This is a genomic window from Verrucomicrobiota bacterium, from assembly GCA_039027815.1.
Lineage (GTDB): Bacteria > Verrucomicrobiota > Verrucomicrobiia > Verrucomicrobiales > JBCCJK01 > JBCCJK01.
This window is the reverse complement of sequence record JBCCJK010000025.1, coordinates 1-42,966: the sequence shown is the minus strand read 5'-3', so window position 1 is coordinate 42,966 and position 42,966 is coordinate 1. Positions and strand designations below refer to the sequence as shown.

The window sequence follows — 42,966 nt, the reverse complement described above, 5'->3', positions numbered from 1 at the left end:
TGCCATTGATTTGGTCTATGCCGCTGAGCAGGTCTCGGTTACTCTCCCAAGTGTAGTCCCGGGTTGTGACGGCGTTGGTCTGGTCGCCGTTGATGTTGTGGCCTATGACGACTTTGTCGATCAGGCCGTAGCTGTCGGCTTTGCTGCTCGCTGTCATCGGGGAGGATGACTTTGGTGGTGAGGCCGGTGGCGATGTCGATCTCCATTTCGCTAATCCCGGTGCGGGCGTCGGTCATTTCGTCACGAGAGACCGGAGCGGATTCAGCAAGAGTCCGGTTGTGGTGAACTGTCCCTTATACCAAATCCAAGAAACCTTTGGACGATAGGATGTGATGGGGTTGGTAATTGAGGCAGCCTGTGGCTGCGGGAAGAGGCGGGGCGGGCGTCCTTTGGCTTCTGGCGGCGTTGGTCGGGTCAGGCAGGACCCCGGTCCAGCCTGACCACTCCCGCCTTGCCAGAACCCAAAAACCGCTCCGCTATCGTCCAAATCTTTCTTGGATTTGGTATTAGAGTTGATCTGCGAGTAGGGGATCTCTTCAGGGGAGGTCCTCTCCTTCAGCTTGGATCGATGGGTCTTCGGCTTCTTTGTCGCGCTGCTTGGCCTTCTTGCGCAGCCAGGATACCAGGACTGCCGCCAGGATGAGCACGCCGAGGCCGATCACGAGCGGGGCGGCTTCGCCTTCGAGGAGGCCTTGGCCGGTTTTCAGGAAGGCGAAGGCGTAGAGGGCTTGCGGGGGAATCGAGAGGAGGAGGTAGGGCCAGAATGGCACTCGCAGCACCCCCAGCACGATGTTCTGGAGAAAGAAGGGAATGCCGGGCGTGATGCGGAAGACCACGAGAAAGCGCAGGAGGTCGCCTTGGCTGAATTCAGGCAGTGTGATTTTCCGCCAGGCTAGCAATCGCAGCATAAGTTTTCTCCCCGGGTGGGCCGAGACGAAGTAGGCCCAGCTCATGCAGAGAGCCTCCGCTACCAGGATCAAGCTGTAGGCGGGTCCGAAGCCGAGTTGCGCGATCAGGAGCGGGCCGAAGAAGGCCAGGGTCAAGCTGATGGGGAGGGGAAGGGCTGGCAGGAGGCAAAAGGCCAGGAAGATGAGGGCGGGGGAGTCGCCCATCCCCGTCCAAAGCTCGCGGATGGTGTCGAGAAAAGGGTTCATGCGGCGGCCGCTCCGTGAAATTGGGCCCATTTGTGTTTCCAAGCCGGGAGAGCCGCTTGGATTTCTTCCTTCCGGCGGGTGGGGCTGAGTTCCCAGACCATGGGGGCGTCGGGTCGGATTTGGGGGAGGAGCACGTCGTAGTCGATATGGCCAGTGAGGGGCACGCGATGATCGCGGAGAGGCCAGCGGACGTCGTGGAGGTGACAGCCCACCAAGCGGTGGGCCACCTTGCCGAGCCACTGCTCATGGTTGAGGAGGGAGAGGTTGGCCTTGCGCTGGACGTGACCGAAGTCATGCCAGTAGCCGAGCCACGGGGAGTCGAACTCTTCCAGAAGCTGGATCATTTCCGGTTCGCTGGGGACGTCTTGGTAGTGGCTTCGGCTTTCAATGCCGAGTTGGACGCGATGTTCTTCGGCGTGGGGGAGGAGGAGTTCGAGCGCTTTGCGGGCGCGGTTGAGGTAGAGGGGGCTGAGCTGCTCGCGCTGTTTGATGAAGTCGAGCTTCTTCTTCACGAATTTGCGCGAGTTCAAGCGACCCCGCTGGACCATGGCCTCCAGCTCCTGGCTGAGCGCGGCCAAGGGAGTGCTGCCCATGTGGAGGACGATGTATTCGGCGTCGACTGAGGCCGCGAATTCGATGCTTTTGAAGGTGTGCTTGAGGGCGCGGTCCCGCTCGTAACGGTTCTTGCTCGTGAATTCATAGCAATCCGGCGCATCGATCATGACTTCGACCGGAGAGGGAATGAAGTTGTGGACTCCAGCGACTCGATAGAGCCCTTCCCGGTAGGCCTTTTCCACCCCGGGGAGGAGGGTGATGCGCATGCCGTGGCTGAGCTCGAGGGTGTCAAAGCCTAGCTCGAGGATTTCCTCGACCATGGGCTCGCCTTCTTGGTGGCGACCCGCATTCCAGCAGGTGGAAAAGGCGAGCATGGGGGGAGGGAGAAGGTTAGGTTTTGGATGGGGGAGTGGCTTTCACTCGGAAGGAGTCAGTTCGGCCTCCACGCGCTCGATCTCGCTGCTGAGACTGTCCCACTTGCTATAGAGCGTTTCCGTCTCTTGGGCCACTTCCTGATAGCGTTGAGCGAGGACTTTGCCTTCTTCTTGGCTCTCCCATTGGCTGGGGTCGTTCAGTCGTTGCATCACTTGGCCGCGCTGGCTTTCCAATTCCTCGATCCGTTTTTCGACTTGGGCGAATTCGTTCTCGAGCGGCTTGAGCTTGCTGGAGCGGAGTTGGCGGCGCTCGGCTTCCCGGCGTTTTTGTTCCTTGCGGCTCAGGCTCGTGGGGGGGTTGCCATTTTGGCTGACTGAGCTAGACGGGGCTGGCTGGGAGGCGCTGCGGCTGGTCCGTTCGGCCTCGCGCGCTTCGGTTTCTTTTTTTTCAAGGTAGTCGGAGACATTGCCTAAGAAGAGTCGAGGGGCGCGGCCGGGAGCGAATTCCAGGACTTTGTTGACGACGGGATCGAGGAAGGCGCGGTTGTGACTCACGATGGCGTAGCTGCCCGTGAAGTCCTGGAGGGCGGTCTGGAGGACTTCTTGAGAGCGCATGTCGAGGTGGTTGGTGGGCTCGTCCAAGATCAGGAAATTGCTGGGCTCCAGGAGCATTTTCGCGAGAGCCAGGCGCGAGCGTTCTCCGCCACTCAAGACGCTGACGCTCTTGAACACGTCATCTCCCCGAAAGAGAAACGCGCCCACGAGGGTGCGGGGGTTGACGGTGCTCCCGCGAGGCACGGACTGCTCAATGGTTTGGAGGACGCTCAGATGGGGGTCGAGGGAGTCGGCATGGTCCTGGGAGTAGTAGCCGATTTCGACTTTGTGCCCCGGTTTGCGCAGGCCAGCAGTGGGTGTCTCACGACCACTCAGCAAGCGGACGAAGGTCGATTTGCCAGCGCCGTTCACACCGACGATGGCGAGGCGGTCGCCTTTTTGGATCTCCATTTCGATGTCTTGGAAGACGGTGAGTTCGCCGTAGCGCTGGGTGACTTTTTCCAGTCGCACCATAACGTGGCCACTGGCGGGGGCCTCCGGAAAGCGGAAGCCAACCGAGCTTTCCTCTTCTTCGATTTCGATGCGCTCGATTTTCTCGAGCTGCTTGATGCGGGACTGGACCTGGGAGGCTTTGGTGGCCTTGGCTCGGAAGCGTCGGATGAAGTCCTCGGTTTTTTCGATCTCGCGTTGCTGCGCTTTGTAGGCTTGCAGGAGCTGTTCTTTGCGAGCGGCGCTTTCGCGGAGGAAGAAGGAGTAGTTGCCGGCGTATTCTTCGATCCGTCGGTTGAGGAAGGCGAAGGTCCGTGTGGTCAGCGAGTCCATGAAGGATTTGTCGTGAGAAATGAGGAGGATGGCCCCGGGGAAACTCACGAGGTAGCGCTCCAACCAGATCTGGGAATCGAGGTCGAGGTGGTTGGTGGGTTCGTCTAGGAGGAGGATGTCGGGGGCTTGCAGGAGGAGTTTGGCCAGGCCGATGCGCATTTGCCATCCCCCTGAGAATTCCGAGGTCGCGCGATCGAGGTCGCTGTGGCGGAAGCCGAGGCCAGTCAGGATGGTTTCGATTTGCGGTCGGACCTTGGCGAGATCGTAGCCGTCCAGTTGGAGTTGCAGCTCGCCCATGCGATGGAGGAGATCGTGGTAAGCGCTCGTCTTGGAGTCCAGCTCTTCCAGGTCCTGTCCCAGGACCTCGATTTTGGCCTCGATGTTTTTGACCGAAGCAAAAGCCGACTCGGCTTCCTGGTAGACCGACTTCTGAGCGAGCTGGATGCCTTCTTGCGGGAGGTAGCCGATGCGGAGGCCTTTCTTGGCGTGGAGCTTTCCGGAGTCGGGAGTGAGGGCCCCCGCCAGGATTTTCATGAGAGTCGATTTGCCCGCTCCATTGGCACCCGCGCAGGAAATCCGGTCGCCCGGCCGAATCACGAAGGAAAGGTCCTTCAATAACTCACGTCCGGAGAATTGAATGGAGACGGAATCGACAGCCAACATGTTGGGGCGACTGGAACCCTTGGCAGGAGGGCGGGCAAGAGCGAAATGGGAAGGAGGCTGGGGGCCCGGGACAGGGGGAGAAAAAAGGAGAAAACCCTCCTTGCGGCAAAGGTCTTTGGTGCTAGATACTCAGCCCTCCCGCGGCCAGCCGTCGTGGGAACTGTGTCTCAGGGCGGAGCGAACGAACGCAAAGCGGCGTTTTTCCGGGATGAGGCACCCCCAACCATCCCTGCATTTTCGATGAAAGTCAGATCTTCTGTAAAGCGCATGTGCGAATCCTGCCAAATCATTCGGCGGAAAGGAGTGGTGCGTGTGATTTGCAAGAACCCGCGCTGCAAACAGCGCCAAGGCTGACCTCTACCTCCTTCTCTCATGGCACGAATTCTTGGTAACGAAATCCCGAACGAAAAGCGCATCGAAGCGGCGCTGCCTTACATCTACGGTATCGGCCGAACGACGGCCGCTCGCATTCTGGCCCTGGCTAATGTCGATCCCGGGGTCCGAGCAGGGGAGCTGAGCGAGGACCAGATCTTGGCCATCACCAACGTCATCGGCGGCTCCGACATCCTGATTGAGGGCGATCTCCGGCGGGAGCAACAAGTGCACATGAAGCGCCTGCAATCGATCAACTGCTACCGGGGGATCCGCCACCGCCGCGGCCTTCCGGTTCGTGGGCAACGGACCTCAACCAACGCCCGCACTCGCAAAGGCAAACGCCGCACCGTGGGCGTGATCGCGAAGAAGTAATTTGGAAACGACCATGTCAGACGAACCAAAGAAACCCGAAGCCGAGGAAAAGGACGAGACGACCTCCGCCCCCGAAGCCGCCCCCGTGGCCGAGGCCACCGCAGAGACTCCAGAGGCTCCCGCCAAGCCGGCCGAGCCCGCTGCGGAGGAGACGGCCGCCGCTCGCAAGGCCGAGGAAGATAAGAAGAAGGATATTTTCCTGAGCCTTGACCCGGACGCCGCCAGCCAGCCGAAGATCCTCAAAGCCAAGAAGAGCAAAAACGTCCATACCGGGATTGTCCACGTCTTGGCGACTTTCAATAACACCCTCGTTTCGGTCACGGACGCCAATGGCAACTGCATTGGCTGGGCCAGCGCCGGCAAAATGGGCTTCAAAGGGTCTCGTAAGAGCACGGCTTATGCGGCTCAGGTGGTTTCTCAAGATGCTTGCCGTCAAGCCATGAGCCATGGCCTGAAAGAAGCTGAGGTCCGCGTGAAAGGACCGGGTTCGGGTCGCGAATCCGCGGTCCGCGCCGTCCAAGCGATCGGCATCGAAGTCACCGCCATCCGCGACGTCACTCCCATCCCCCACAACGGCTGCCGCCCGCCCAAGGCCCGGCGCGTCTAATCCCTTCCGCTTTCTTCACCATGGCACGTTACACCGGACCCAGAGAACGCATCAACCGTCGCTTCGGCATGGCTCTTTTCGGGCCTTCCAAGGCGCTCGAGCGCCGCAGCTACGGACCAGGCCAGCATGGCCTCCGCAACGCCCGCAAAAAGAACTCGGACTTCTCCCTTATGTTAGCGGAGAAACAAAAGCTTCGTTTCCAGTATGGCATCATGGAGAAGCAGTTTCGGAAGTATTACGAGACCGCTGCCAACACCCGTGGGGTGACCGGTGAAATCCTATTGCAACTTTTGGAAACCCGCCTGGACAATGTGGTCTTCCGGCTTGGCCTCGGGAACACCCGGCGGGCAGCTCGTCAATTTGTCGGTCACGGGCACATCTTGGTGGACGGCAAACGCGTCGACATCCCGTCCTACCAGGTGAAGCCCGGCCAGAACATCGCGGTGCGAGAAGCGGCCGGCTCCCAACAACTCGGGATGCGCCTCATGGATCAGTCCCAAGCTCGTCCGCAGGTGGATTGGTTGACCGTGGATCGCGAGAAATTGACGGCCAAGATGGCCCGCCTCCCCATTCGCGAGGACATCGATCCGATCGTGAATGAGCAGTTGATCGTGGAGTTTTACTCCCGCTGATCGGACCACCAGATTTTTTCAAGAAGCGCTGATCGACTCCAGTTCGGTCAGCGCTTTTTGGTAGCTGCATTGGGCGAAGTAGTGGCGGAGTTGCCCGGTGATTTCGCGCCCATGGGTCTGGACGAGCTGGTCGATCTCCTGCGAGATGGCGCCTAGGGCTTGCAGTTGCCCCTCGGGATCGCGTTCCCGAAGCTCCTGATCTCCGATGAGGGCAAGTCGCCTTCGAAGCGCTTTCGCCAGGATTTCTGCGGTTTCCTTCTGCATGATGAGCAGAGGGGTATTCGAGGATGGGGGAAGCTGCAATTTGAGAAGCCGGGCGGCAGCGAGAGTCCGCGATTTTTTCCATTCACCGTTTGCCACGAGGGAGCCGTCGATGCTAACGCTCTCCTTCCGCGTACGGGTGTCTCCTTCGCGGCGCGAGTTTGCCCTGCCATGAGTCCTGACCGAGCGACCCTCAACCTCCTGAATTCCTTTCCCCCCTCCGTTCGCAAAGAAGGCGAGTTTCTCCAAAAAGAGGGCGCGGTCGGGACCATCTTCGGGGACGGGCGCTTTGTTCAAGCCAAGGTCCAGTCCGATCAACTCTACCGGGTCAATCTCCGTTTGGAAGCGGGCCGCTGGGTTTGGGAGGTGGAGCCCGAGCTGCCACCGCACTCGGAAATCGCGGTCTGCGCGGCGATGTATGAACGGGTCGCGCGGGGAGAAGACCTTCCAGAATCTCCCAACGAAATCGGCGAGCAGGACCTCGGTCAGCTCTTGGAGGAAAAGCTTGATCGGCCGCTCCATGAACGGGAGGAGGCCTACGTGGAGAAGGTGGAAAAGCGCTATCGCCGCTACGAGCTGGATCAGGAGATTTTCGACAAGGACCTCGTCCGACTGAGCGCGAAGTGGGAGATCGCGAGCTATGACCCCTTGGACCTGTGGCCGACCGCGCCGGCTGACATCATCGAGTTCTGGAACTACGTGGCTTACGCTTTCGACAAAGCAAGGGTGCCGTTTCCGCCCTTCATGTCAGCCATCACCGACTTCGAGGCCACCAAGGACCGGATGGCGGCCTGGGAGCGGAAGAAGGACATCGATGAGTGGGAGGGAATCCGCTCGGCCGTCAATCGCCAGCCCAAGCCCCCCCGCTCCAAAAGATCCGTCCTGCGACTGATGGTGACGCCGGACGATGTCCGGGTCCTCTTGCAACAGGGAGAGGAGGCCGCCGCCTTTGTGGAGGTGGATCAGGAGAGCCAATTCACTGAATTGGATGAAGGCTGGGACAAGGGCCTGGTGCGCTTTGATGCGGCCTCCGAAATCATTTGGGCTTCGCTCAGTGAATATTGGCGAGAGAAGGGAGGCACCCGGGTCGACCTGAACTCGGCCGAGGGCGCCAGGCTTCTCAATCGACTTTGCTTGGAAGAGACGACCCTTCGTCACCTGGTCTCCTTAGACGAACGGCCGATCGAATTTGATCCGCGCCGCCTCCAGTGGGAATGCACCGAATCCCAGGAGCGCCCGGGATTTTATGGCTTGCAGCTTTCTCTGGATGACGGGGAGCCGCTCTACCACTCCGTCCGCCTGCTACCCGGACCGGAGACACTCTATCTGGCGGATGAGGTGGTCTTGCGCGGGCCGCGACCTTGGATGTGGGAGCATTCCGGTTCGACGGAGGTGGCGTCCTTCTACGAGGTCCCCCAAGAGATCATTGAGTCCGAAGATGGCTTGGAGTTCCTCGCGCGGGTTGGGGCGGACCTGCCAGAGGCGCTCCAAGCGCGGGTGCGAGAGGCGGAGCTGCGCTTGACCATCGCGGCGGAGCTGACGAAGGAACTGACCCGGGCCGAGAGTGAGCACGTCATGCTGCGTCTGTTGGCGGAAGAGCCTTCGGGTCGTCGCCGCGAAGTTTTGCGCAGAGACGGCTGGAGTGTCGAGCATTCGGAAGCGCCCGAGGGCGATGCCATCGCCCGCTACCAACGCGACCTGCTGGATGAGTTTCCGGAGCGCTTGCAGCCCCTCAATCCCACTTGGGACATGCCGAGCGATGGCTTCCGCGTGCGGGTGACCAAGGCCTTCCCGGAGAAGTTCTATGATTGGGCCAAGGCCCTTCCCGAAGGGATCGAGATCAAGGCAGATGAGAACCTGGAGACGCTCTTGGCCGATCCCATTTCCGCCAAGGTGAAATTCGAAGTCATCAACGAGGACATCGATTGGTTCGACCTCAAGATCGTGCTCGACGTGGAGGGCCTGGATATTTCCAAGGAGAAACTGCGGGCCTTGGTGGCGGCGCGGGGGGGCTTTGTCCGGCTGGAGGATGGGGGCTGGGTGCGCCTGGAAATCGCGCTCGATGAAGAACAGAAGGACATGATCAGTCGCCTGGGACTGGACGTCTACGATCTCTCTGAAGACACCCACCGCATGCACGTGCTGCAACTGGCTGACACCGGCGTGAAGGACGTGTTCGATCCCGGGACCTGGTCGCGGATTTGTGACCGGGCCTCGACCCTCAAGCTGAATATCAGCCCCGCAGTCCCGGGCGACTTGCAGGCCTCTCTTCGTCCTTACCAAGTGGAGGGCTATCATTTCCTGGCCTACCTCGCCACGAATCGCTTCGGCGGCATTTTGGCCGATGACATGGGACTCGGCAAAACCATCCAAAGTCTGACCTGGGTGCTTTGGCTGCGGGAGCAGTCGAAAGCGGCCACCCCGGCTCTGGTGGTTTGTCCCAAGTCCGTGCTGGATGTCTGGGCGGCTGAGGCGGGCAAGTTTGCCCCGGCCCTGAGGGTGCGCGTGCTCCGGGCGACCGACGATTTCAAAATCGAGGACGTGCAAGAGCAGAACGACCTTTTGGTGCTGAATTACGCGCAACTCCGGGGGCGCTCGACCGAGCTGAAAAAGCTCCGCTGGTTGGCGGTCATTTTGGACGAGGGACAGCAAATCAAGAATCCGGATTCGAAAGCCGCCAAGGCCGCCCGCGAGCTGAACGCGGACAATCGCTTGGTCCTGACCGGGACCCCCATTGAGAACCGACTGATGGACATGTGGAGCCTGATGTCCTTCGCCATGCCCGGCGTCCTGGGAAATCGCAACTACTTCAAAAAGCGTTTTGATCGTCGGAAAGATGCCACCGCGCAGGAGCGGCTTTCCGGTCGCTTGCGCCCCTTCCTCCTGCGGCGAACGAAAAAGGAAGTGGCCGTGGATCTCCCGCCTCGGACTGAGGAAGAAGTCTATGCCAAGATGGAAGGGGTCCAGGAGGAGCTCTACAAGCAGGAGCTGAAGCGCATTCAAGAGGAGATTCTGGGTGTCTCTGACAAGAAGGAACTCAAAAACAACAGCTTCGTGATCTTGCAGGGCTTGATGCGCCTGCGGCAGATCTGTTGTCACCCCGGGCTGGTCGATGGGGCCCACTTGGAAGAGGAAAGCGCCAAGCTGACGGCCCTCTTTTACCTCCTCGACCAACTGAAGGAAGAAGGTCACAAGGTGCTCGTTTTCAGTCAGTTCGTGAGCATGCTCGATATCATTCGGGACCGCTTGGAGGAGGAAGACCGGACCTTCCACTACCTCACCGGGCAGACCAAGGACCGCAAGAGCGTCATCGATGGCTTCCAAAAGAGCGAGGACCCTTCGGTCTTCCTGCTCTCGCTCAAGGCGGGGGGCTCGGGACTCAACCTGACCTCGGCTTCCTACGTTATTCTCTATGATCCGTGGTGGAACCCGGCCGTGGAGAACCAAGCCATCGACCGGACGCACCGGATCGGCCAGAAGAACAAGGTGATCGCCTACCGCCTGCTCATTCGCGACACCGTGGAGGAAAAAATCCGCTTCCTCCAGGCGCAGAAGCGGGAGTTGGTTCAGGGTGTCCTGGGCGATGAAGGCTTTGCCAGTTCCTTGGAGGAGCAGGACTTGCGCTTCCTCTTCCAATACAGCCCGGAGGATCTCGAAGAAGAGAAACCCAAGAAGCGGGGGGGGCGCCGTCGCCGCGTCACGCTCGATTGAGACTGACCGAGTGGCAAGCGAACCCGGCCCCGAACGAAGTCAACCAAAGGCTGTCCTCTGCGGGCGACGTGCTGAGGTAGTCTTCCAGCGCGAACAGAACCGACGGGCTGCTCATGTTCCCGTAATCTGACAGAACTTGTCGGGTGGCTCGGAGCGGCTGGGAACCCTGAAAGACGGAGTCCAAGGACTCGATGACATCGCGACCGCCTGAGTGCGCGATGACGGTCGGCTTTGGGGGCGCGGAGCTGGGCCGCCGTTGGAAGAGGGTGGCGACGGCTTGACCGGCCAGCGATGGCACGGAGCGATGCAGCTTGTTTTTGAGTTTGCCTTCCGCATTCACAAAACGGATTTTTTCCCGCTCCTTGGGCACGTGGAGCGTGTCGAAGTGAGAGGCCCGCCAGCCCTCTCCCTGGCCCTGCCAAAGCGAGGCCGAAGCGCCATCTCCAAAGAGGCAGAGACTGATGAGAACGCCGGGGTCGTCATCGATGTAAAAGGCAGCCGAGCAGATTTCCACTGGGACCACGGCCACCGTCGCCTTCGGATGAGCCGCGAGAAAGCCCGCCGCGGAGCGAAGAGCCGGGATGGCCGCCCCGCAGCCCAGTCCGACCAGATCTTGGAGGTAGGCATCCGCTCGCAGCCCGACCTTTTCCGCCAAATGGCTCGTGAGTCCTGGACAGAGATAGCCCGTGCAGGTGCAGACGAAGAGCGCATCGAGGTCGCTCGCTTGGAGCGAGGCCCCCGCCAAGGCCCGCGTGAGGGCTTGCCCGGCCAGGACCGGGGCGAGGACCTCAAAATCCTGATTGAGCTCTTGGGCACCTCGACCAAAGACGGTCGTGATCGGCTCGACCGCAAAGTGCCGCTTCTTGATCCCGCTCTCGCCGGTCAGCACCTTCTCCAAAAGATCCCGCGATCGGCCTCGAAGTCCCTCCAGGGTCCCGATGGACTGCATGAGATCCCAGCACTCTTTTTGGCTATAGGCGGTGGGGGGGATGGCGCTGGCTATGGATTTCAGAAACATGCAGTCAGCGGGTCAGGTGGAAAAGTGCCCTGAGGGGAAAGGTCGAGATTCGACTCAAAAAAGCGAAGCTTTCGCGAAGGGGTGGTTGGAAAAGTAGACTCTGCAGGTGGAGAGAAAGCTGGCTGCGACGATGGTGTTTGCGCCGGATGGCTTGGCGGCCTTCCTCCACCGCGGCCTTCCAGGAAAGCTGCCCGCCAGCATAACGCGAGAGCGGCCCCATGGCCTGGGCGGCCGATTCAAAGGCCATCGACATTCCGTTGCCAGTGAAGGGACAGATCATGCGATTGCCATCGCCAATGGCAAAGCCTTCCGCGGCCGGCTGCTCTCCCAGCTGCAAGCCAGCCACGCCTTGGAAGGAGGCCGGATTGGCGGTGGCGGCTTGCAAACGCTCGGCCAGTTCTTTCAGGCCGACCGCATCCAGGTGCTGCAGAAAGCGAACGGGCCCTTTTCCGGAGAGGCCGGAAACTCTTGGCAGGAGTGCGCACACATTGACCCAACCTTCTTCCACCGCTGAAAGGCCGACATACGCTCCCTCCGCTAGGTGCATCTCGAGGTCAGCGTGCATCGGGAAGTCTCGGAAGTGGCATTTGAGCCCCATCCAGGGGCTTTTGGGGACGGGCCGTCGACCGGCTGCGTCGACGTAGCCCTCCTGGCCGCTGGGCAAAGCCTTGCGACCCAACTCCAAGCGACCCCCCCAGTCTTGCAAGCGCTCCGCCAAGCGCAAATCGAGGCGATGCCGGGAAATGCCGCGGGCCGGTTCGGGCAGGGTAAAGCGGCAGAGCTCGCTCCCGTCTCCCCGCCGCCAAGTGCTGGAGCTCAGGGAGCAGGCGTCTTGCAAGAGGTCATCGATCCCGAGCTTGGCCAGCGTTTCCGATTGGACTCCGCTGATGAACTCGCCGCAGACGCGATGTCGCGGGTAGGGAATGGCCTCGTGGAGAGTGAGGTCGATGCCTTTCTGGCGAAGGGCAATGGCGAGGGAAAGACCGGCCAGCCCGCCTCCCACAATGGTGAGCGGCTTCATAGGGCTTTTTGCAGCGCGCTCAGACGATAGCCTCCTAACAGCGTTTCGGAGAGGGTCAGGCTCCAGCGCGCCTCGTCCAGGCCGAGCCATTCCGGCAATTCCAGACCGCGAAAGCCCGCTTCGATACTGACCCGCATGTCATGACGGGTGACGCGATTGAGGCCGAAGAGATACAAGAGGCGGGAAAGTGAAGCCGTGCGAGGGCGACGCAGCGGCTCGTGAAAGAAAAGACGGGAAAACCTCTGAAACTCCTTCCCTAAAATCGCCAATTCGTCGCGGTCAAAATGATGGAGGATCAAGTTTCCCACCAGGGCCTCCCCCCGCAAGCCAGCGAGGGTCTCAAAGAAGTCGCCCTCTTTCCAAGTCCAGGCTGGTGGCCAGGCTGGCGGGGCCGACCTTAGGTCGCAGGCCGTCCAGTGCCCACGAAAGTCGGTCTGGCCGGAAAGGGCGAGCGTTCCCTCGCCTGCTCCCAATTCGACCACCTTCTGATCGGGATGAGCGGCGAGTTGGTCATGAATCCAGCGTTCACCGCCCAGGAAAAAATTGATGAGACGGAGATCTCGGCGGCTGCGAAGGGCGTCAGGATGTTCGGACGGTAAGCGGTCGAGCAGCTCCGGAGTGAGGACGCGTTGCCACATAGGAAGGAAAGGCAGACAACCCCTACCTCTTTTGTCGCCCCCTTTCGCGGAAAAATTTGCTTGAAAACCTGGTCGGGTTTTCGCAACGATGCCATCCCCCGGTTCCGACCGGATTTCGCCCCCACCATGATCGAGGTCAGCAATCTCCAAAAGCAGTTCGGCAGCAAGGTCGCCGTGAAGAACGTGTCCTTTTCGGTGGAGAAAGGGGAGGTGCTCGGCTTTCTCGGACCGAATGGGGCCGGCAAGTCGACCACCATGCGAATGATCACCGGTTACCTGACTCCCACCGAGGGCCAGGTCAAGGTCGCGGGGATCTCCGTGCATGAAGCACCTGAGGAAGCCAAGCGTCGCATCGGTTACCTCCCGGAAAGCGCGCCGCTCTATCCCGATATGACCGTCTCCGGGTTCCTAAAATTTTGTGCCGGAATTCGTGGGCTGAAAGGGGAGGAGAAGACCTCAGCCGTGGATCGCGCTCTCGCGACCTGCTTCTTGCAGCCGGTGCGCGATCAGAGCATCGACACGCTCTCCAAAGGCTACCGCCATCGAACTTGCCTCGCCCAAGCCTTGCTCCACGATCCGGAGATTCTGATCTTGGATGAACCGACCGATGGCTTGGACCCCAACCAAAAGCGCGAAGTCCGCCAGCTCATTCGAGAAATGGGTCGAGATAAGGCCATTATCTTCTCCACCCATATTCTGGAGGAGGTGGAGGCGGCCTGCAGCCGGGCCATCATCATTGATTCGGGTCGCATCAAGGTCGATTCCACGCCCGGTGAGCTGCTCTCCCGCTCGCCCGAAGCGGGGCGGATCCGAGCCAAGTTGTCCGGCTCGAAACCCACCCCCATTCTGGCTGCCCTCAAAAAACTCCCGAGCGCCCGAGCGGTCGAGACCTTCGAGCAAGGGGAGGATTGGGTGAGCGTGATTCTCGATCCCACCCAAACCAAAGACAACCAGCTGGTGGTGGAGTTGGCGGAACTCGCCCGGGAGAAAGGCCTCCGCTTGGCCGATCTCCAAGTGGAAGCGGGGCGCCTGGATGCGGTTTTCCGGAAGATCACCACCTCGGAAACCGGAGAATGAGCCCTTTTCTTTTCCCTGTTTGATGAAACGCAGCCTGCAAAACATCCTCACCATCTTCCAACGGGAGACGGTGGCCTATTTCACTTCGCCGATTGCCTTTGCCATCATCATTATTTTCCTGCTCATCAGCAGCGCCTTCGCCTTCACCTTTGGCAATCTCCTGGAGGCGGGAGACGCCTCGCTCGGGAATGCCTTTTTCTTTTGGCATCCCTGGTTTTACCTCGTGTTGGCCCCGGCCGTGGGGATGAGGTTGTGGTCCGATGAGCAGCGCCAAGGAACCATCGAATTGCTCTTAACGATGCCGATCGCGCCGTGGCAGGCCATCTTTGGCAAGTATGTGGCGGCCTGCTTTGTCTGGTTTTGCGCACTCCTGCTGACCTTTCCTCTCTGGATCACGATTTCGTTTTTGGGTGAACCCGATCATGGGGTGATTTTCGTGGGCTACATTGCAAGCTTCCTGGTGGTCTGCACCTGCCTTGCGATCACGACCGCGGTTTCCTCTCTCACGCGAAACCAAGTGGTCTGTTTTATCGTCTCAACGGTCATCTGCCTCGGCTTCACCATGATCGGGTTTGGTCGCGTGGAGCAGTTTCTCAATAAGATTTTCTCGCCCGAGGAAGTCAGCCGCATCACCTCGTTTAGCTTCTACCAACACTTCAATAACCTCATGCAAGGGGCCCTCTACCTCAAGGATGTCTTTTACTTCGTGACGCTGATTGCGGTCTCGCTGCTCATCACAAGCGCCGTCATCCGCGCCAAACGAGCCTGAGCCTTCTCCTCCATGGACACCGAGAAAAAATCCACTTTTCATCCCGCGCTCGCCTCTTCCGCTTGGATCGTGGCGGTCGTGCTGATTGCGATCTTTCTGAACTCGATTTTAGGCAACACCAGCTTGGGACGGGGCAAGGTGGATTTGACGCAAGACAAACTTCACACCCTGGCGCCGGGCACCCGAGCCATTTTGGAAGGGATCGATACCCCAGTGACCCTTCGGTTCTACTACACGCGGGACTCCCAGGCTCTCCCTCGGCCCTACAAGCTCCACGCGCAGAAGGTGGAGGATTTGTTGGCTCGTTTTTCAGAAGTGGCCGGGCCGGAACTGCTGGTGGAGATCTATGACACCCAGCCGGACACCGATGCGGAAGACTCCGCCAAGCTGGACCTGATTCCGCCGCGTCGAGTGGGGTTGGAGGAAGTGGTCTACTTTGGCATCGCAGTCAGCTGCCTGGGGGAGAAAGAACGCATTCCCGTCTTGGACCCGGACAACGAGGAGCTTTTGGAATACGAAGTCATCCGGGCCATCAGCCGGGTCATGAATCCCGAGCCCAAGCGAATCGCTGTTCTCAGTAGCCTCTCGGTCCTGGATTTTGGGTCGCAGCGAGGGAACTGGGCCTTTCGGCGGAGTTTAGGCATCTTCGAAGCGGAAGAGCTGGATGCCATGGATCTTTCCGGTCTCGATGACCGCTTCGATCTCCTCCTGCTCTATCACCCTCCCCAGTTGGATGAAGCGGCTCGCTATGCCATCGATCAGTATCTCCTGCGAGGCGGCAAAATCCTGGCTTTCCTAGACCCTTATAGCTATGCGGCCAGCGAGGTCAATCAGGCCAACCAGCGACAGATGAACCCCATGATGGGCCAAGCACCGCAGTTGCCCCTGGCTTCCGACCTCCCGGAATTTCTGGAGTCCTGGGGGCAGACCTTTCACGGCCCCAGCCAGTTTGGCGATGCCCTCGTGCTGGCCGATCTGCGCTATCGCACACGGGTCAGCCTGGACACCTTCGATGAGTTCATGCTGACCTTCAGTAGCGAGGCCATGAACGAGGACGACATCACGACCTCGGGCCTGCGGAGTTTGAGTGGCTTTGCCATGGGCGGCTTCAGCGGCCAGGCGCCCGAGGGCCTGGAAAAGAGTGTTCTGGTCCAGACCTCGGACAAGACCGCCCTCATGCCCTCGTCGGCTGCCTTGCAAACCAGGGGACCCGAAGCTCCGCGCATTGAGCCGAGCGGGGTGGAGTATGAGGTCGCGATTCGCCTGAAAGGAAATTTCTCCACTCTTTTCCCTGAGGGACCTCCTGGAGAGGAGGAAGCCAGCGAGGAGGAAGAGACGGCCTCCGAGGAGGGCCCCGAGCACCTGGCCGAGGCGAGCGCGCCGGGCGCGGTCGTCTTGGTGGCGGACACCGACTTTCTTTTGGACCAACTGGCCTACGACAACCAGCGACCAGAAATCGTCTTCATCAACGGCCAACCCACGGCCATCCCTTCCCCGCGGGGAGGCAACGAGCAATTCTTCCTCAATCTGCTCGATGAGATGACGGGAGACACCAACCTGGTGGGGGCGCGAGGCCGTTCCCTGCGACGTCCTTTCACGCTCTTGAACGAGTTGGAAGCCGAGGCCGAGCGGCGGATCGAGGACAAGATCGAAACCCTCCAAGAGGGCCTTTCCCAGGCCCAAGCTCGCTTTGAAGAACTGCAAGAGCAGCGCCGAGGTGGAGCAGGCAATGCCGTCGACCGTGAGGCCTTGGAGCTGGAGGAAAAAGCCCAAGCAGGGATCGTCCGCTTCCAAAAGGACATCCGAGAGCTGGAGAAGGAGACCAAGAGCGAGCGGGACACCCTCTTGGCCAATATCACGCTCGTGAATGTCCTGGTGCCGCCGCTGGTGGTGGCCTTGGCCGGGATCACCGTCGCCATCCTGCGCCGTTTCCGAAACTCCGCCCGCTAATCCATGACCAAGAAAGAAGTTCTTATCGCCTGGGCCGTTTGTCTTTTGGTGGGCCTGCTCGCCCTCATCGTGACGGTGGCCACCCAGGAGCCGGAGCGATCCGCTTACTCCACCATCAAACCAGGGCAAAAGCTCCTGGCTGAGTTCAATCCAGCCTTGGTCGAAACCATCGTGATCGAAGATGCTTTGGGCAGCGTCACGCTGGAGAAAGCCGAGGCCACCTGGAAGGTGGCCGAGCGCGAGGGCTATCCTGCGGACGGGGAACAAGTGTCCGATCTTTTGGAAAAAGCCTTTGCCATGGAAGTGGCTCAAACAGAGCAGGCTGGGCCGTCGCAGTATGATCGCTTGCAGTTGGATGTCTCGGCCAAGCGAAGCGAGGACGTGGTCCCGCCCCTGCGCATCGCTTTCCAAAAAAAGGAGACCGAAGCGGCGGAGCTGTTCTTCGGGACGCTCATGCGTTCGCGAGGCAATCTGGGTGGCTACGCCGAAGACATGGGACGCTTTGCTCGGGTAGGCGGGGTGGAGGAGGCGGTCTTTGTGGTCGAGGACGCTCTGCGCGATGTGACCGCCGATCCCAAGGAGTGGCTCGCCTCTTCCTTCTTTAAAGTGAGCAAGCTGAAGTCGCTCGCCGTGAGCGCGCCCCACGATCCTGCCTTCGCCGCCTGGGAGGTGGCACGAGAAGATCCCGAAGGAGAGCTTTCTCTGGTGGCGCCAGCCTCTGGAGAGTTTTTGGACGCGGCCGTGGCCACGGATCTCCGCACGATTTTGGAGTCTCCCGACTTCGAGGATGTCTTGCTCGACTTCCAGCCGGAGCCGAGCGAAGGCGAGCGGAGGGTCGTGCTGGAGACCTTTGACGGATTTTCCTACGACCTGCGGCTGGTCCCTTTGAACGAGGGCTTGGAGGAGTGGGCCCTGACGCCGAGCATTTCCTTCACGCCCTTGCCCGAGCCAGCTCCCAGCTCGGTCGAAGCCGAGGTGAAAGCGAGCTGGCAGGAAGAGCGGGAGCGGGAGGCCGAGATTCGACGGATTGAAGCGGAGGCCGACGAGACCCTGAATGCCTTGGCGGCCGAACAGGAGGCGGCAGGAGAGGGCCAGCCAGCAGAAGAGTCCCAAGTGGAAGCCACTCTTGCCAACGAGGGGACCAGTCCCGAAGAGGAGTCGGGCCCGCTCGCGGATGGGCCCGGGGAGCCGACGGAGGAGGAGCGAGCCGATCTCGCCAAGCGGGTGGAAGAAGCCCTCGCGCAAAGCAAGGAGGACTACCAAAAAGCGCTCGCGCAGGCTGAGGAGAAATTCGAAAGGGAGAAGACCTTCAACGGCGTGGTTTACCGGGTCACGCAACAAACGGTCGCTTCGGTTCTACGGACTCGCTCGGAGCTTTTGCCTGCTCCTGAAGAAGAAGAGGCCTCAGCGGAGCCCACCCCGCCGCCTCTGCTTCAGCGTTGAGTGCCAGTGGTTCCCTTTCCTTAGGGCCTATCTTAAGGCCTATGCTTAGGGCCTAGGGGCTCTTGCCGGAGAGGAGGTCGGATCAAAATGCCTAAGCCAGCGAGGGGACTTCCACCAGGGGATCGGTCTCGGCCGTGTAGTCGATGCCGGGGAGACCGAATCCGAAGAGCTTAAGGAACTCTGCTTGGTAGCCGGCGAAGTCGCTCATCTCATCGATTTGCTCGGTGGTGACCCGTGGCCACAAGGCAGCGACCTCGGCTTGCACCTCAGCGTCCATTTCCCAGTCGTCAATCCGAATGCGCCCCGCTTCATCCAGGGAAGGGCCAGCGGCTGCGTAGAGTTGGCTTCGGAGCAAGCGGTCCATCTGCTCGATGCAGCCCTCGTGAGTGCCTTTGGCCTTCATGACTTTGTAGAGGAGGGAGATGTAGAGGGGGACAACTGGAATGGCGCTGCTGGCCTGGGTCACGAGCGCTTTGTTGACGCTCACGAGCGCTTGCGCGCCGTGCTTTTGGCTGATGGCGCGGGCCGCTCGCTCCACGTCTTCTTTGGCTTGTCCAATGGTGCCGTCCTTGTAAATGGGCCAAGTGACTTCGGGGCCGATGTAGCTGTAGGCGACGCTTTTGGCACCCTCCGCCAGGACGCCGGCCTCGGCGAGAGCGTCCATCCACAGCTCCCAATCCTCGCCGCCCATGACTTTGACGGTCTGGGCCACGTCGTCCCCTTCGGCGGGGGGCAGAGTGACGTCTTCGACTTCCTTTTTGTCGGTATTGAGGTTTTTCGCGCTGAAGGCCTGGCCGACCGGTTTGAGCACCGATTTGTAGGTTTCTCCGTTGGTGGGATCGGTCCGTCGGGGAGAGGCCAGGGAGTAGACCACCAGATCGACCTGCCCCGGCCCCTCCTTGATGAGTTGGATGGCCTGCTGTTTCAGTTCCTCGGAAAAGGCATCTCCATTGAGACTCCTGGCGAAGAGGCCATCGGCGGTGGCCGCTTTTTCGAAGGCAGCGCTATTGTAGTAGCCCGGGGAGGCCGTCTTTTTTTCGGTGGGCGGTTTCTCGAAGAAGACGCCGAGAGTGGCAGCGCCCGAGCCATAGGCCGCGGCGATGCGGGAAGCGAGGCCGTAGCCGGTCGAAGCCCCCACCACCAGCACGGACTTGGGCCCGCCTTCGAGAGGGCCGCGTGATTTCACGAGATCAATTTGTTCTTGGACATGGGCAGCGCAGCCCTCGGGGTGAGCGGTCAGACAGATGAATCCTCGGATGCGCGGCTGGATGATCATGGGCTCTTGATAGGCGAGAGGCTGAAGGCTGCCAAGGGTATTTTTGGCTGGGTCGGGCGAGAGAGCCGTGGGCAGCCAGCCGGAAGGGTGGCAAGAAGCCAAAGGACAAGCAAAGGCCAGGCGGCGCGAGGGGTCCCGCTGGCGTCCGGGGAGAAGGGAAGCCCAAGGGCTGAGGCTGTGAGCCGTGAATAGTTTGCTGGGGAGTCCGTCAGTTCGCAGGATGAAGAGTTCGTTCTTAGCGCTGGCTGCGGGACTGCTGTCCCTGCTCTCCGCCTGCACCCCCGCACAGACTTACTACAAGCCGCATCACGTTTCGCCCGATGCGCCCTGGCAGGGCGCGTTTCCCGGTTGGGGCGGCTACCGCACCGAGGAGCTGGGATCCAACCAGCTGCGGGTGACCTTCACCAACTACAACCATCCGCCCATGGACTTCGCGCGGACCTTCGCTTACGCCCGCGCTTCCGAACTGGCCCTGCAACGCGGCTACGACCATTTCAAGGTCGATCGCCAAAGCCCCCGGACCAGCCAGGAAAAAAGCGTCTTCCCGGCCTGGGTCGAGCCGGGGTATGTGACCGAGGACGTCTACCGCAGCGAGTATCGCGATTTTGGGCGAATTCACGTCGAGGAAACGATCGTGGTCAATGAAGTGCCGCCCCAACTCCACCCGGCCCGAACCGTCCAGAACCAGGTCCATGTCTTCCAGATGGATTTCTCACTCGTCCGCCAACCCGGTCCAGGAACCGTCCAGGCTTATCTCTTTCTCAAAAGCCTGGAAAGCAAGAGCAACCCCTGGGGTAAGCCGCCCTTGGATCCCGCGACCAAAGCGGCCATCAGGGCTTACGAAGCTCGGCTGGCCCGCCTTCCGAGCGCCGCCTAGATCCAAATGCTCCTGCTGCGGTGCGGGCCAGGAGGGGAGATTTCTCGGCCGCGGACGGGGAGGGAGCGCTTCTGGACGCAGGTTACTGGCCCAATTCTTGGGAGCGCGTGGTGGCCGCTTTCACCCCGGCCAGCAAAGCCGCTCGCAGGCCCTTTTCTTCCAAAGCAGCCAAGCCTGCGATGGTGGTGCCGCCGGGGCTGGTGACCATGTCGCGCAAGACGGCCGGGTGCTGCCCGGTTTCCTTTACCATGCTGGCTGCGCCCAAGACGGTTTGCAGGGCAAGGTCAAGCGCGATCTCACGGGGCAAGCCATTTTGCACGCCCGCGTCGGCCAGCGTTTCGATGAGAGTGTAGACGTAGGCCGGGCCGCTCCCGCTGAGGCCGGTCACTGCATCCAGCAGATCCTCTTTCACTTCGTGCGCGATGCCCACGGCGCCGAAGATGGCCTGGGCCATGGCCGCGTGCTGGCGGGTGGCCCGTGTTCCGAGGGCGTAGGCGGAGGCGCCTTGACCCACCAGGGCTGGGGTGTTGGGCATCACTCGAATGATGGGGCAATCACCGCCAACCGACGTTTCGAGGGTGGCGAGGGCCAGTCCGGCCGCGATGGAGAGCAAAAGGGGCTGGCGAGCGAACTCCAAACTGGCCAGCAGGGCCGGGAGATCTTGCGGCTTGGTGCAGAGGAGGACGACTTCGCTTTCGTCGATGACCTCTTGGTTGGAGGACGCGGGTTGGGCCCCGGTTTGGGCGGCAAAGGCTTCCAGCGAGGGCGAGTGGAGATCGAAAGCTCGGAGGTCGCTCGACTGGACCACCTTCCCTTGGAGCGCGCCGTCGATGAGAGCGCTGCCCATTTTCCCGCAGCCAATGATCCCGAGTTTCATGGGAGGGAGCGTAGAGCGGAATCTTCGATCTGCCTGCGCAAATTTTTGCGTTTGCGGGCCAGGGGCGTCGCCCTTTTTTTGCATGATGCCGATCTTCCTGCTTTGGGCCGCGCTCCTCCTCTTCTCAGAGTGGAAGGTCTCGGCGCAGGATCAGGTCACCAAGATCATCCCCCCCAATATCATCAACAAGCTGCCCCCGCGCTCCATCCAGGGGCTGCCGAACGTGGGAGGAGAGTGGGAATGGGCCTCGAACTCGCCCGTCGTCCGTCGCTACCTGCAGCAGGGGATGGCTTCCATCTATGCCTTCGATGACTATGAGGCCAGTCGCGCCTTCAGTGCGGCCCTTTTGATGGAGCCGGAGTGTGTCATGGCCTACTGGGGTCTGAGTGTTTCCCTGCTGACCCACAATCACGAATACAAAGAATTCCGGCGGCGGGCCTTCGAACGCGCCCTCGCCTTGGCCCCGGCGGCTGGTCGCCAGGAGCAGCTTTACATCGACTCCCTCATCGCTCTGCGAAAAGACGGCCTGCCTCAAATGGTGGCAGTCTTGGGAGCGATTGCCGAGGAATTTCCCGAGGATCGCCACGCCCAGGTCTTGCACGCCTTTCTCAGCCAGGATGGCTTTGATGCCGAAGGCCAGCCTCTGCCGAAGCAAAAGGATAGCCTCGCCACCTTTGAGCGCTTGGCAGGCCTCCAGCCGGACAACCCCATTTTTAAGCATTTCCTCCTCCTGAGCTATTTCCGAGGGCCCGATCCCGAGCCCACCTTGAGAGTCGCGAAGGAGCTGGTGAGCTTGGGCGCGGCCAGTCCTTACCAACTGTTCTCCGGGGCCTCGCTTTTGTATCTTTCGGGCAACTGGGTGGGTGCCCGGGTCGCTTTAGAGAAAGCCCGGGCCGACTACGAACAAGGGTTCCAAGCGGGCCGGGCCGAGCCCTTCGAGAAAGTGGGCTACCTCAAGACGCTGGAACTGTTGGCTTCGGTGGCGGTCGAGCAAGGGGCGGCGGGAGAAGCCCAGCGCCTCGCGCGCGAACTCTCGGCCATTCGCTTTCCCAGCAACCGCTTTGATTCCGCTGGGGCGGGCTTCCAGTTCTATCGAGGCCAAACCCTCCCGACCCGGCTGGCCATTCGCCAGCGCCTGTGGCAGGCCGCTTGGGAGGCACTCCCGGAGTCGGACGCCCTCCGTCGCGACTACGGCGGCGCTTCCAACTACTTCCTCGAAGGCAGCAAGCGTTTCCTCGAAGGCATGCGTGCGCTGGAAGCGGGGGAGGTGGAGGAGGCGCTTCGGCTGCACGCCTTGCTGGTGCAAGCGGGCGAGGGGCTGGCGGCCAGTGGCGATCTGGCCAAGGCCCGAGGCAATGCCGAGGAGTGGGGAGGGGCCATCAAAACCCTCCATTTTTATGAGCGCTACCTGCGAGCCGCCGTCTACATCCGCCAGGGCGAGATCGGCCTGGCCGGCACTTGGTTCAAGATTCTCGGCGAAAAGGCGGGTCAGGGAAATCGCCTGCCCCCACCGGTCCTCTTGGCTCCCATTGAGGAGTTCATGGGCTGGGCCTACCTCGCAGGCGGGCGCACCGACTTGGCGGAAGTGTCTTTCCGACAGTGTTTTGCCATCCAGCCGGGGAACGCCCCAGCCGTTTTGGCGATTGCCCGCCTCCTGGCAGAGGCCGGCCACGAAAAGCGGGCCGCCAGTGCCTACCGGCGTTTCTTGGAAATCTGGGAAAAGGCCCCGCCCACGGCCGACGAAGTCCAAGAGGCGCGGCGCTTCCTCGATCGGGCTGGGTAGGGTAGATCTTCCGATGCCGTCGGGTGAATGGGAGAACCGGGCAAAAACGAGCTTGGTCTTTTCTTTATTTGGAATAATTCTTGATAAAAAGAAACTTCCGTCGAAGGTCTTACGTAATCCAATTCGGGAATCCCATGTCCTCTAAATGAGCACCCCCATCCATGACAAGCGACTTCGCCGGGCCTTGAAAAAGGGTTCGGGAGATTTTCGCATGACCAAACAGCGCCGGGAAGTCTTCGATACCTTGATGGAGAAGCGGAGTCATCCCACGGCCTCCGAGGTCTATGATCTTGTGAAACAAAAAGTCGCCAACATCTCCCTAGCCACCGTTTACAACTGTCTGGAGACGCTGACCAATGCGGGGCTCGTGCGACAGGTGAATTTCGATCGCTCGCCTTCCCGCTATTGTCCCAATCTGACCGACCATGCCCACTTCCACTGTGATGTCTGCGAGTCGGTCCGCGACATACCCCTCCGCAAGGGCGCAGCGGTCACCGAGAGCTGGGTTTTCCCGCGCGGGACCTCCCTCATCGAAGCCAACATGACCTTTCACGGGGTTTGTCCCGACTGCCGAGATCAAGCCTAAGCCGTTTTCAAAAGCCAAAGACCGAAGAAGAAATCTGACACCGCCAAAAGATGAGTAAACTTGCCATTCAAAATTTAGCCGCCCGGGTTGAAGAGAAAGACATTCTCAAAGGACTCACCCTGACCATCCCCCAAGGAGAAGTTCACGCCATCATGGGGCCAAATGGTTCCGGCAAGAGCACCTTATCGAAGGTGTTGGCCGGCCATGAGGGCTATGAGGTGACCGGGGGCGAGGTGTCGATGGACGGGGAAGACATCCTCGAAATGGAAATCGACGAACGTTCCCGGGCCGGTCTCTTTTTGGCCTTTCAGTATCCCTCCGAGATCCCCGGGGTCAGCAACGCCAATTTTCTGCGCGCGGCCCTGCAAGCCCGCCTTCCCAAGGGCGAGGACATCGACGCGGTCGCCTTTTACCAGAAGATGTATGCCCGGATGGACGAGTTGGAGATCGACCGTTCTTTCACCGCTCGCTCCGTCAATGAAGGTTTCTCGGGCGGGGAGAAGAAGCGGAATGAAATCCTCCAAATGATGCTGTTGGAGCCGAAGTATTGTCTTTTGGACGAAACCGATTCGGGACTGGATATCGATGCTCTCAAAATTGTAGCGCAAGGAGTCAATTCCATGCGCTCGCCCGAACGGGGCTTCCTCGTCATCACACACTACCAGCGCCTCTTGGACTACATCGTGCCGGATCATGTCCACATTATGTATCATGGCCGGATTGTTCACAGTGGAACGAAAGAGTTGGCCTTGGAGCTAGAAGAGAAAGGCTACGATTGGGTCAAGGAAGAACTGGTGACCGCTTGAATCGACTTCGCACGTTCGTCACTACTATAAAACGCTTATGAGCACCATCGATCCAGAAGCACAAACCGTTCAGGACATTGCCAGTGAGAAAGATGAAATCGGGAATTTCTACTTTCCCGAAAAACACACTTACGACGCGGGCGTTGGGCTGACCGAAGAGACCATTGATTACATTTCCAACGTCAAAGGCGATCCCGATTGGGTGAGGGAATTCCGCAAGCGTGGACTGGCCCAGTTTTGGAAAAAACCCATGCCGACCAACTGGGCGACCAAGGACCTAGAGAATATCGATTTTAGTAAAATTCGTTATTATCTCTCCTCCGGCGCGCAGCCCAAGCGGAGTTGGGATGAGGTGCCCGATGAAGTGAAGGAGACTTTCGAGCGACTGGGAATCCCGGAACAGGAGCGTAAGTTCTTAGCCGGGGTCGAGGCGCAGTATGATTCCGAAGCGGCCTACTCCAACGTGAAGGAAGAGCTGGCTAAGGAAGGGGTCATCTTCGTGAATAGCACGGAGGGCCTGAAAGAGCATGCCGAGGTCTTCAAACGATGGTTTGGCAAAGTCATCCCGACCGGAGACAACAAATTTTCCGCGCTCAATAGCGCCGTTTTCAGTGGAGGGAGCTTCATTTATGTCCCTCCCGGGGTCAAAGTGAAGCATCCTTTGCAGGCCTACTTCCGGATCAATTCAGAGAATTTCGGGCAGTTTGAACGGACGCTCATCATTGCCGATGAGGGAGCGGAAGTGATGTATATGGAAGGGTGCACCGCGCCCAAGTTTGAGACCTCCACCCTTCACAGCGCGGTGGTGGAGCTGGTCGCGATGAAGGATGCGAAGATTCAGTATGTCACGGTCCAAAATTGGAGCAGCAATGTCTTCAATTTGGTGACAAAGCGTGGTCTGGCGCACGAGAACGCAGAGGTTCGTTGGATCGATTGCAATATTGGTTCTCGGCTCACCATGAAGTATCCAGGCGTCATCATGAAGGGTCGCAAGGCTCGAGGGGAGGTCATCAGCATCGCTTTGGCCAATGACGGACAGCATCAGGACACGGGCGCCAAGATGATTCACGGGGCGGATGAGACTTCTTCCAACGTGATTTCCAAGAGCATCAGCGTGGGAGAAGGTCGTTCGACTTATCGTGGCCAAGTCCACATCCCCAAGCACCTTCGCGGCTGCAAAAACAACACGGAGTGCGATGCCCTGCTCATCAACACCCGCAGTCGCACCGATACCTACCCGGCCATCACGGTGCGGGGTAACCAGCACGCCACCCAGCACGAGGCCAGCGTCAGCCAAGTGAGTGAGGAGCAGATTTTCTACATGCAACAACGCGGTCTCAGCGAGGCTGAGGCCATGAGCTTGAGCGTGAACGGTTTCATTAACGATCTCGTGAGAGAATTCCCGATGGAATACAGCGTCGAGCTGAAAAGGCTGATTGAATTGGAGATGGAAGGCTCTGTTGGCTGAATCCTTGCGAACACAACCCACGCACACCATGCTCGAAGAAACTTTGGAAATGGAATCCTCCACCTCGAACCCCCCGTCGAAACTGTTGGAGACCTTGCCGGCCGCCCCGGCACCCAATCTACCCGATTGGTATCTCGAATCACGTCGCGTGGCGTGGGATCGCTTCCAGGCCCTCCCGCTGCCTCAGCGCAAAGACGAAAGTTGGCGCTTCGCCAACTGGAAGGAGGCCAACCTCAGCCATTATGTCCGCGCCAAGGCGCTTCCCCAGGACCACGCCGCGGCTCTCGCGGCCCGCCTGCCGAAGCTCGAAGGAGCCATCGCTCGCTTCGTCTTTGTGAACGGGCACCTGGCGGTCCGGGAAGTGGGGGAGTTGCCTGAAGGCGTGACCGCTCTCCCTCTCAACGAGGCTCTCCAAACGGCCCCTGAATTGGTCCGACCCCTCTTCGCGGAACAGCGGCAGGAGCTGGGTTCGGCCAAATACGCGGCCCTTCACAAGGCGACTTCCGACCATGGGATTTTCCTCCATGCAGCCGACCAAGTCGAACTGAAGCGGCCGATCGAAGTGGTCCATTGGGTTTCCGGAGAGGACGCGGCCGTCCTCCCACGAACACTTGTGAGCGCCGGAAAGAATGCCGAACTGCATCTCATCGAACGGCTCTTCAACGCGGACGCCACCACTTCCGGTCTCATCATGACCAAGGCTGATCTGCATGCGGCCGAGGGCGGCCGGGTTCGATACGCCATCCAGCAAGACCTCAATATGGAGAGTCGGTTCATGCAGTTGCAGAACACGGTGGTGGCGCGGGATGCCGATATCAAAAGTCTCTTCATGCATGTGGGGAGTCGCTGGGTTCGCTCCGAAAATCTCAGCCGGATGACCGGCACCGGAGCCAACAGCGAAATGCTCTCGCTGGCGGTGGCCGGTGAGACCCAGGAGATGGACCAACGCACCCTTCAAAGTCACGAGGCCCCCCACACCACCAGCGATCTTCTCTACAAAAATGCTCTCTACGATGAAGCCCGCTCCATCTTTGCCGGCCTCATTCGGGTGGATGAGGGGGCGCATTACACCGATGCCTACCAGACCTGCCGGAACCTTCTTTTGAGTGACAAGGCCGAGGCCAACTCCATGCCCGGTCTGGAAATCAATGCGGACCAGGTGAAGTGCAGTCACGGCTCCACTTCGGGATCGATCCCGGATGAGGATCTCTTCTACTTCATGTCACGAGGCATCGATGCGCGGGCGGCCCGGAAGTTGATCATCTTTGGCTTTTCCAAGGAAGTGATCGATCGGATCGGCGACGAGACAATTGTGAAGCTGCTCCTCGAAACGGTGAATGCCAAGTTTGTACGCTTGGGCGTCTGATGGGTCGGAGGATGGTGCGAGTTTTCCAGCCAGAGATCCCTGATTGCATCGCTCTTTGGCGAACGTAACCTTTCGCCGTATGTCCCGAGCCCTTTGGCATTTCGCTCTTTCTCTATTTTTGGCTTTCTCGCTTTCGGCTGAGGAGGGTCCTCCGCTTCAGCTCAATCTGGACGAATTGCCAGCCGATCTGGTGGAGGAAGTGGTCGTTCCTCTCCCGGACGAAGTCTTCCGTTCGCTGGACAAACTGGGCAAACAGAATTGGCACTCCCAGCTCATTGGCAAGCGCTTGGAGGATCTCAGTTTGGTCCAGTCGAGGGGGGAAACGGCTCTTCTCCTGGGCATGGTGGTGGCCAATGGCTTCGTGGCGGTGCAAGCCAAGGATAGCGAAGAAGTCCACCTCACAGGACAGCAGGTGCTGCGTTTGGCTGAGGTGCTGGGGGTCAAGGAGTCGGTCTTGCCCCACTGCCAGATCATCCTGGAAAGTGCCCGGAATGAAGGGTGGGACGAGGTCCGACGGGAGTTGGACCGGGCCCAAAAAAGCGTGCGCGATTCCATGAAAGAGCTGCGCGATGAGAATCTGGCCCAGCTCGTCAGCCTGGGCGGCTGGATCAAGGGCACCCAAGCTGTCGCAGGCCTCCTCTTGCAAGAATACCAGGCAGACGATTCCGAGATTCTCAATCAGCCGGAGCTTTGCGAATACCTCAGCGACACCTTTTACGCCATGCCGCCGGACCTGCGGCAGGGAGAGGTCTTCGGAAAAGTCGAGCAGGGACTGGAGGTCTTGCAGCCGCTCTTGCGGACGAATGCCGATGGGGTCATCGAGGAGGCAAGCCTCGAAATCATCCAGAGCGAAACCACCAATGTGGTCGAATCGCTCTTGAAGTCGTGACATTCCGCGTCTTTTTCTCCCCGCACGAATGAAACCTTTCCTCGTTGTCTCTGCTCTCACTGTGGCTCTCCTTTGGCCGGGCTCGCTGGCCCAGGCCATGGTCCACGATGGCCGCTCCTACGCCATCGAGGAGGCCATCCCCAAGCTGGAGCAGCGTCGCAATCCCTACATTTTGCGAGAGCAGTGGTGGTTTGGCGATCTCGAAAAGCGCGGGCGGAAGGTCATCCGCCACCAGCTCTATCGTGGCAATGACTACTGGTTCTGGGTGGGGGCGAGTGAGCCCTCCGACCGCCTGAGCGTGCACATCTATGACCCGCAGGGCCGCTTGGTGGATGCCGAGTCCTATCGTAAGGAGCAGGTGGCGGCCGCCCGGGTCGAAGCGGAGGTCACGGGAAGCTACTACGTGGTCATCCAGGCTCTCCATGTGAGCCAATCCACCTTGGGTTGGGCCATGCTTTACGGATATCGTTGAGGGCCGACTTTTTGTTCGCGTTTGGCAGCAGGAGCAGCTTGCTTAGGGGATGATTGCCCTCGGGATTGACAGCGGAACGCAGAGCACCAAAACCCTGGCCCTCGATCTCGAAAGCGGGGAACTCTTGGCCGAATCCCGGGGCAGCTACCAGCTGGTAGGTGGCTTGCCTCCTGGGCATATGGAGCAGCATCCGGGAGACTGGTGGCAGGCTTTCACAAGGACGATGGAGGACTGCCTTCAGCAGCTCGGGGAGCGACGCCGAGAAGTGGTGGGAATCGGGGTCAGCGGGCAGCAACATGGACTGGTCGTTTTGGATGAACGCGATGAGGTGCTCAGGCCTGCCAAGCTGTGGTGCGATACCTCCACGACCCAAGAGTGCCAGCTTTTCGCTGAAGCCTTCGGCGGGGATGAGGGATTGATCGCCCTGGCGGGGAACCCGATTTTGCCCGGCTACACTGCGCCCAAGATTCTCTGGATGAAGCGGCAGGAGCCAGAGGTCTTTGCCCGGATTGCCAGCGTTCTCCTTCCGCACGATTACCTCAATTTCAAACTGACGGGGAAGAAGCGCATGGAGTATGGCGATGCCTCCGGCACGGGCTTGCTCAATCTGCGCTCTCGCCGTTGGCAGAAGGAGCTGGTCGACTTCATCGATCCGGCCTTGGGAGAGGCCTTGCCTTCGGTGGGGAGTTCGCGCGAGGCGCTCGGCCTGCTCTCTCCCGACTTGGCTGAAGGTTGGGGCTTGTCGGACTCGGTCGTGGTGAGCGCTGGGGGAGGCGACAACATGATGGGGGCCATCGGCACGGGCTTGGTTTGCCAAGGCGTCATGACGGCCAGCCTTGGCACCTCGGGCACGCTCTACGGAGTTTCCGAAAGTCCCGTCATCGATCCAGAGGGCGAAGTGGCGGCCTTCTGTGATAGCAATGACCAGTGGCTGCCCCTGGTTTGCACCATGAACGTGACGGTCACGACCGAGGCCATGCGCTCTCTCTTCGCGCTCAGTCTCCCGGAGTTGGAGGCCGCGGTTTCCGCCAGTCCCCGGGGAGCGGAGGGCCTCTGCCTGCTGCCCTACCTGACCGGCGAGCGGACGCCCAACTTGCCGCAAGGGAGCGGCGTCCTCCATGGCCTGACTCCGGCGAACCTCACTCAGGAAAACCTGGCGCGGGCGGCGGCCGAGGGGGCCACGCTCGGCCTGGCTTATGGCCTGAATCGCTTCCGGGCCCTCGGTGTGAACCCCTCTGAGATCCGCCTGACCGGAGGAGGCAGCCAGAGTCCCGCTTGGAGACAGATTTGCGCGGATGCTTTTGGGGCGGAGGTGGTTTGTTTGCAGACGACAGAGGGGGCGGCCTTGGGGGCGGCCATGCAGGGTGGGGTGGCGGCGGGAGTGGGCGACCTGGAGTCCTTCTGTGAGCGCTTTGTGAAGCCCGATGAAGGCACCCGGACTGCGCCCCAGGAAGAGGGCATTTCCTTCTACCATGCCCAGGGGGAACGGCTTCACTCGCTCACCCAAAGCCTCCACCGCGCAGGGCATCTTTGATTGAGCGGCATGGGGAAGAGCAAGCCAGCTGCGTGGCAAGCGCGATCGTTGGTGGCGGTCATTCGCCTCCTCACGGCGACCGTTCGCAAGGTGGTGGTGGACGAGGAAGCCATCCTGACCCAGAACGCGGCCTCGCCAGTGGTCTATTCCCTCTGGCACAATCGTCTCCTCATGATCCCGGCCTTTTTTGAGAAAATCAATCCCGAGAGAAAGGTGGTGGCGCTGACTAGCGCCAGTCGCGATGGCGGGATGCTCTCCCAAGTGCTGGCCGCCTACCAGATTCCCGTGGTGCGAGGCAGCAGCTCCCGCCGAGGCGCCCGCGCGCTCCGGGAAGCGACCCGGGCCCTCGAAGAGGGGCTCTGCCTCTGCATCACGCCGGATGGGCCGCGCGGTCCTCGCTACCGTCTCCAGCCCGGGGTCATCAAATTGGCGCAGGTCAGCCAAGTGCCCATTGTCCCCATCCACTTCACCTACACCGGGGTCTGGCGCTTGCGCAGTTGGGATCAATTCATCGTTCCCAAGCCCTTTAGCCAGGTCAGACTTCACCTCGGGGAGCCCATTGCCATCCCGGCTGAGCTGAGCGAGGAAGCCTTCGAGGCCCAACGAAAAGAAGTTCTCGACCGAATTCTCTCCGAGACCCACGAACCCGAAGACCGCCCATGAACGCCCGACTGATCGACGGCAAAGCCCTCGCTGAAAAGACCCTTTCCGAATGCCAAGCGGACATCGCCGCGCTGCAAGCGCGTGGCCTCACCCCCGGGCTAGCGGTCGTCCTGGTGGGGCAAGACCCGGCCTCCACTTTTTATGTCCGGCAGAAGGACAAAAAGTGCCAGGAACTGGGGCTGCATTCGATAAAGCTGGAACTGCCGGAAGACACCAGCGAAGCGGAGTTGCTCGCGCGGGTGGAGGAGCTGAACCAGGACCCCGCCATCCACGGCATCTTAGTTCAATCGCCCCCGCCCCCCCAGATCGATGAGGCCAAGGTCATCCGAGCCATCGATCCCGCCAAGGACGTGGACGGCTTCCACCCGGTCAATGTCGGGAAACTCGCGCAGGAGGATGCCACGGGTTTTGTTCCCTGCACGCCTTTGGGGTGTCAGAAATTGCTGGCCGAGGCCGGGGTGGAAACGAGCGGGGCGGAGGTGGTGGTGGTAGGCCGGAGTCTCATCGTGGGCAAGCCTATGGCGATGCTTCTCATGGCCAAGGGGCCGACGGCCAATGCCACCGTCACGATCGCCCACTCGCGGACCCGGAGCCTTCCTGAGGTGGTCCGACGAGCCGACATCGTGGTGGCGGCGATCGGGCGGCCGGAATTCGTGAAGGGCGATTGGATCAAAGAAGGGGCAGCGGTCATCGATGTGGGGATCAACCGTGTGGAGGATGCCCGCGCCAAGAAGGGCTATCGCATCGTGGGGGATGTGGAGTTTGCCGAGGCCAGGGAGCGAGCTTCCGTCATCACCCCGGTCCCGGGAGGGGTCGGTCCCATGACGATCGCCATGCTTTTGAGTAATACCATCAAGAGCGCGAAGTTGGCCGCAGGCTAGAGCCAAGGCCCTGGCTGGGAGGGGGAGGGGGCGGTGGCGTTAGAAGGTGGCTTCTTTTTGGCTCTGCGGCTGGTCATGAAAGACCGCGCTGGCCGCCAGGAGAGCCGCTTCTTCCAAGGGCTTCCCAATCAGCTGCAAGCCGATCGGCAAGGACTTTCCGTCCACTTCCTCCACGCCGCAAGGCACGGACAGGGCACAGGTCCCCGCCAAGTTGACTGGGATGGTCAGGACATCAGCGAGATACATTTGGACCGGATCGTCCAAGCGGTCGCCCATTTTGAAGGCGGTGCAGGGGCTGGTGGGGCCGGCGATGAGGTCGACCTGCTCGAAGGCTTTTTCAAAGTCCTGGCGGATGAGGGTGCGGACCTTTTGGGCCCGGTTGTAGTAGGCGTCGTAGTAGCCGCTGCTCAAGACATAGGTGCCGAGGATGATGCGGCGCTTCACCTCATCGCCGAAGCCTTCTTCGCGACTGAGTTGGTATTGCTCCAGAAGACTGTCTGCGTGAGCCGAACGATGCCCGTAGCGGACGCCATCGAAACGGGCCAGGTTGCTCGAGGCTTCCGCGTTGGCGGCGATGTAGTAGGTGGCGACCGCGTATTCGGTGTGGGGGAGGCTGATTTCGATGATTTCGCAGCCGAGGCTTTCGTAGGTTGTAAGCGCCTGCTGGATGCTTTCTTTGACGGCAGGGGCGAGGCCGTCGATCTCCATGTATTCCTTGGGAACACCGATTTTGAGTCCTGAGAGCTCGGCATCGAGCTGCTGGCTGAAGGCGGGAACCTTTTGATCTTGGAAGCAAGTGGAGTCTTTGGGATCGGGACCGCAGAGCGCTTCCAGGAGCAGGGCGGTGTCGGACACGGTTTTGGTGAAGGGGCCGATCTGGTCGAGAGAGGAGGCGTAAGCCACGAGGCCGTAGCGGGAGACCCGCCCGTAGGTGGGCTTCATGCCGACGACGCCGCAGAAGCTGGCGGGCTGGCGGATGGAGCCCCCGGTGTCGCTCCCCAGGGTGGCCAGAGCCATCCCTCCAGCGACGGCTGCGGCCGAGCCACCGCTGGAGCCCCCCGGGACGCGTTCGAGGTCGTGGGGATTGGCGGTGGGATGGAAGCCGGAGTTTTCGGTGGAAGAGCCCATGGCGAACTCGTCCATGTTGAGGCGACCAAAGGGGATCCCGCCTGCTTCCCGCAGTTTGCGAATGGCGGTGGCGTCGTAGGGCGCGATGTAGCCCTTCAGGATTTTGCTGGCGCAGTGGCAGGGGTGGCCTTGGACGTTGAGGACGTCCTTGATGCCGATGGGAAGCCCGCCCAGCGGGAGCGAGAGGTCCGCCTTTTCGGCCTCGCTGCGCGCTTGCTCCAGGTCATAGGAGAGGTAGGCCCGGACCTGGGGATCCCGCTCCTCGATCCGCTCGACGAGGGCATCGAGGAGTTCGCTGGGGCTGAGTTCTTTCGCGCGGAGTTGTTCGCGGGCCTGGACGAGGGTAAGGTCGGCTGGATGCATCTGAAATGCGGGATGCGGAAGTGGGAATTCGGAATGATCTAGTCGAGGACTTTGGGGACGAGGAACTCGCTTTGGGTGGCGGCGGGGGCGTTGGCAAGAGCTTGCTCGGGGCTGAGGCCCTCTTCCGGCCGGGCCAGATCGGGCCGAGCGATGTCGAAGATTTCAAAAGCGTGGGCCGAGGGCTCGATGCTTTCCACGTCCACTTCTTTGAGCTTTTCGATGTAGGCCAGAATATCGCCCAGCTGGCGCTCGAATTTGAGGATTTCGGCTTCGGTCAGTTCCAAGCGCGCCAGGCTCGCGATCTTGGGGACGTCAAAGGTCTCGTCAGGCATGCCGATGAGATAGATGCTCTCGGGCGCTTGTCGAGGAGGGGTTGGCGGTCCCCGAGATTCTAGACTTGAGGAGGATCGGGCGTGGCCTCCGTTCCTCAGGCAGTTTGCTTTTACAGGCCCAAGTTGCTTTTTAAGAGCTGGAGCGTCCAGACGGCGAGGACCGCGAGACAGGCGGTCAGGGCCAGAAAGAGGAAGAATTGTCCCCAACTGGAGCTTTCCCCCCGGCGTCGGCGCAGGGGCCGATCGATGGCCGGGCGGAGCGTGGTGAGCTTGTCTTGATGACGGCTTTCGAGGTAGCTCTCGAGATACTTGATTCGTTTTTCGAGCTGTCGTTCGCGGGAGGCGTCGAAGGAGCCGGCCTCGGCCGTGAGAACGGCGTGACGTTTTCGGAAGGTCTTTCGTTTCTTGTTGGCCATGTGCTTGGCTAGTTGAAGTAGAGAAGGAGGGCGGTGCAGAGCAGGAGGATGAGGGAGAGGGGAAGGGTGAGGGCGAAGCCGCGCTTCATCCATTCGAGGAAGGGGTCGCTGGGGCGGCGGGCCGGCCGGGCGGAGTGCGCGAGCACTTCTTCATAGGCGGCCCGGATTCCCTGGAGATGTTCCCGACCTTCCTGAATTTGCTGGAGGAGGTTGGGCTGCCGCCAGGTCTCGGGTTGAAGGCGATCCAGAGCATCGAGCTGGGAGGCGATCTCTTTGTCCGCCATCCGAAGGGATTCGAGGCGTCGCGTGCACTCGCAGGATTCCCGGTCGATGCGCTCCAGCTCGGAGGTCATTCCCTGAAGGAGATCCTCATACTCGCTTTCAAAGAGTTCCCGGCTGCCACGAATCCCCTCCAGTTGGCTGCGAGATTTCTCGATTTGCTCTTGCTGCTCCCGGAGTGCTTCCAGCTGCTGGCGCGCGTCGTGAAGCTGGTCTTCAAAACCAGGTGTTTCGCGCCCCCGGGTTAGCTGCACGGCGTGGCGACGAGGGGGGCGCGCCGCCCGCGATCCAGAGAGAGGCAGGTCGCTCGAGGGGTGAGAAGAGGAGCCAGGCATGTGCTTGAAGAAGCCAGTTATTTAATATTTATTAATATTTCATCCTACTCTTCGAATCCAGTAAAAAGAATGGGCGCACCATGAAATTCATAAAATAAAGCGAGGATTGGGCGGAAAGAAGTTCACTCGAACATTTCTTTTTGGGAGATCTTCTTTTCAAGTGTCCTCGGAGGAGCGAATAAGGGGGAAGAGACGATGGCAAAGATCTTAGTAGGGATGTCCGGTGGGGTGGATAGCAGCGTGGCCGCGGGCTTGCTGTGCGAGCAGGGGCACGAGGTGGAGGGCGCCTATCTGAAAAACTGGATCAATGAGGAGAAGATTGCGGGGCATTGTCCCTGGGAGGAGGACATCGAGGACGCGCGGGCGGCGGCGGCTGCCCTTGGCCTGCCCTTCCAAGTGGTCAATATGATGCAAGACTATCGGGAGCGGGTCGTGAACTACCTGCTAGCGGGCTATGAGTCGGGCGTGACGCCCAATCCGGATGTCATGTGCAATCGGGAAATGAAGTTTGGGCTTTTTCGGCAGTGGGCCCTCGCGCGGGGTTTTGAGGGGGTGGCGACCGGGCACTACGCCCGTTTGTGCCGCCATCAGGGGGGGTTCGAGGTCCGGCGGGGGGCCGATCCCCACAAGGACCAGAGCTACTTTTTGGCGCTGGTGCGGGAAGAACAGTTTCGGGACGCGTGGTTTCCCTTGGGAGAGCTTCACAAGCCGGAAGTCCGCGCGGAGGCGGAGCGCTTGGGGCTGCCGAATGCCCGCAAGAAGGACAGTCAGGGGATCTGCTTCATTGGCGAAGTGCGCATGAGCGATTTTTTGCGAAATTATGTCCCGGATCGACCGGGAAAAATCGTCACCATTCAAGGCCAGGAAGTGGGAGAGCACCCCGGGCTCCATCTCTTCACCCTGGGACAGCGCAAGGGGATTCGGGTGCCTTCCAATCGAGATCAAATGGCCTACGTGGTGGTAGGAAAGAACGGTCAACGAAACGAGCTGGTCATCGGCTTCGACGAACCCAGCACCCCGGGTTTGTATGCCAGAGAGTGCCTGCTGACGGGCTTCTCTTGGGCGGGGCCCTCGTTGGCACTTGGTCGCCATCGTTTGCGAGCGCAGCCGAGGTATCGCAACCCGGCGCCGGAGGCGACGCTGGAGCTGGAGGGGGACCGGGGAGTGCTTCGCTATCGCGAGCCGCAGCGGGCTCTCACGCCGGGGCAAATCTGCGCCTTGTATGAGGGGGATCGCTTGTTGGGCGGGGCCACCTTTGCTGAGATTCGCTAGAGGAGGGCTGGCCTTCTCTCGCCTTCCCCGCTGCCCTCACAGCAGTGGGTAGCAGTGGATCCGGCAGCTTGGTATGATACCAACCTCCAGAATTCACAGGTAGAATGGAGGGAGGGTGGTGTGGGGAAGAGGCGCTGAAGCGCGGGGAAGGGAGAGCCGGAGTCTTTCGAGCCAGCCCAGCGTTGCTCCTCGGTTACGGTGCCTGCACCGCGCCCTCGTCGCGCCTTGGTCTGGCCCGAAATCCACTCGGCCATTCTACCAGCCAATTCTCCAGCTTGGTATTAGGAGGCAGCCGGTGTTTCGCTCTCGCGAGCCAGGAGCCAGCAAGCGTCGGAGAGACGATTGAGATAGCGTAAGGGCTCTTGGTAGGAAAATTCTCCCGACTCCAGGAGGAGGGCCACTTCGCGTTCCGCTCGGCGAACGACGGTCCGGGCAAAGTCGTAAGCAGCCGCGGCCGGGTGGCCCTGTGCCCCGGGGAGGGACCAGGTGGTGGGCGCCTTGGCTTGTTCTTCTTCGATGGCGGCGATGAGTGCGTCCACTTCGGCGACTTGCGCGGCGTTCAGGCGCTGGAAGTTGGCGGCAGCGAATTTTTCTTCGTCGGAGGGAAGGCAGGCCAATTCCCCCATGAGGCGGATGAGGTTTTGCTGGACGCTCGCCAGGAAGGCCTGCCGGGCGTGGCCTGCGGGGAGGGCGACGCGGACCAAGCCGAGGGCGGCGTTCAGTTCATCGGTCGCGCCGAGGGCGCCAATCCGGGGATGGGTTTTGGGGACGCGGCGTCCGAAGAGGAGGTCGGTTTCTCCGCGGTCGCCTTTGCGAGTGGCTATGGACATGCAGGCGGCTCAGGCGGTTTGCTCTTGATGGCGCCGGAGCGCATGTTCCACAAAGCCATCGAAGAGGGGATGGGGGTGGTTTGGTTTGGAGAGGAACTCCGGGTGATACTGGACGGCAATGAAGAAGGGGTGGGAGGGGATTTCGATGGCTTCGGTCAAGGTTTCATCGGGAGAGAGCGCGCTGATGACGAGGCCGCGGGCTTCCATGGATTCCCGGTAGTTCTGATTGAACTCGTAGCGGTGACGATGGCGTTCGTGGATGATGGGCTCTTGGTAGAGGCGCGCGGTCAGGGTGTCTGGTTTCACCACTGATTTCCAGCGTCCCAGCCGCATGGTGGCTCCCAGGTCTTCCACTTCATTTTGTTCCTCCAGCAGGCAGATCACGGGATGGGGGGTTTCCCTGTCGAACTCGGTGGAGTTGGCTTCGAGCAGGCCGCAGACGTGACGGGCAAATTCGATGGTGGCGATTTGCATGCCGAGGCAGAGGCCGAGGTAGGGGATTTGGTTTTCGCGGGCGTAGCGGGCGGCGGCGATTTTGCCTTCGGTGCCGCGATCGCCAAAGCCCCCCGGAATGAGGACGGCGTCGATCCCGATGAGGTGCTTCTCGGGGCCTTCGGTTTCGAGGTCTTGGGAGTCGATGCGGATGACCTCGACCTTGGTATCGTTGGCGGCACCGGCATGAACCAAGGCTTCATAGATGCTTTTGTAGGCGTCTTGGAGTTCGATGTATTTTCCGACGACCGCGATCTGCACGAGGTGGGCGGGGTCGATCACCCGACGGACAAATTCGCGCCATTCGTCGAGGGCGGGCGGCGGGGTGTCCAGGTGGAGCTTTTCGCAGGCGATGTCGTCGATCTGCCATTCGTGAAGCGCGAGCGGGCATTCGTAGATGCTGTGAGGCACGTCCAAAAAAGGGATGACGGCCCGCTTCTCGATGTTGCTGAACATGGCGATTTTGTTCCGCTCCAGTTCTTCTACCTCGTATTCCGCGCGGCAGAGAAGGATATCGGGATGGAGGCCGATCTCGCGCATTTTGGCGACGCTTTGTTGGGTGGGTTTGGTCTTCAGTTCTCCGGCCGCCGCGATGTAGGGCACGAGGGTGACGTGGATGAAGAGCACGTTTTCCTTGCCGACATCGAGCGCAAATTGGCGAATGGCCTCCATGAAGGGCTGCCCTTCGATGTCACCGACGGTCCCGCCGATTTCCGTGATGAGGACATCCGCTTGGGTCCGCTTGGCGACCGAGTGAATGCGTTCTTTGATCTCGTCGGTGACGTGGGGAATGACCTGCACGGTGGTGCCGAGGTAGTCGCCCCGCCGCTCCCGCCGGAGGACGGTCTCGTAGACTTGCCCCGAGGTGAGGTTGTTCATGCGAGTGAGGGGTTCGCTCGTGAAACGCTCGTAGTGGCCGAGGTCGAGATCGGTTTCCGAGCCATCGTCGAGGACATAGACCTCGCCGTGTTGGTAAGGGCTCATGGTGCCGGGATCGACGTTGAGGTAGGGATCGAACTTTTGCAGCACGACTTTGAGACCGCGTTTTTCCAGAAGGGTGCCGAGGGAGGCCGCGGCCAGCCCTTTGCCGAGGGAGCTGACGACGCCTCCGGTGAAGAAGATGAATTTGGCGGGTCGGGCAGGCGGGGCGTCGGCTGGGTCGCTCATGAAGAGAAAGTGCGAAGGTGGCGAGGATGGGGGCGATTTCAAGCCTGCTCTGTAGGAGGAGAAGCTTTTGTCTGAGGCCGCGGAGGCTTGGCGAATGACAAGGCGGCTTTTGCAGGATAGGTTCCCCTCCGAAGCATCCTATGATTTCCGAGACGCTTGAGTTTGAATCGCCCCGTTTCCTTCACTCTCTTTTTGCCGACGATGTGACCTTGCTGCGGGAAATGGGCTCGCGGCTCGATGTCAAACTGACCACGCGCGAAGGCTGGATCAAGATTGACGGAGACGCGCCCCAGGTGGAGCGGGCTCGGAGCGTTTTCGCGGGCTTGGAGCGGGTCCGCCGGTCCGGGGGCGGGATCGACCGCCATGCCTTCACCATGGCGGTGGAGGCAGCCACCGAGGAAGAGCCAGAGCCCCCGGAAGCCCTTTTACAGATCCGCTTGCAGACCTCCCGCAAGCGCCCGCCCGTGACCCCCCGCACTCGGACCCAAGCCCATTATCTCAAGGCCATGCAAGATCATGAGGTGGTCTTCGGGGTGGGGCCGGCTGGCACCGGAAAAACGTTTCTGGCGATGGCCCATGCGGTGGCGGCCTTGAAAGCCGGGCAGGCCAGGCGGATCATTTTGACCCGTCCAGCGGTGGAGGCGGGGGAGGCCTTGGGCTTCCTGCCGGGCGACCTCAAGGAAAAGCTCTATCCCTACCTGCGACCGCTCTACGATGCGCTCCACGATCTCCTCGATCCCGAGGAGCTGGAGAAATGGGTCGAGCGCGGCGTGGTGGAAATCGCTCCCCTGGCCTACATGCGCGGGCGCACCTTGGCGCAGGCGGTCGTGATTTTGGACGAGGCCCAGAACACCACCCGAGAGCAGATGCTCATGCTGCTGACGCGCTTGGGCGAGGGCTCGACTTGCCTGGTGACGGGCGACCCCATGCAAATCGATCTCCGGCCAAAAGGAGCCTCAGGACTGCGGGAAGCCATGCGCATTCTTCCGGGGACCCAGGGCGTGGCCTTTATGGAATTCCAGCGTCACGAGGTGGTCCGCCATCCTGTGGTGAGCGCCATCCTCGGGGCCTATGAAAAAAATCGAGCGGCCGAGCCGGGCAAGGAGAGGGATTGATTCTTTTCCGAAAGGTGCGTAAACTCTTCCCAAGAACTTAAGTCTTTCTCGCCTCCGGGATGCTCCCGGACCTGGCCGACCAGTTGAGCGGCCTTCACCCCACCCCTCCTCAATTTGGGCTTTTTTGAATTTCTTTATCGCTGGCGATTGCAGCAAAAAGGCCATGCTTCCGGGCGAAAGCGCCTGCAAGAGCGCGATACCCCGTTGCTGGATTGGTTCGAGGAGGGCCGGACTTCCCGTTGGCTGATCTGCTTGGCTTTCCTCGGAATCGTGAGCGGCATGCTGCTGGCACCCGGTCCGGGCGGCTTTGGCTGGACTTATGAGGGCATCCAACGGGTCCTCATGACGCTGGTGATCTTCGCGGCCAGTCTGGTCTACTTTTACGTGGGGCATCCGGAGGAGATCGAGCGCAATGGCCGCATCGCTCTCGCCTACGGGGTGATCTTGATGCAGCTCTTTTTCGTCAAGGGCTTGGAGCTGCTCGTGAATGCCTTGGAAGGCGGGCAAGGACTGCTCTTCATCTTAGTGCCGGCCGCTTTTGCTCCCATGCTCTTGCGGGTGCTCTTGGGGAGGCGGTTTGGGATGTTTGCGGTGACGGTGGCCAGCCTTTTGACGGCGCTTTTGGTCAAGACGGATTTGCGCTTTGAGTTTGTGGTCAGCTCGCTGATCGGCGGAGCGGTCGCCATCTACGTGATGCGGCGGGCTCGCCATCGACGTCGCCTCGTGCAGGCCGGCATCTACGTGGGAGTCACCAACCTCATCCTGGCCTTGGCCCTCGGACAAATCACCTTCGCGGGCCAGCCGCTTGACCAAACGCTCTACCAAATTCTGGCAGCGCTCTTGGTGGGCCTGGTGACAGCGACTTTAGTGGGAGGCTTGTTGCCAATTTTTGAGGGTCTCTTCCAACTGACGACCGATATGTCTTGGATCGAGATGGCGGATCTGAATCATCCGCTCTTGCGACGGCTCACGATCGAGGCACCGGGCACTTACCACCACAGCCTGGTGGTGGCGCAGTTGGCCGAAGCCGCGGCAGAGAAGATCGGGGCCAACCCGATTGAGTGCCGCGTGTGTAGCTATTTCCATGATATTGGCAAGCTGCAAAAGCCGCTCTACTTCATTGAAAACCAAGGAGATGGGGTCAATCCCCATGACGAACTCACCCCCACCATGAGTTCGCTCATTATCATCGCCCACGTAAAGGAGGGGGTGGACCTGGCTATCCGAAACAAGCTCAATCCGCAGATCATGGATGCCATTCGCGAGCATCACGGTGATTCGCTCGTGGGTTACTTTTACCAGCGGGCGCGCAAGCAGCAGGAGGAGGCGCATGCCAAGGCGGAAAAAGGGGAGATCAGCGAAGACGATGTCCCTCGCATTGAAGAGTCCAATTTTCGCTATCCCGGTCCCCGACCTAAGAGCAAAGAGACGGCCATCATCAGTTTAGCGGATGCGGTGGAGAGTGCTTCGCGATCGCTGGGCAAGCCGAGCCCTTCTCGCATTCGCCAGCTCATCGATGACATCTTCCAAGGTCGGATCGCAGACGGGCAGCTCGACGACGCCCCTCTTACCATGGCGGAGCTGAAGCTGCTGAAAGAGTCCTTTTCCTCCAATTTGCGAAGCATGCTCCATCATCGAGTGCCTTACCCCAAGGAGCCCGGGGAGGCGAAATCCACGGAGCCGAAGGCCGGGGCGGTCACCCAGCGGGCGACCAAGGAGACGTCCCGCTCCGCCGCCTGAAGTCCTTCCGGAATTCGCCATGGAGGTGGAAGTCATCATTTCTCAAGGCGTGGAGGTGGGGTATGAGGTCGCGCGACTCTCGGCCGATTTGGAGGAGGCCCTGGGGCTGGTTTTGCAACACGCGCCTGGGGGCAAAAATATCCTCCAAGAATTGGGATCGATCAGCGTGGCCATCGTATCGGATGAGGAAATGGCCGACCTGCACCTTCAATTTATGGGAATCGAGGGCCCGACCGATGTCATTACCTTTCACCACGGAGAGATCGTGATCAGCCAGGATACCGCCTGGCGAGTGGGGCAGGAGGAAGGGACCAGCACCTACCAAGAGACTCTTCTTTACGGCATCCACGGGCTCTTTCATCTCTATGGCTATGAGGACTTGGAGGAGCCGGCTCGGCAAGAAATGCATCGGCGACAAGAAGCCGTGCTTGAACAAGTCAGCAAATCTCGGGATACTTCTTGGAAATCATGAATTCTCCTCCTGAAGTGCCCTTGGAAAGCTCCCATGGAGACAGCCGTGCTCTCAAGAAGTCGCTCGCCTTTGCTGAGATGCGTCGCCACGGTCGTGGACTCACGGGCACCTTCCGGCCAAAGGACGCGACGGCGTTGCCCGAGCAGTGGCGGCGTTGGTTGGATCATGATTTTGCCGGCTTGATCGCACCAATTTTCCGGGAGGCTTATGACGGGGTCATCGCTTATCGTTCGGAAGACGTCTTGGCTGCGGACGCCCGCCTGCATGAGGCCCTCTCGAGCAGGCAGCGATCGGTCAGCATCGAACTTCGCCAGCGGATGGTGGGGGGACTGCCAGATGCCCGGGAGTGCCGGGTGCTTCGTCGTTTCACGCGCGAGGCCGAAGCGGGGACCTTAGCGGGTCACCTTCCCATCTTTTTCGCGGCTCGCGCTGCCGTCCTCAACATCGCCCTCCGCCAAGCTCTCCTGGGTTACGCTTGGGCGGAGTGGGACTTGGCCCATCAGGCGTTGGGAGTCGACCGCCCGTGGACCAAGTTTTTGGCCCACGGAGAGTTCCTGCAGGCGGCCATCCAAAATTCTTTGGTCAACCAAGACTCCCAATGGGGGAGCGCGGAAGGAAGCCTGCCTTGAGCCCTCCCTCCATGATGGGGGAGGTCCAGCTTCAGGAGAAGCCAGAGATCGCCTCACAGCAAGACCCGCCCTGGGAAGTGGTCATTCACGACGACCCGGTCAACCTCATGGGCTACGTCACCTTGGTAATCCGACGCGTATTCGGATACGATGAAGCCCGGGCACAACGACACATGCTGGAGGTGCATCACGAGGGAAGCTCGGTGGTGTGGGTTGGCGAGAGGGAGCAAGCCGAGTTCTATGTCCATCAACTGCATCAACATCAGTTGAAAGCGACCTTAGAGCAGTCGGAGGAATGAAATTTCGGCGAACGCGCAGAGACAAATGGATCCTCGAAGGGGTCTCTTCGTTCGAATTGGCTCTTCTCATGGCGCTGGTGGGGAGCGATGGTCTTTGGGAGGAGGACTTGGTCCGAAATCGCCTCTACCAAGACCCAGGAGAGCTCTCGGAAAAAGAGCGCAAGGAGTGGCGGGAGTTGACCCACTCGGATCTTGAAAGCGCCTTCCACCAAGACCTCGAAACCGTCTTGAAAGATCTTCGGCAGGCAGAAAAGCGGGTCGGAAAGGGAACGGAGGCCGTTTACCGAATCAAATCCACAGCAGAGAACGCGGAGGCGTGGTATCAAACCCTCAATCGAGCCCGTCTGGCGCTCAACGAAATTCACCAACTGGAAGCGATTCGCGCTGACAGCCGCTACGCGGAGGCCTCCGGAAATCAACAAATGGCGCTCCTTCGCTACGAGATCTATCTCGCCATCCAGAGCGTCTTATTGGACGAATTTCTCAGCCCTCGAGGAGCCTGAAAGTAGAAGTTTCCTGGTAGTGGTGGGCCGCGACGTCCTCGGCGCGGCGGGTGCGATGAGCCGTTTCTCAAAACAGCTACCCACCCAAGGGCTTTCCGGCTAGCTATCACTTGGGTAAG

Annotated in this window: 42 protein-coding genes; 27 read left to right on the top strand and 15 right to left on the bottom strand. The window is 60.5% G+C overall.

The window, feature by feature from the left end:
• Window positions 1–536: 536 nt before the first annotated feature.
• Genes AAF555_08200 through AAF555_08190 form a run of 3 tightly spaced genes read right to left on the bottom strand, consistent with a single transcriptional unit; the run spans window position 537 to window position 4,123 of the window.
• Complete coding sequence (locus tag AAF555_08200) at window positions 537–1,154, bottom strand: hypothetical protein (protein ID MEM6911553.1); 618 nt, start codon at window positions 1,152–1,154, stop codon at window positions 537–539.
• Window positions 1,151–2,083, bottom strand: coding sequence for a sugar phosphate isomerase/epimerase (locus AAF555_08195; GenBank protein ID MEM6911552.1), 933 nt, complete (start codon window positions 2,081–2,083; stop codon window positions 1,151–1,153). Before AAF555_08195 ends, AAF555_08200 begins: the two co-directional genes overlap by 4 nt.
• A 42-nt stretch (window positions 2,084–2,125) precedes the next feature.
• Complete coding sequence (locus tag AAF555_08190; protein ID MEM6911551.1) at window positions 2,126–4,123, bottom strand: ABC-F family ATP-binding cassette domain-containing protein; 1,998 nt, start codon at window positions 4,121–4,123, stop codon at window positions 2,126–2,128.
• A 240-nt stretch (window positions 4,124–4,363) separates the two neighbouring features.
• Here AAF555_08190 and rpmJ point away from each other — a divergent pair, with 240 nt between their 5' ends.
• The 4 genes from rpmJ to rpsD are packed head-to-tail and all read left to right on the top strand — an operon-like array spanning window position 4,364 to window position 6,109.
• Window positions 4,364–4,477 carry a 50S ribosomal protein L36 gene (gene rpmJ / locus AAF555_08185; GenBank protein ID MEM6911550.1) on the top strand — a complete coding sequence of 38 codons (114 nt, stop codon included), beginning with the start codon at window positions 4,364–4,366 and terminating at the stop codon, window positions 4,475–4,477.
• An 18-nt stretch (window positions 4,478–4,495) separates the two neighbouring features.
• Window positions 4,496–4,870: a 30S ribosomal protein S13 gene (rpsM, locus tag AAF555_08180; protein ID MEM6911549.1), complete on the top strand. Its 375-nt coding sequence runs from the start codon at window positions 4,496–4,498 to the stop codon at window positions 4,868–4,870.
• Window positions 4,871–4,883: 13 nt separating this feature from the next.
• Entirely contained in the window at window positions 4,884–5,477 is a 594-nt protein-coding gene (gene rpsK, locus AAF555_08175; GenBank protein MEM6911548.1) for a 30S ribosomal protein S11, read from the top strand.
• 20 nt (window positions 5,478–5,497) lie between these two features.
• The gene (rpsD, locus tag AAF555_08170) at window positions 5,498–6,109 is read left to right on the top strand and encodes a 30S ribosomal protein S4 (GenBank protein MEM6911547.1); all 612 of its coding nucleotides are present in this window, start codon (window positions 5,498–5,500) and stop codon (window positions 6,107–6,109) included.
• A gap of 18 nt (window positions 6,110–6,127) precedes the next feature.
• On the opposite strand, the gene AAF555_08165 is transcribed toward rpsD, so the two are convergent.
• Window positions 6,128–6,373, bottom strand: coding sequence for a hypothetical protein (locus tag AAF555_08165; GenBank protein MEM6911546.1), 246 nt, complete (start codon window positions 6,371–6,373; stop codon window positions 6,128–6,130).
• Between the two features lie 168 nt (window positions 6,374–6,541).
• Between AAF555_08165 and AAF555_08160 the strand changes: the two genes are divergently transcribed.
• A complete protein-coding gene (locus AAF555_08160; protein MEM6911545.1) occupies window positions 6,542–10,081 on the top strand; it encodes a DEAD/DEAH box helicase in 3,540 nt (1,179 codons plus the stop codon).
• Here AAF555_08160 and AAF555_08155 read toward each other — a convergent pair.
• Genes AAF555_08155 through AAF555_08145 form a run of 3 tightly spaced genes read right to left on the bottom strand, consistent with a single transcriptional unit; the run spans window position 10,068 to window position 12,758 of the window.
• Window positions 10,068–11,099, bottom strand: coding sequence for a stilbene synthase (locus AAF555_08155; GenBank protein ID MEM6911544.1), 1,032 nt, complete (start codon window positions 11,097–11,099; stop codon window positions 10,068–10,070). The two genes, AAF555_08160 and AAF555_08155, sit on opposite strands and share 14 nt — an antisense overlap.
• A 4-nt stretch (window positions 11,100–11,103) precedes the next feature.
• Window positions 11,104–12,120 carry a hypothetical protein gene (locus AAF555_08150; protein MEM6911543.1) on the bottom strand — a complete coding sequence of 339 codons (1,017 nt, stop codon included), beginning with the start codon at window positions 12,118–12,120 and terminating at the stop codon, window positions 11,104–11,106.
• Entirely contained in the window at window positions 12,117–12,758 is a 642-nt protein-coding gene (locus tag AAF555_08145; protein MEM6911542.1) for a hypothetical protein, read from the bottom strand. The genes AAF555_08150 and AAF555_08145 overlap by 4 nt, the downstream gene beginning before the upstream one ends.
• A gap of 60 nt (window positions 12,759–12,818) precedes the next feature.
• Between AAF555_08145 and AAF555_08140 the strand changes: the two genes are divergently transcribed.
• The 4 genes from AAF555_08140 to AAF555_08125 are packed head-to-tail and all read left to right on the top strand — an operon-like array spanning window position 12,819 to window position 17,997.
• A complete protein-coding gene (locus AAF555_08140; protein MEM6911541.1) occupies window positions 12,819–13,835 on the top strand; it encodes an ATP-binding cassette domain-containing protein in 1,017 nt (338 codons plus the stop codon).
• A 22-nt stretch (window positions 13,836–13,857) separates the two neighbouring features.
• Window positions 13,858–14,604, top strand: coding sequence for an ABC transporter permease (locus AAF555_08135; protein MEM6911540.1), 747 nt, complete (start codon window positions 13,858–13,860; stop codon window positions 14,602–14,604).
• Between the two features lie 12 nt (window positions 14,605–14,616).
• Entirely contained in the window at window positions 14,617–16,554 is a 1,938-nt protein-coding gene (locus AAF555_08130; protein ID MEM6911539.1) for a Gldg family protein, read from the top strand.
• 3 nt (window positions 16,555–16,557) lie between these two features.
• On the top strand, window positions 16,558–17,997 hold the full coding sequence (locus AAF555_08125; GenBank protein MEM6911538.1) for a DUF4340 domain-containing protein: 1,440 nt from the start codon (window positions 16,558–16,560) through the stop codon (window positions 17,995–17,997).
• Window positions 17,998–18,088: 91 nt separating this feature from the next.
• On the opposite strand, the gene fabV is transcribed toward AAF555_08125, so the two are convergent.
• Window positions 18,089–19,273, bottom strand: coding sequence for an enoyl-ACP reductase FabV (fabV, locus tag AAF555_08120; GenBank protein ID MEM6911537.1), 1,185 nt, complete (start codon window positions 19,271–19,273; stop codon window positions 18,089–18,091).
• A 220-nt stretch (window positions 19,274–19,493) separates the two neighbouring features.
• On the opposite strand from fabV, the gene AAF555_08115 reads away from it, so the two are divergent.
• On the top strand, window positions 19,494–20,150 hold the full coding sequence (locus AAF555_08115; GenBank protein MEM6911536.1) for a hypothetical protein: 657 nt from the start codon (window positions 19,494–19,496) through the stop codon (window positions 20,148–20,150).
• An 82-nt stretch (window positions 20,151–20,232) separates the two neighbouring features.
• On the opposite strand, the gene proC is transcribed toward AAF555_08115, so the two are convergent.
• Entirely contained in the window at window positions 20,233–21,027 is a 795-nt protein-coding gene (gene proC / locus AAF555_08110) for a pyrroline-5-carboxylate reductase (protein ID MEM6911535.1), read from the bottom strand.
• A gap of 82 nt (window positions 21,028–21,109) precedes the next feature.
• Between proC and AAF555_08105 the strand changes: the two genes are divergently transcribed.
• The 10 genes from AAF555_08105 (at window position 21,110) to folD (ending at window position 31,475) form a co-directional block, all read left to right on the top strand.
• On the top strand, window positions 21,110–22,810 hold the full coding sequence (locus tag AAF555_08105; protein ID MEM6911534.1) for a hypothetical protein: 1,701 nt from the start codon (window positions 21,110–21,112) through the stop codon (window positions 22,808–22,810).
• Window positions 22,811–22,955: 145 nt separating this feature from the next.
• Complete coding sequence (locus tag AAF555_08100) at window positions 22,956–23,396, top strand: transcriptional repressor (protein ID MEM6911533.1); 441 nt, start codon at window positions 22,956–22,958, stop codon at window positions 23,394–23,396.
• A 50-nt stretch (window positions 23,397–23,446) separates the two neighbouring features.
• The gene (gene sufC, locus AAF555_08095; protein MEM6911532.1) at window positions 23,447–24,202 is read left to right on the top strand and encodes a Fe-S cluster assembly ATPase SufC; all 756 of its coding nucleotides are present in this window, start codon (window positions 23,447–23,449) and stop codon (window positions 24,200–24,202) included.
• A 37-nt stretch (window positions 24,203–24,239) separates the two neighbouring features.
• Complete coding sequence (sufB, locus tag AAF555_08090; protein MEM6911531.1) at window positions 24,240–25,670, top strand: Fe-S cluster assembly protein SufB; 1,431 nt, start codon at window positions 24,240–24,242, stop codon at window positions 25,668–25,670.
• 28 nt (window positions 25,671–25,698) lie between these two features.
• Entirely contained in the window at window positions 25,699–27,036 is a 1,338-nt protein-coding gene (gene sufD, locus AAF555_08085; protein MEM6911530.1) for a Fe-S cluster assembly protein SufD, read from the top strand.
• Window positions 27,037–27,115: 79 nt separating this feature from the next.
• Complete coding sequence (locus AAF555_08080) at window positions 27,116–27,925, top strand: hypothetical protein (GenBank protein ID MEM6911529.1); 810 nt, start codon at window positions 27,116–27,118, stop codon at window positions 27,923–27,925.
• A gap of 28 nt (window positions 27,926–27,953) precedes the next feature.
• Window positions 27,954–28,397 carry a hypothetical protein gene (locus AAF555_08075; protein ID MEM6911528.1) on the top strand — a complete coding sequence of 148 codons (444 nt, stop codon included), beginning with the start codon at window positions 27,954–27,956 and terminating at the stop codon, window positions 28,395–28,397.
• A 49-nt stretch (window positions 28,398–28,446) separates the two neighbouring features.
• Window positions 28,447–29,931 carry a xylulokinase gene (gene xylB / locus AAF555_08070; protein MEM6911527.1) on the top strand — a complete coding sequence of 495 codons (1,485 nt, stop codon included), beginning with the start codon at window positions 28,447–28,449 and terminating at the stop codon, window positions 29,929–29,931.
• A 9-nt stretch (window positions 29,932–29,940) separates the two neighbouring features.
• A complete protein-coding gene (locus AAF555_08065; GenBank protein ID MEM6911526.1) occupies window positions 29,941–30,594 on the top strand; it encodes a lysophospholipid acyltransferase family protein in 654 nt (217 codons plus the stop codon).
• The gene (folD, locus tag AAF555_08060; GenBank protein MEM6911525.1) at window positions 30,591–31,475 is read left to right on the top strand and encodes a bifunctional methylenetetrahydrofolate dehydrogenase/methenyltetrahydrofolate cyclohydrolase FolD; all 885 of its coding nucleotides are present in this window, start codon (window positions 30,591–30,593) and stop codon (window positions 31,473–31,475) included. Before AAF555_08065 ends, folD begins: the two co-directional genes overlap by 4 nt.
• Before the next feature lie 39 nt (window positions 31,476–31,514).
• Here folD and gatA read toward each other — a convergent pair whose 3' ends face one another.
• The 4 genes from gatA to AAF555_08040 all read right to left on the bottom strand — a co-directional run bounded on the left by gatA (window position 31,515) and on the right by AAF555_08040 (window position 34,328).
• Window positions 31,515–32,966 (bottom strand): Asp-tRNA(Asn)/Glu-tRNA(Gln) amidotransferase subunit GatA, encoded by a 1,452-nt coding sequence (gene gatA, locus AAF555_08055; protein MEM6911524.1) that lies wholly within the window; start codon window positions 32,964–32,966, stop codon window positions 31,515–31,517.
• Between the two features lie 38 nt (window positions 32,967–33,004).
• On the bottom strand, window positions 33,005–33,298 hold the full coding sequence (gatC, locus tag AAF555_08050) for an Asp-tRNA(Asn)/Glu-tRNA(Gln) amidotransferase subunit GatC (protein ID MEM6911523.1): 294 nt from the start codon (window positions 33,296–33,298) through the stop codon (window positions 33,005–33,007).
• 110 nt (window positions 33,299–33,408) lie between these two features.
• Entirely contained in the window at window positions 33,409–33,714 is a 306-nt protein-coding gene (locus AAF555_08045) for a hypothetical protein (protein ID MEM6911522.1), read from the bottom strand.
• A gap of 8 nt (window positions 33,715–33,722) precedes the next feature.
• A complete protein-coding gene (locus AAF555_08040) occupies window positions 33,723–34,328 on the bottom strand; it encodes a hypothetical protein (protein MEM6911521.1) in 606 nt (201 codons plus the stop codon).
• Between the two features lie 195 nt (window positions 34,329–34,523).
• Here AAF555_08040 and mnmA point away from each other — a divergent pair, with 195 nt between their 5' ends.
• Window positions 34,524–35,600, top strand: a complete 1,077-nt coding sequence (gene mnmA / locus AAF555_08035) for a tRNA 2-thiouridine(34) synthase MnmA (GenBank protein MEM6911520.1) — start codon at window positions 34,524–34,526, stop codon at window positions 35,598–35,600.
• Between the two features lie 281 nt (window positions 35,601–35,881).
• Here the strand turns inward: mnmA and AAF555_08030 are convergent, their stop codons facing one another.
• Window positions 35,882–36,430, bottom strand: coding sequence for a cob(I)yrinic acid a,c-diamide adenosyltransferase (locus AAF555_08030; GenBank protein ID MEM6911519.1), 549 nt, complete (start codon window positions 36,428–36,430; stop codon window positions 35,882–35,884).
• A 9-nt stretch (window positions 36,431–36,439) separates the two neighbouring features.
• Window positions 36,440–38,089: a CTP synthase gene (locus AAF555_08025; GenBank protein ID MEM6911518.1), complete on the bottom strand. Its 1,650-nt coding sequence runs from the start codon at window positions 38,087–38,089 to the stop codon at window positions 36,440–36,442.
• Window positions 38,090–38,229: 140 nt separating this feature from the next.
• Here AAF555_08025 and AAF555_08020 point away from each other — a divergent pair, with 140 nt between their 5' ends.
• The 6 genes from AAF555_08020 (at window position 38,230) to AAF555_07995 (ending at window position 42,847) form a co-directional block, all read left to right on the top strand.
• The gene (locus AAF555_08020) at window positions 38,230–39,204 is read left to right on the top strand and encodes a PhoH family protein (GenBank protein ID MEM6911517.1); all 975 of its coding nucleotides are present in this window, start codon (window positions 38,230–38,232) and stop codon (window positions 39,202–39,204) included.
• 114 nt (window positions 39,205–39,318) lie between these two features.
• Entirely contained in the window at window positions 39,319–40,944 is a 1,626-nt protein-coding gene (locus AAF555_08015) for an HDIG domain-containing metalloprotein (protein MEM6911516.1), read from the top strand.
• A 19-nt stretch (window positions 40,945–40,963) separates the two neighbouring features.
• Window positions 40,964–41,416 carry an rRNA maturation RNase YbeY gene (gene ybeY / locus AAF555_08010; GenBank protein MEM6911515.1) on the top strand — a complete coding sequence of 151 codons (453 nt, stop codon included), beginning with the start codon at window positions 40,964–40,966 and terminating at the stop codon, window positions 41,414–41,416.
• The gene (locus tag AAF555_08005; protein ID MEM6911514.1) at window positions 41,413–42,045 is read left to right on the top strand and encodes an urease accessory UreF family protein; all 633 of its coding nucleotides are present in this window, start codon (window positions 41,413–41,415) and stop codon (window positions 42,043–42,045) included. The genes ybeY and AAF555_08005 overlap by 4 nt, the downstream gene beginning before the upstream one ends.
• Window positions 42,042–42,344, top strand: coding sequence for an ATP-dependent Clp protease adapter ClpS (gene clpS, locus AAF555_08000; protein ID MEM6911513.1), 303 nt, complete (start codon window positions 42,042–42,044; stop codon window positions 42,342–42,344). The genes AAF555_08005 and clpS overlap by 4 nt, the downstream gene beginning before the upstream one ends.
• The gene (locus AAF555_07995; protein MEM6911512.1) at window positions 42,341–42,847 is read left to right on the top strand and encodes a DUF2017 family protein; all 507 of its coding nucleotides are present in this window, start codon (window positions 42,341–42,343) and stop codon (window positions 42,845–42,847) included. The genes clpS and AAF555_07995 overlap by 4 nt, the downstream gene beginning before the upstream one ends.
• Window positions 42,848–42,966 lie beyond the last annotated feature (119 nt).

Coding starts and splice junctions, on each gene's coding strand:
- AAF555_08020 (MEM6911517.1), top strand. CDS start 38,230: ATGATTTCCGAGACGCTTGAGTTTGAATCGCCCCGTTTCCTTCACTCT.
- sufB (MEM6911531.1), top strand. CDS start 24,240: ATGAGCACCATCGATCCAGAAGCACAAACCGTTCAGGACATTGCCAGT.
- AAF555_08200 (MEM6911553.1), bottom strand. CDS start 1,154: ATGAACCCTTTTCTCGACACCATCCGCGAGCTTTGGACGGGGATGGGC.
- AAF555_08195 (MEM6911552.1), bottom strand. CDS start 2,083: ATGCTCGCCTTTTCCACCTGCTGGAATGCGGGTCGCCACCAAGAAGGC.
- AAF555_08105 (MEM6911534.1), top strand. CDS start 21,110: ATGATGCCGATCTTCCTGCTTTGGGCCGCGCTCCTCCTCTTCTCAGAG.
- ybeY (MEM6911515.1), top strand. CDS start 40,964: ATGGAGGTGGAAGTCATCATTTCTCAAGGCGTGGAGGTGGGGTATGAG.
- rpsM (MEM6911549.1), top strand. CDS start 4,496: ATGGCACGAATTCTTGGTAACGAAATCCCGAACGAAAAGCGCATCGAA.
- AAF555_08165 (MEM6911546.1), bottom strand. CDS start 6,373: ATGCAGAAGGAAACCGCAGAAATCCTGGCGAAAGCGCTTCGAAGGCGA.
- AAF555_08045 (MEM6911522.1), bottom strand. CDS start 33,714: ATGGCCAACAAGAAACGAAAGACCTTCCGAAAACGTCACGCCGTTCTC.
- AAF555_08025 (MEM6911518.1), bottom strand. CDS start 38,089: ATGAGCGACCCAGCCGACGCCCCGCCTGCCCGACCCGCCAAATTCATC.
- AAF555_08125 (MEM6911538.1), top strand. CDS start 16,558: ATGACCAAGAAAGAAGTTCTTATCGCCTGGGCCGTTTGTCTTTTGGTG.
- mnmA (MEM6911520.1), top strand. CDS start 34,524: ATGGCAAAGATCTTAGTAGGGATGTCCGGTGGGGTGGATAGCAGCGTG.
- sufC (MEM6911532.1), top strand. CDS start 23,447: ATGAGTAAACTTGCCATTCAAAATTTAGCCGCCCGGGTTGAAGAGAAA.
- folD (MEM6911525.1), top strand. CDS start 30,591: ATGAACGCCCGACTGATCGACGGCAAAGCCCTCGCTGAAAAGACCCTT.
- AAF555_08115 (MEM6911536.1), top strand. CDS start 19,494: ATGAAGAGTTCGTTCTTAGCGCTGGCTGCGGGACTGCTGTCCCTGCTC.
- AAF555_08005 (MEM6911514.1), top strand. CDS start 41,413: ATGAATTCTCCTCCTGAAGTGCCCTTGGAAAGCTCCCATGGAGACAGC.
- AAF555_08080 (MEM6911529.1), top strand. CDS start 27,116: ATGTCCCGAGCCCTTTGGCATTTCGCTCTTTCTCTATTTTTGGCTTTC.
- rpsD (MEM6911547.1), top strand. CDS start 5,498: ATGGCACGTTACACCGGACCCAGAGAACGCATCAACCGTCGCTTCGGC.
- AAF555_08160 (MEM6911545.1), top strand. CDS start 6,542: ATGAGTCCTGACCGAGCGACCCTCAACCTCCTGAATTCCTTTCCCCCC.
- AAF555_08155 (MEM6911544.1), bottom strand. CDS start 11,099: ATGTTTCTGAAATCCATAGCCAGCGCCATCCCCCCCACCGCCTATAGC.
- AAF555_08130 (MEM6911539.1), top strand. CDS start 14,617: ATGGACACCGAGAAAAAATCCACTTTTCATCCCGCGCTCGCCTCTTCC.
- AAF555_08145 (MEM6911542.1), bottom strand. CDS start 12,758: ATGTGGCAACGCGTCCTCACTCCGGAGCTGCTCGACCGCTTACCGTCC.
- AAF555_08040 (MEM6911521.1), bottom strand. CDS start 34,328: ATGCCTGGCTCCTCTTCTCACCCCTCGAGCGACCTGCCTCTCTCTGGA.
- fabV (MEM6911537.1), bottom strand. CDS start 19,273: ATGATCATCCAGCCGCGCATCCGAGGATTCATCTGTCTGACCGCTCAC.
- AAF555_08190 (MEM6911551.1), bottom strand. CDS start 4,123: ATGTTGGCTGTCGATTCCGTCTCCATTCAATTCTCCGGACGTGAGTTA.
- xylB (MEM6911527.1), top strand. CDS start 28,447: ATGATTGCCCTCGGGATTGACAGCGGAACGCAGAGCACCAAAACCCTG.
- AAF555_07995 (MEM6911512.1), top strand. CDS start 42,341: ATGAAATTTCGGCGAACGCGCAGAGACAAATGGATCCTCGAAGGGGTC.
- AAF555_08135 (MEM6911540.1), top strand. CDS start 13,858: ATGAAACGCAGCCTGCAAAACATCCTCACCATCTTCCAACGGGAGACG.
- rpsK (MEM6911548.1), top strand. CDS start 4,884: ATGTCAGACGAACCAAAGAAACCCGAAGCCGAGGAAAAGGACGAGACG.
- AAF555_08065 (MEM6911526.1), top strand. CDS start 29,941: ATGGGGAAGAGCAAGCCAGCTGCGTGGCAAGCGCGATCGTTGGTGGCG.
- proC (MEM6911535.1), bottom strand. CDS start 21,027: ATGAAACTCGGGATCATTGGCTGCGGGAAAATGGGCAGCGCTCTCATC.
- AAF555_08075 (MEM6911528.1), top strand. CDS start 27,954: ATGAAACCTTTCCTCGTTGTCTCTGCTCTCACTGTGGCTCTCCTTTGG.
- AAF555_08100 (MEM6911533.1), top strand. CDS start 22,956: ATGAGCACCCCCATCCATGACAAGCGACTTCGCCGGGCCTTGAAAAAG.
- gatC (MEM6911523.1), bottom strand. CDS start 33,298: ATGCCTGACGAGACCTTTGACGTCCCCAAGATCGCGAGCCTGGCGCGC.
- AAF555_08030 (MEM6911519.1), bottom strand. CDS start 36,430: ATGTCCATAGCCACTCGCAAAGGCGACCGCGGAGAAACCGACCTCCTC.
- gatA (MEM6911524.1), bottom strand. CDS start 32,966: ATGCATCCAGCCGACCTTACCCTCGTCCAGGCCCGCGAACAACTCCGC.
- AAF555_08150 (MEM6911543.1), bottom strand. CDS start 12,120: ATGAAGCCGCTCACCATTGTGGGAGGCGGGCTGGCCGGTCTTTCCCTC.
- rpmJ (MEM6911550.1), top strand. CDS start 4,364: ATGAAAGTCAGATCTTCTGTAAAGCGCATGTGCGAATCCTGCCAAATC.
- sufD (MEM6911530.1), top strand. CDS start 25,699: ATGCTCGAAGAAACTTTGGAAATGGAATCCTCCACCTCGAACCCCCCG.